38 protein-coding genes and 1 tRNA gene are annotated in these 57671 nt (G+C 70.2%); 19 read left to right on the top strand and 20 right to left on the bottom strand.

Annotated elements, in window-relative coordinates; all coding sequences use genetic code 11:
• The first annotated feature begins 25 nt into the window (after positions 1-25).
• From HNQ61_RS03860 to HNQ61_RS03840, 5 genes are all read left to right on the top strand, one after another.
• Complete coding sequence (locus HNQ61_RS03860; RefSeq protein WP_170038128.1) at positions 26-916, top strand: AraC family transcriptional regulator; 891 nt, start codon at positions 26-28, stop codon at positions 914-916.
• A gap of 181 nt (positions 917-1097) precedes the next feature.
• Positions 1098-2456 carry a dipeptidase gene (locus tag HNQ61_RS03855; protein WP_170038130.1) on the top strand — a complete coding sequence of 453 codons (1359 nt, stop codon included), beginning with the start codon at positions 1098-1100 and terminating at the stop codon, positions 2454-2456.
• Positions 2453-4075 carry a M2 family metallopeptidase gene (locus tag HNQ61_RS29470; protein ID WP_170038132.1) on the top strand — a complete coding sequence of 541 codons (1623 nt, stop codon included), beginning with the start codon at positions 2453-2455 and terminating at the stop codon, positions 4073-4075. The genes HNQ61_RS03855 and HNQ61_RS29470 overlap by 4 nt, the downstream gene beginning before the upstream one ends.
• A 421-nt stretch (positions 4076-4496) precedes the next feature.
• Positions 4497-4997: a DinB family protein gene (locus HNQ61_RS03845; protein WP_170038134.1), complete on the top strand. Its 501-nt coding sequence runs from the start codon at positions 4497-4499 to the stop codon at positions 4995-4997.
• Between the two features lie 177 nt (positions 4998-5174).
• Positions 5175-6254: an alpha/beta hydrolase gene (locus HNQ61_RS03840; protein ID WP_205761968.1), complete on the top strand. Its 1080-nt coding sequence runs from the start codon at positions 5175-5177 to the stop codon at positions 6252-6254.
• 500 nt (positions 6255-6754) lie between these two features.
• On the opposite strand, the gene asd is transcribed toward HNQ61_RS03840, so the two are convergent.
• On the bottom strand, positions 6755-7666 hold the full coding sequence (gene asd, locus HNQ61_RS03835) for an archaetidylserine decarboxylase (protein ID WP_170038136.1): 912 nt from the start codon (positions 7664-7666) through the stop codon (positions 6755-6757).
• Between the two features lie 125 nt (positions 7667-7791).
• Between asd and HNQ61_RS03830 the strand changes: the two genes are divergently transcribed.
• Both HNQ61_RS03830 and HNQ61_RS03825 read left to right on the top strand, forming a co-directional pair.
• Positions 7792-9108, top strand: a complete 1317-nt coding sequence (locus tag HNQ61_RS03830) for a M16 family metallopeptidase (RefSeq protein ID WP_170038138.1) — start codon at positions 7792-7794, stop codon at positions 9106-9108.
• On the top strand, positions 9098-10420 hold the full coding sequence (locus HNQ61_RS03825) for a M16 family metallopeptidase (RefSeq protein WP_170038139.1): 1323 nt from the start codon (positions 9098-9100) through the stop codon (positions 10418-10420). The genes HNQ61_RS03830 and HNQ61_RS03825 overlap by 11 nt, the downstream gene beginning before the upstream one ends.
• Positions 10421-10482: 62 nt before the next feature.
• On the opposite strand, the gene HNQ61_RS03820 is transcribed toward HNQ61_RS03825, so the two are convergent.
• A complete protein-coding gene (locus HNQ61_RS03820) occupies positions 10483-10791 on the bottom strand; it encodes a hypothetical protein (RefSeq protein WP_170038140.1) in 309 nt (102 codons plus the stop codon).
• A gap of 219 nt (positions 10792-11010) precedes the next feature.
• On the opposite strand from HNQ61_RS03820, the gene HNQ61_RS03815 reads away from it, so the two are divergent.
• The 4 genes from HNQ61_RS03815 (at position 11011) to HNQ61_RS03800 (ending at position 17008) form a co-directional block, all read left to right on the top strand.
• Positions 11011-12003 (top strand): L-threonylcarbamoyladenylate synthase, encoded by a 993-nt coding sequence (locus HNQ61_RS03815; RefSeq protein ID WP_170038141.1) that lies wholly within the window; start codon positions 11011-11013, stop codon positions 12001-12003.
• Between the two features lie 510 nt (positions 12004-12513).
• On the top strand, positions 12514-13305 hold the full coding sequence (locus HNQ61_RS03810) for a VOC family protein (RefSeq protein ID WP_170038142.1): 792 nt from the start codon (positions 12514-12516) through the stop codon (positions 13303-13305).
• 378 nt (positions 13306-13683) lie between these two features.
• A complete protein-coding gene (locus HNQ61_RS03805) occupies positions 13684-14670 on the top strand; it encodes a hypothetical protein (protein ID WP_170038143.1) in 987 nt (328 codons plus the stop codon).
• 400 nt (positions 14671-15070) lie between these two features.
• Complete coding sequence (locus HNQ61_RS03800) at positions 15071-17008, top strand: DUF885 domain-containing protein (RefSeq protein ID WP_170038144.1); 1938 nt, start codon at positions 15071-15073, stop codon at positions 17006-17008.
• A 505-nt stretch (positions 17009-17513) separates the two neighbouring features.
• Here HNQ61_RS03800 and HNQ61_RS03795 read toward each other — a convergent pair.
• Positions 17514-18116, bottom strand: a complete 603-nt coding sequence (locus HNQ61_RS03795) for a TetR/AcrR family transcriptional regulator (RefSeq protein WP_170038145.1) — start codon at positions 18114-18116, stop codon at positions 17514-17516.
• A gap of 330 nt (positions 18117-18446) precedes the next feature.
• On the opposite strand from HNQ61_RS03795, the gene HNQ61_RS03790 reads away from it, so the two are divergent.
• Genes HNQ61_RS03790 through HNQ61_RS03780 form a run of 3 tightly spaced genes read left to right on the top strand, consistent with a single transcriptional unit; the run spans position 18447 to position 23437 of the window.
• Entirely contained in the window at positions 18447-21626 is a 3180-nt protein-coding gene (locus tag HNQ61_RS03790) for a response regulator (protein ID WP_170038146.1), read from the top strand.
• 15 nt (positions 21627-21641) lie between these two features.
• A complete protein-coding gene (locus HNQ61_RS03785) occupies positions 21642-22031 on the top strand; it encodes a response regulator (RefSeq protein WP_170038147.1) in 390 nt (129 codons plus the stop codon).
• Positions 22028-23437 (top strand): histidine kinase dimerization/phospho-acceptor domain-containing protein, encoded by a 1410-nt coding sequence (locus HNQ61_RS03780; protein ID WP_170038148.1) that lies wholly within the window; start codon positions 22028-22030, stop codon positions 23435-23437. Before HNQ61_RS03785 ends, HNQ61_RS03780 begins: the two co-directional genes overlap by 4 nt.
• A gap of 302 nt (positions 23438-23739) precedes the next feature.
• Here HNQ61_RS03780 and HNQ61_RS03775 read toward each other — a convergent pair whose 3' ends face one another.
• The 4 genes from HNQ61_RS03775 to HNQ61_RS03760 all read right to left on the bottom strand — a co-directional run bounded on the left by HNQ61_RS03775 (position 23740) and on the right by HNQ61_RS03760 (position 27500).
• Entirely contained in the window at positions 23740-24105 is a 366-nt protein-coding gene (locus HNQ61_RS03775; RefSeq protein WP_170038150.1) for a hypothetical protein, read from the bottom strand.
• A gap of 461 nt (positions 24106-24566) precedes the next feature.
• Positions 24567-26423 carry a M2 family metallopeptidase gene (locus HNQ61_RS03770; RefSeq protein ID WP_170038152.1) on the bottom strand — a complete coding sequence of 619 codons (1857 nt, stop codon included), beginning with the start codon at positions 26421-26423 and terminating at the stop codon, positions 24567-24569.
• 148 nt (positions 26424-26571) lie between these two features.
• Positions 26572-27171 carry a hypothetical protein gene (locus HNQ61_RS03765; RefSeq protein ID WP_170038154.1) on the bottom strand — a complete coding sequence of 200 codons (600 nt, stop codon included), beginning with the start codon at positions 27169-27171 and terminating at the stop codon, positions 26572-26574.
• A gap of 244 nt (positions 27172-27415) precedes the next feature.
• Positions 27416-27500: transfer RNA gene (locus HNQ61_RS03760), tRNA-Ser, on the bottom strand.
• A gap of 355 nt (positions 27501-27855) precedes the next feature.
• Here HNQ61_RS03760 and HNQ61_RS03755 point away from each other — a divergent pair.
• From HNQ61_RS03755 to HNQ61_RS03745, 3 genes are all read left to right on the top strand, one after another.
• A complete protein-coding gene (locus HNQ61_RS03755; protein WP_170038156.1) occupies positions 27856-29283 on the top strand; it encodes a L,D-transpeptidase family protein in 1428 nt (475 codons plus the stop codon).
• 343 nt (positions 29284-29626) lie between these two features.
• Positions 29627-31177, top strand: coding sequence for a L,D-transpeptidase family protein (locus HNQ61_RS03750; protein ID WP_170038158.1), 1551 nt, complete (start codon positions 29627-29629; stop codon positions 31175-31177).
• Positions 31178-31393: 216 nt separating this feature from the next.
• The gene (locus tag HNQ61_RS03745; protein ID WP_170038160.1) at positions 31394-33208 is read left to right on the top strand and encodes a serine/threonine-protein kinase; all 1815 of its coding nucleotides are present in this window, start codon (positions 31394-31396) and stop codon (positions 33206-33208) included.
• Positions 33209-33656: 448 nt separating this feature from the next.
• Here the strand turns inward: HNQ61_RS03745 and HNQ61_RS03740 are convergent, their stop codons facing one another.
• From HNQ61_RS03740 to HNQ61_RS03680, 13 genes are all read right to left on the bottom strand, one after another.
• On the bottom strand, positions 33657-34085 hold the full coding sequence (locus tag HNQ61_RS03740; RefSeq protein WP_170038162.1) for a YciI family protein: 429 nt from the start codon (positions 34083-34085) through the stop codon (positions 33657-33659).
• Positions 34086-34326: 241 nt separating this feature from the next.
• Positions 34327-36663, bottom strand: coding sequence for an ATP-binding protein (locus HNQ61_RS03735; protein ID WP_170038164.1), 2337 nt, complete (start codon positions 36661-36663; stop codon positions 34327-34329).
• 451 nt (positions 36664-37114) lie between these two features.
• Positions 37115-38386, bottom strand: coding sequence for an ATP-binding protein (locus HNQ61_RS29465; protein WP_170038166.1), 1272 nt, complete (start codon positions 38384-38386; stop codon positions 37115-37117).
• A gap of 8 nt (positions 38387-38394) precedes the next feature.
• On the bottom strand, positions 38395-39867 hold the full coding sequence (locus HNQ61_RS03725; protein WP_205761970.1) for an ATPase domain-containing protein: 1473 nt from the start codon (positions 39865-39867) through the stop codon (positions 38395-38397).
• A 123-nt stretch (positions 39868-39990) separates the two neighbouring features.
• Complete coding sequence (locus tag HNQ61_RS03720) at positions 39991-43131, bottom strand: sensor histidine kinase (RefSeq protein ID WP_170038170.1); 3141 nt, start codon at positions 43129-43131, stop codon at positions 39991-39993.
• A 440-nt stretch (positions 43132-43571) separates the two neighbouring features.
• On the bottom strand, positions 43572-46799 hold the full coding sequence (locus HNQ61_RS03715; protein ID WP_170038172.1) for an efflux RND transporter permease subunit: 3228 nt from the start codon (positions 46797-46799) through the stop codon (positions 43572-43574).
• A gap of 4 nt (positions 46800-46803) precedes the next feature.
• Complete coding sequence (locus tag HNQ61_RS03710; protein WP_170038174.1) at positions 46804-47967, bottom strand: efflux RND transporter periplasmic adaptor subunit; 1164 nt, start codon at positions 47965-47967, stop codon at positions 46804-46806.
• Positions 47968-48002: 35 nt separating this feature from the next.
• Positions 48003-49445, bottom strand: coding sequence for a TolC family protein (locus HNQ61_RS03705; RefSeq protein WP_170038176.1), 1443 nt, complete (start codon positions 49443-49445; stop codon positions 48003-48005).
• A gap of 53 nt (positions 49446-49498) precedes the next feature.
• Positions 49499-49954 carry a GbsR/MarR family transcriptional regulator gene (locus HNQ61_RS03700; RefSeq protein ID WP_170038178.1) on the bottom strand — a complete coding sequence of 152 codons (456 nt, stop codon included), beginning with the start codon at positions 49952-49954 and terminating at the stop codon, positions 49499-49501.
• Positions 49955-50036: 82 nt separating this feature from the next.
• On the bottom strand, positions 50037-50501 hold the full coding sequence (locus HNQ61_RS03695) for a GbsR/MarR family transcriptional regulator (RefSeq protein ID WP_170038180.1): 465 nt from the start codon (positions 50499-50501) through the stop codon (positions 50037-50039).
• A 588-nt stretch (positions 50502-51089) separates the two neighbouring features.
• Positions 51090-52265: a sensor histidine kinase gene (locus HNQ61_RS03690; protein ID WP_170038182.1), complete on the bottom strand. Its 1176-nt coding sequence runs from the start codon at positions 52263-52265 to the stop codon at positions 51090-51092.
• Between the two features lie 153 nt (positions 52266-52418).
• The gene (locus tag HNQ61_RS03685) at positions 52419-53381 is read right to left on the bottom strand and encodes a GntR family transcriptional regulator (protein ID WP_170038183.1); all 963 of its coding nucleotides are present in this window, start codon (positions 53379-53381) and stop codon (positions 52419-52421) included.
• A gap of 401 nt (positions 53382-53782) precedes the next feature.
• Positions 53783-54571 carry a hypothetical protein gene (locus HNQ61_RS03680; RefSeq protein ID WP_170038185.1) on the bottom strand — a complete coding sequence of 263 codons (789 nt, stop codon included), beginning with the start codon at positions 54569-54571 and terminating at the stop codon, positions 53783-53785.
• 588 nt (positions 54572-55159) lie between these two features.
• Here HNQ61_RS03680 and HNQ61_RS03675 point away from each other — a divergent pair.
• Both HNQ61_RS03675 and HNQ61_RS28225 read left to right on the top strand, forming a co-directional pair.
• Positions 55160-55369 carry a hypothetical protein gene (locus tag HNQ61_RS03675; RefSeq protein WP_170038187.1) on the top strand — a complete coding sequence of 70 codons (210 nt, stop codon included), beginning with the start codon at positions 55160-55162 and terminating at the stop codon, positions 55367-55369.
• A gap of 67 nt (positions 55370-55436) precedes the next feature.
• Positions 55437-57485: an SDR family oxidoreductase gene (locus HNQ61_RS28225; protein ID WP_205761972.1), complete on the top strand. Its 2049-nt coding sequence runs from the start codon at positions 55437-55439 to the stop codon at positions 57483-57485.
• Positions 57486-57671 lie beyond the last annotated feature (186 nt).

Genomic DNA, 57671 nt, shown 5'->3' with positions numbered 1-57671 from the left:
GAGGGGGACGGAGTAGCTTGGGCGCATGACCACGCTGATGGAAGCCGTCCGCCGCCACGCGGAGGCGCACTCCGATTCGTACGGCCTGGGCCAGACGCCCATCCCGGGCCTGACCACCGTCCAAGCCCTCGCGCCCGGCGGTCTGGTGCACGCGGTCATGCGGCCGCTGGTGTGCCTGGTGCTGCAGGGGACCAAGCACGTGACGATGGGAACACAGGCGTTCTCGTTCGGCGCGGGCGATTCCATGCTGATCACGGCGGACGTGCCGACGGTCAGCCAGATCACCCGGGCGACCGCCGCCGCGCCGTACCTGTCGCTCGTGCTGGAACTGGATCTTGCCGTTGTCGCGGAGCTTGCCGCGCAGATCAAGGCCGTTCCCGCCGCGGGCGGCGCGCGTGTGCGGCTTCAGCCCACGGACACAGAGGTGGCGGACGCGGCGCTGCGGCTGATGCGCCTGCTCGATCGTCCGGAGACGCTGCCGGTGCTGCAGACGCAGATGGTGCGCGAGCTTCACTACTGGCTGCTCGCCGGCCGGCACGGGGCGGACATCCAGCGCCTGGGCTGGCCGGGCGGGCACGCGCAGCGCATCGCCCGCGCGGTCACCGTGCTCCGGGAGGAGTTCGCCCGCCCGCTCCGCATCGAGCGGCTGGCGGCCACGGCGGGGATGAGCCCGTCCTCGTTTCACCAGCACTTTCGCGCGGTGACGTCACTGTCTCCGCTCCAGTTTCAGAAGCACTTGCGGCTGATTGAAGCGCGGCGGCTGATGCTGTCCGAAGGGAAGTCGGCCAGCGCCGCGGCCTACACGGTGGGATACGAGAGCGTACCGCAGTTTACGCGGGAGTACGGCCGCATGTTCGGCCTGCCGCCCATGCGGGAGACCGCCGCCGCCCGGAGCCTGGTGGCAGCGGGCGGCTGAAGAAGGCGCGGCAGCAACGGCGGCGAAGTCCGCCTTGGCGGACTGCATCCCTTCACCCGGACGCGCCTGCGGACGATGACGGCTCGTCATCATCCCGATGCCCGCCGGGGGTGGCAGGGGCGCGGCGGCGGTGTATCTTGGGCGCGACGGCGCTTTCTGAACCCTTGAGACCGGCGAGCCGATGTCCGCGACCGAATACCTGCAGCGTAACCGCGAAAAGCACCTCAACGAACTGATCGAGTGGCTCCGCATTCCCAGCGTGAGCGCCAAGAGCGAGCACAAGGCCGACACCGCGGCCGCGGCCGACTGGCTGGCCGAACGCATGCGCGAGGCGGGGCTCACGGTGGAGATCATCCCCACCGCAGGGCATCCCGTGGTGCTGGGCGAGTGGCGCGGGGCCCCCGCCGGCGCGCCGACGCTGCTCATCTACGGCCACTACGACGTGCAGCCGCCCGAGCCGCTGGACGAGTGGACCAGCGCCCCGTTCGAACCCGAGGTGCGCGACGGCAACCTGTACGCCCGCGGGTCCGTGGACGACAAGGGCCAGGTGTACCTGCACGTCAAGGCGGTGCAGGCGCTGCTGGCCGAAGGCGGATCGCTTCCCGCCAACGTCGTGTTCTGCATCGAGGGTGAGGAAGAGATCGGCTCGCCCAACCTGGCCACCTTCCTGCGCGACAACGCCGAGCGGCTGGCGTGCGACACCGTCGTCATCAGCGACACCACGATGTTCGCGCCCGGGCTGCCGTGCATCACCACCGGGCTGCGCGGCATGGCCTACATGGAGGTGCGCGTGCAGGGCCCCGCGACGGACCTGCACTCCGGCGCGTACGGCGGCGCGGTGGTGAACCCGGCCAACGCGCTGGCCCGCATCATCGCGCAGCTGCACGACGACCAGGGCCGTGTGGCCATTCCCGGCTTCTACGACCGCGTCCGCGAACTGACGCCGGAGCAGCGGCAGGCCATCGCCGGGTTGCCTTTCGAAGAAGAAACGCTGCGCAAGGAAGTGGGCGCGCCCAAGCTGAGCGGCGAAGCGGGCTTCGGCTCCATCGAGCGCATCTGGGCCCGTCCCACGCTGGACGTGAACGGCCTGCTGAGCGGCTACACCGGCGAGGGCGCCAAGACCGTGCTTCCCGCGCGCGCGATGGCCAAGATCAGCATGCGGCTGGTGCCGGATCAGGACTTTCACGAAGTGGAAAAGCTCTTTACCGCGCACGTGCAGTCGCTGGCGCCGGAGGGCGTGACGGTGGAAGTGCTGGCGCTGCACGGCGGCCAGCCCTGGCACGCGGAAGGGAGCGGCCCCGTGTTCGACGCGGCGGCGCGCGCGCTGGAAGCGGCGTGGGGGCGCAAGCCGGTGTTCATCCGCGAGGGCGGGTCCATTCCCATCGTGCAGGCGTTCCAGGAAACGCTGAACGCGCAGGCGCTGCTGATCGGCTTCGGGCTGCCGGGCGAGAACGCGCACGCGCCCAACGAGTGGATGTCGGTGGAGAACTTTCAGAAGGGCGCCGAAGCCATCGCCGGGATGTACGAGGAACTGCGGTGACGGGTGGCGCCGAGGGGGAGGCGCGGGCCTTTCTGGCGGAGTTGGAAAGCCGCGCCGCCCCGCTGAACGCGGAAGCCAACCGGGCGTGGTGGGACGCGGCCACGGGTGGGGGCGAGGCCGCGCTGGAGCGGTCCACCCGCGCCCGGGCGGACTCCCGCGCGCTGCTTTCCGACCCGGATGCGGCGCGCCGCATCCGGGGATGGCTGGCCTCGGACGAGGTGTGCGATCCCCTGCTCCGCCGCCAGCTGGTCGTGCTGGACCTGGAGGTGACGCCCAACCAGCTGCCGCGCGAAACCATCGACCAGCTCGTGGCGCATACGGCGGAGCTGGAGCGCGTCTTCTACACCTTTCGCGCGGAGATCGGCGGCGAGCGGGTGACCAACAACCGCATCGTCGACATCCTTTCCACCGAGCGCGACTCGGATGCGCGGCGGGCCGCGTGGAACGCAAGCCGTGCGATCGGCGAGCCGCTGGCCGAGCCGCTTCGCGCCATGGTGCGCGCCCGCAACGCCGCGGCGCGCGAGTTGGGCTACGCCGACGCGTACGCGATGGACCTGGAGCTTCAGGAGATCGGCGAGGCGAGGCTGTTCGCGGTGATGGATGAGTTCGAGCGGCTGAGCGAGGCGCCGTTCCGCGCGCTGCGTGCGGAGATGGACCGCGAGCTTTCCGCGCGCTACGGCGTCCCGGTGGATGAACTGCGGCCGTGGCACTGGGAAGACCCGTTCGCGCAGGAGGCGCCCGCGCTGGGCCGCGTGGAGATGGATCGATACTTCGACGGTCGCGATCCGGTGCAGGTGGCGACAGGCTTCTTTGGCGGGATCGGATTGCCGGTGGAGGCCGTGCTTGCGCGCAGCGACCTGTACGAGCGCGAGGGCAAGGACCAGCACGCCTTCTGCCAGGACATCGACCGCGAGGGCGACGTCCGGATTCTGTGTAATCTGCGCCCGAACGAGAAGTGGACCGGCACCCTGCTCCACGAACTGGGGCACGCGGTGTACGATGAGCTGATCCCGTCGTCCGTTCCGTACTTTCTCCGCCAGCCGGCGCACACGCTTTCCACGGAAAGCGTGGCGATGTACTTCGGGCGGCTGACGCGCGAGCCGGCGTGGCTGCGCGAGGTACTGAACGCCGGCATCGGCGCGGCGGACGAGGCGGAGATCCGCAACCAGTCGCGCGCGGCCATGCTGGTTTCCACGCGGTGGATGCTGGTGATGGTGCACTTTGAGCGCGCGCTGTACCGCGATCCGGACCGGGCGGACCTGAACGCGCTCTGGTGGGAACTGGTGGAACGGATGCAGCTCATCCGGTACCCGGAGGCGCGGCCGGACGGGACGGAGTGGGCCAGCAAGATCCACCTGTCGCTGTCGCCCGTGTACTATCACAACTACCTGCTGGGCGAGCTGATGGCGTCGCAGGTGACGGCCGCCGTGCGCCGCGAGGCCGGCCTGGCACCGGACCGCAGCATTGCCGGGGAGCCGCGGGTGGGCGCCTTTTTCCGCGACCGGATTTTTGCTCCCGGAGCCACGGTCGACTGGAACGGCCTCCTGGTTCACGCCACCGGCGAGGATCTGTCGCCAAGGTTTTTTGTTGAGCAGTTCGTTTTGGAGCAAGTGCGTTAGTGCTGGGTGCGTGAGTGCGTGAGTGCCACGTCTGTACGTCGATTGGCTGCTCGATCGAACCTCAGGCCACCGCAAAGCGACAGCAGTCGATCAACAAGCGTCGGTCGATGCGCACGACAGGCCCGCGCCGACGCGCGACGGGAACGCGGGGCCGCAGACTGACCGCGGCCCCGCGTTCTGGCATTCTGCGATCGACATGAGAAGCCGCGCACGGCCTCAGCCCTGCGGCTCACCCGGTCCGTGCCGCACACGCCGTGAGGCGTCATCCTGAGAAGGCGTCGGCCGAACTGCCCACCGCCCCGAAGCCTGGCGCCGACGAAGGATCTACTTTCCCACCGCTCCAGCTCCGCGTTCCGCACCAGGTCCGCCTGCCCCCGGCGGTTCTCGTCATCCAATCACTCCTTCATCCCGGAGCCATCCCGTGCCCACCGCATCCGATCAGAATCTCCTCCGGGCGCTGCTCGATTCCTGGGATCGCAACAACACGATCCTCATCAATCTGCTGCGCACGGTGCCGAACGGCGGGCTGGCCGCGCGGGCGACGGCGGACAGCCCCACCGTGGCGCAGCTGTTTACGCACATCCATTTCGTGCGGATGGTGTTCATTGCCGAGGACGCGCCGGAATTCGCGGGCGAGCTTCCGGATGCGGAGTGGATGGACGAGCGCGACCCGGACCGCATCGCCCGCATGCTGAACGACAGCGCCCGCACCGTGCGCGACGCGGTCAGCGGCCGGCTGGACGCGGATAAGGAGATGGACATGCACTATGACCATCCCATCCTCCTGCTGCAGCACATGGTGTGGCACGAGGGCTATCACCACGGCCAGATCAAGATCGCGCTCAAGGCCGCCGGCCTCGCCGTGAACGACGACGCCGTCGGGCCCGCGACCTGGGGCGTATGGATGAAGAAGCGGCGCTGAACCGGGATTCCTCGCCGGCCGAGGCTCCCGGTCCAAGCGAAATCCATCCACCAGAACGTGAGACAGAATCTCGGCAATTCCGCATCTGTTGCAGTTCATGAAACAAGGCCAAGGTCTTGCAAAGCCGCGCCGCGCCATTCGGCAAACCATGGACAAACAGGTGTGGAGGAGGACGGGATGAGGAAGATGTGGAGCAGGTCGGCGGCGCTGGGGTGCGCCGCGCTGGTCGCGGGTGCGTGCCAGACGATGGACCCCGCGATGGCCGGAGCCGGGCAGCCCGCGCCCGCCGGGATGATGGCGCAGCCCGACGCGCAGATGCAGGCCGTGCTGGACCAGCTTGCCGCGCTCGGCGCGCGGCCGGTGGAGCAGCTGACACCGCAGCAGGCGCGCACCCAGCCCAGCCCCGCCGACGCGGTCAAGGCGCTGCTGCAGCGCTCGGGACGCAGCACCGCGCCGGAACCCGTGGGCAACGTGCAGGACCGCACCATTCCCGGCCCCGGCGGCGCGGCGATTCCCGTGCGCATCTACACGCCGGCCGGAACGGGTCCGTTTCCCGTCATCGTGTACTATCACGGCGGCGGCTGGGTGATCGCCACCATCGACACCTACGACAGCTCGGCTCGGGCGCTGACCAACGCGGCGCGCGCCATCGTCGTTTCGGTGGAGTACCGCAAGGGCCCGGAAAACCGCTTTCCCGCCGCGCATGACGACGCGTTCGCGGCGTACCAGTGGGTGGTGAACAACACCGCGTCCATCGGCGGCAACCCCATGAAGATCGCCGTGGCCGGCGAGAGCGCGGGCGGCGGGCTGGCGGTGCAGACGGCCATGCTGGCGCGCGACCGCAACGTGCGCGCGCCGGTGCACGTTCTGGCCGTGTACCCGATCGCGGACGGCGACACGGAATCGCCCTCGTATACCGAGAACGCGATGGCCAAGCCGTTGAGCCGCGCGGGGATGCAGTGGTTCTTTCAGCACTACCCGCGCACCCCGGCGGACCTGCGCGACCCGCGCATTTCGCTGACGCGCGCCAACCTGCGCGGCCTGCCGCCCACCACCATCGTCAACGCGCAGATCGACCCGCTGCGTTCGGACGGCGAGGAACTGGCGGCGGCGCTGCGGTCCGCGGGCGTGACGGTTCAGCAGCGCACGTGGCCGGCGGTGACGCACGAGTTCTTTGGGATGTGTGCCGTGGTCACCAAGGCGTGCGAGGCCGTGCAGTTCGGCGCCGCGGGCCTGCGTGGCGGCTTCGGAATGTAATCTGTCCCGGCGGATGAACGAACGAAGCCCTCGCGATTCATCGCGGGGGCTCCGTTCTGTTTTGAGATGAATGCGTGGAGAAGCGGACCGGATTCGTTGCGAGCGGCCGCCTGAGCGGATGAATCCGCCGCTCAAACACCGCAAAGCCCCGACACCTCCCGCTGGCGCGTCCGGTTCGGGGCTTCAACCGCGTAGGACCTGAGGATGCAGTTCTGCAACAGCCGGATTCGCGTCGTCCAAGGAAGTTCTCAACGCGAACCGGCAACCAGGGACACGCGCCGACCCCGCCTCCGCACCGAACGGCTCCCCCTCCCCCGCTTGCGGGGCGAGGGGGCTGGGGGGAGGGGGGCGCCCGCCGCCGCGCCGAACCCTCCAAAATACACGGCACTGGGGTGTGCTCCCTCTCCCACATCCGTTCGTGGGAGAGGGTCGTCGTGCGCAGCACGCGGGGTGAGGGCATCACTCTCCGGCGCACACCAACTCTCCCCTCGCCGGAACCCCTACCCCCACCGCCCCAGCGCCTGCCCCAGCCGCACCGCATCCCCCGGCTTCAGCCCCGGATCCAGCGTCACGTGGCCGGGCTCGAACACGAGGACGACCGTCGATCCCAGGTGAAACGTCATGATCTCGTCGCCGCGCCGCACGGGGACGGCGGGCTCGTAGCGGCGCGCGGCGGACTGCAGGCCCCGGCGGTTGGTGACCCACGCGCTCGCCCCGGCCGGCGCGTTCCACTCGCGGTCGAACGCCGCGCTGATCCGGCCCACGTTGTACGCGCCGACGGCAACGACGGCCACGCGACCCGCCTCGCCGTCGATGTGGCACATCAGCCGCTCGTTGCGCGCGAACAGGTCCGGCATGTGCGCCACCGCCGCCGCGTTCACCGGCAGCAGCGCGCCGGGCACGTGCCGCGCCTCGCGGATCTCGCCCCCCAGCGGGGCATGGATGCGGTGATAGTCCCTGGGCGACAGGTACAGCGTGATGAACGCGCCGCCTTCGTACCGGGCCGCGGCGGCCGGGTCTTCCAGCAGCTGGGCGACGTCGTACAGCCGGCCCTTGGCCTGGATCAGCCGCCCCTCGCGGATCACGCCCAGCTGCCCCACCGCCCCGTCCACCGGCGACGCGAGAGCGGACGCATCCACCGGCCACGTGCGCGCACCTGCCGCGAGCTGGCGGGTAAAGAAGCGGTTGAGCGTGGGATACGCCTCCAGCGGCAGCTCCGCCTCGCTCGCGTCCGCGCCCACCGCGCGGGCGAACGCCCCCAGGACGGCGTTGCGCATTCCCGGCGGAATGTGTGCGTCCGCCAGCCGGCCGAAGCCGCGGCTCAGGGCGCCCTGCGGCAGGCGGCGCAGCAGCGAAAGCGCGGCGCGCCACTGCAGCGGGGGAAGGTCCGGTTGATGATCGGAACGGTGCATGCTCCGGGGGAGTGCAGGCCGCGCGCCGCGGGCAGGCGCATCCGTGGGCCGGGTGTTAGATTGGCGCGTCCCGCGACGCGGGGCAACGTGCGATCAAGGACCGCAAAATCAAGAACGGCATAGCGTTGAGCACATCCATCTCATCCAGCATCCGAATCCCCAGCACCACGCGCGTGCTGGGCAACGGGCTTCGCGTGGTGGCGCACCAGGACAGCGGCGCCCCCATCGTCACCGTCCACCTGATGTTCCGCGCCGGCTCGCGCGACGAGCGCCCGGGCCGCACGGGACTGGCGCACCTGTTGGAGCACCTGTTCTTCGAGGGCTCGCAGCACGCCCCCAAGGGGCATTTTGACGACGTTCTGGAACGGGTGGGCGGCACCAACAACGGCACCACCTGGCTGGACCGCACCAACTACTACGAAACGGTCCCCACCCACGCGGTGGAAGTGCCGCTCTGGCTGGAAAGGGACCGCCTGGGCTTCTTTCTTCCCATCCTCACCGGCGAAGTGCTGGAGCTGCAGCGCGGCGTGGTGATGAACGAGCGCCGGCAGGTGTACGAAAACCGCCCGTACGGCATGGCCGACGAGCGCCTGCACGAACTGCTCTTTCCCGACGCGCATCCGTACTCGTGGCCCACCATCGGCTACATGCGCGACCTGGAGCAGATTACGCTGGATGACGCGCGCGAATTCTACCAGACGTACTACACCCCCGGCAACGCGGTGCTCGTCTTTGCCGGCGACATCGCCCCGGAGCGCGCGTTCGAGCTGGCGGAAAAGTACCTGGGCGACCTGCCCGCCGGCCCCGTGCTGGAAACGCAGCCCGCTCCGCCGCTTCCCGCCTCGCCCGGCGGCGTGCGCGAGGAGATGGAGGACGACGTCAGCTTTCCCCGCGTCCACCAGGCGTTCGCCGTTCCCGGCTACGGCACGCCGGACTGGATCGCGCTGGACGTGCTCGCCTATCTGCTGGCGGATGGAGACAGTTCCCGCCTGCAGCGCGCACTGGTCCGCGACGGGAGGCTGGCGCAGGACATCGACAGCTACCTGTACCCGACGGCGCTCTGCGGCCTGTTCGGGATCGTGGGCACCGCGCGGTCGGAGATCGAACCCCAGGCGCTGGAGCAGGCCGTACGCCAGGTGCTGGACGACGTGATCCGCGACGGCGTGACGGAGGCGGAGGTCACGGGCGCCATCCGCCGCGTGCGCCGCGACCTGGTTTCCGAACTGGCCACGATGGAGGAGCGCGCGGACACCCTCGCCTATGCCGCCACCGTGCTGGGCGACGCGGATGCGATCCACGGCGTGCTGGACGGCTACGCCAACGTGACCGCGGCGGACGTGCAGCGCGTCGCCGCGACGTATCTGTCGCCCGACCGCGCCGCCACGCTGGTCGTCATCCCCGGCGAGGAAGAAGAAGACGAGGAGGTGCGCGATGCAGCCTGAAACGATCCCCTTCTTCCCCGCCCCGGTTCCCGGACAACCGCCGCGCCCCCGCGTGCCGCGCCCGGAACGGTGGACCATGGACAACGGGCTGCACGTGGTGGCCGCTCCCCGCGCCACGGTGCCGCAGGTGGTCATCCGCCTCGCGCTCCCCGCGGGCAGCGCGGGCGATCCCGCGGAGCATCCCGGGACGGCGTCGCTCGTCGGCCACCTGCTGACGGAGGGGACGACGACGTATTCGGCGGATGAGTTGGCCGAGCGGCTGGACGGGCTGGGTGCGGCCGTCAGCGCCAGCGTGGGCCACGACTACGCCGAGGTGGAAGCCGTCTTTCTGACGGAAACGCTGGCGGAAGGCATCACCCTGCTGGCGGACGTCCTTCTGCGCCCGTCGTTTCCGGAGCGCGAGGTGGAGCGGGTGCGCGCGGAGTCGCTGGACGCCATCGTCGGGCGCGAGGACGAGCCGGCCAACGTGGCGGAAGACCGCGCGGCGCTGGAGGTGTTCGGCGCGGACCACCCGTACGGGCTTCCCGCGTTCGGCACGGCGGCGGGGATCGCGGGCGTGCCGCGCGAGGTGCTGGCGGACTTTCACGAGCGGTTCTACCGGCCCACGGGCGCGTTCCTGGTCGCGTCGGGCGACTTTGACACGGCGGAGCTGAAGCGCCTGCTGGACGAGGCGTTCGGCGCGTGGAGCGGGGCGCCGCCCGCCATCACGTACCCCGCGGGAACGGAGCTCCCCCCGCGCGCCGGCAAGCTGGTGCTGGTGCCGTGGGACGACGCGGCGCAGTCCGAGATCCGCATCGTGGGCGTGGGGCTGGACCGCCGTTCGCCGGACTGGTTCGCGGCCTCCGTGGCCAACTACGTCCTGGGCGGCTCCACCATCACCGGCCGCCTGGGCGCCAACCTGCGCGAGGACAAGGGGTGGACGTACGGCGCCCGCTCGTCCTTTCAGCCCGGCGTGGTCACCGGCGGGTGGTCCGCCGAAACCGCGGTGGACGTGGGGGTTACGGCGGATGCGCTGCGCGAAATGATCGGCGAGATGAGGCGGATGACGGAGGGGCTGGTGCCCGACGCGGAGATTCGCCGCGCCAAGGACGCCATGATCCTGTCGCTCCCCCGCCTGTTCGAAACGCCCAGCGGCGTGGCGGGCCGCTTTGTGACGCTGGAGGCGTACGGACTGCCGGACGACTACTGGGAAACGTACGCGGACCGCGTGGAGGCGGTGACGGCGGAAGACGTGCTGCGCGTGGCGGAGCGCTTCTTTGCGCCGGAGCGGACGGTGCGCGTGGTGGTGGGCGGGATGGCGGAAGAGGGATGAACGAAAGACGCCCGGCCCCGTTCGCGGGGGCCGGGCGTCTGCTTCACGGGATGGAGCGCGGACTAGAAGAGCGTGTCGTTGCGCTCGGGGCGCCACACCGCGTCATCGTCCGCTTCTTCGTGCGGGCCGGCCGCGTGGGCCAGCGCCGGGACCGGCGCATTGGACCCGGCGCGCATCACGCCTTCCCATCCGCAGGCCGTGCACCAGCGGCGGCCGAAGAAGCGGCGCGCGGCCAGGAGCATGCGCGTGCGCAGCAGAATGGTTTCACCTCCGCACCGGGGGCAGTCGCGCCCGGCGGGGAGCAGCGCCACCAGCAGTGCCAGCGGGGCGAGCAGCATCACCACCCAGAGCGCGGTCATGAACATCCACATCGGGTCCTCCAGTATCCCTCGGGCGCGGAGCCGTGCCTTCTTGCGCCGGCCCCCGCCGACGCGCTCTGGCAGGTGGTCAGGCAACCCCCGTGCCGTTCCGGCGGCATCCATCCGCCCGCTCCGGGAACCGTGGATCGGCGCGGCGGACGGGGGGTTCCGCCGTGTGACAGATGGCTTCATGAGCACCATCTGTTTCCACCGCGGCCGGCGGACGGGCGGATGATCGTCCCGGTCGATTCCGCCGCGCCGGAGCCGGAAATCCTGGCGCGCGCGGCGGAGGTGCTGCGGCGCGGCGGGCTGGTCGCGTTCCCGACGGAAACCGTGTACGGGCTCGGCGCGCACGCGATGGACCCGGCCGCGGTGGCGGGGATCTACGCGGCCAAGGGGCGCCCCGGCTACAACCCGCTCATCGTGCACACGGCGGACGCGGAGGGAGCGCGGGCGCTGGCCGCGGCGTGGCCGCAGGCGGCGGCGCGGCTGGCGGAGGCGTTCTGGCCCGGGCCGCTGACGCTCGTCGTTCCCAAGCGCGCGGGCGTGCCGGACGCGGTGACGGCGGGGCTGCCCAGCGTGGCCCTTCGCGTGCCAGCGCATCCCGTGGCGCACGCGCTGCTGCGCACGGCCGGGCTCCCCGTCGCCGCGCCGAGCGCAAACCGTTCCACGGAGGTGTCGCCGACCACCGCGCGGCACGTGGAGCGCGGGCTGGGCGATCGCGTGGATCTGATTCTGGACGGCGGCCCCTGCCCGGTCGGCATCGAATCGACCGTGGTCAGCCTGGTGTCCGCCGTGCCGACGCTGCTGCGCCCGGGGAGCGTTTCGGTGGATGAACTGCGCCGCGTGGTGGGCGAGGTCGCGCTCCCGGCGGCGGAGCCGGGGGGCGAGGCTGCGCGCCCCTCGCCGGGGATGATGGACCGCCACTACGCCCCGCGCGCGCCGCTGCGCATGCTGCCGCGCGACGGCCGCGCGGAGGCCCTGCGCCGCGCCGCGGAGGCGGGTGGACGGGTGGGCGCGCTCCTGCTGGCCCCGGTGGACGACGCGCGCCTCGGGCCGGTGATCCGCATGCCTGCCGATCCCGCGGGATACGCGGCGCGCCTGTACGCCGCGCTGCATGAGATGGATGAGGCGGGCGTGGACGCGATCCTGGTCGATCCGGTTCCGGACGGCGGCGCGTGGGCGGGGATCCGCGACAGGCTGCGGCGCGCGGTGACGGGGTGATGGATGAGCGGTGATGTCGGCATCTGTACGGATAGCGGACTGGCCCGACGACTACATCCGTTCGTGCTGCGGAGGGTGGCGCGGCGGACGGCTGGGGCCCTCACCCCGCGTGCTGCGCACGACGACCCTCTCCCACGAACGGATGTGGGAGAGGGAGCATACGGCAGATTCGTCTGCATCCCGAACGCGGTTGAAGCCCCGAACGGCGCGCGAATAGCGCCGTGTCGGGGGTTCCCGCTGTTTGAGCGGCGGATTCATTCGCTCAACGGATTTCGCGCACGCACCGGTCTTCGCACCACGCACCGAACTCTCCACCGTCGGCGCGGCGGATTCATTCGCTCAACGAGATCCGTTCACGCGACCCCTCTTCGCTCCACGCACTGGATTTTCCGCCGAGCCCCAACCCTCCCCCGGTCTTTTTCGGGGGAGGGTGGGCCGGTGGTGCCGGCCCGGGTGGGGGCCCCCCGCGGTCTCCGCCCCTTCGCACCGATCCTCATCTACCGACTGCACATGCCCGTCATCAACGCGTACCCCGCCGGCTCGTTCTGCTGGCTCGACATGGGCGCCAACGACCTCGCCGTCGCGGAGCGCTTCTACACGGCGCTGTTCGGCTGGACCACGGACCGCACCCAGTTCGGCCCCGACGAGGGCGACGTCTATCTGCGGATGAAACTGCACGGGCGCGCCGCGGCCGCCATCTACCCGCTCGATCCGGGGCAGAAGATGGAGCGCGTGCCCTCCGCCTGGCTCAGCTACCTGGCCGTGGACGACGCCGAAGCCGCCGCCGCGCGTGCTGTTGAACTCGGCGCCACGCTGCTGGCGGAGCCCTTCGACGTCATGGACGAGGGGCGGATGGTGCTGCTGACCGATCCCTCTCACGCCACCGTCGCGCTGTGGGAGGCAAAGGAGCACCGCGGCGCCGAGGTGCGCGACGAGCCCGGCGCGGCCACGTGGACCGAGCTCGCCACGCGCGATCTGGCCAAGGCGGAGCGCTTCTACACCGGCCTGCTGGGATGGACCGCGGACACGTTCACCCGCGGCCCCGTGCCCTACACCCTGTTTCTTCGCGATGGCGAGCCGGTGGCGGGAATGCTGCGGCTCGCGCAGTCGATGGACGGCATTCCGCCGCACTGGATGCCGTTCTTTGCCGTCACCGACGTGGAAGGCGATCTGCGGCGCGCGGAGGAGATGGGCGCCGTCCGCCTGGTGGGGCCGGAGCCGCTGGCGGGCGTCGGCCGGTTCGCGACGATGCAGGATCCGCAGGGCGCCGCGTTCTCCATCCTCCAGCGCACCTCCCGCTGACCGTCCATCCAGTTTCGCCGTCGGCCGACATGCGCCGCGTGACGGACGACGGGCTCGATGTTGGCGGCTTCCGGGCTGATCGATCCAGCATCCGATCAACCTGAACGGCCGATGCCAGCCCGAGTTCGCGCGGAAGGTGGCGGGGAGGGGAGTTGGGTCGGTTTACCCATCCCGCGCGGGGCGGCGGAATGGCATCATCATGGGCCGGCACCCTCGCGTGGGGAGCCGGCCCATCCAGCTGAAACGCGTGTCCGTAGCAGTGTCCGGGCAGGAGAAACCGAGGCTGGCCCCGGCGGGCGGGGGACGCTAAACTGCCGCCGCCACGGCCGCCGGATTCCGCGACTTGCCGTGACTTTCACATCCGAAGCAGATCCCGTCATGCAATCCTGGAACAGCTTCAAGAGAATCGCCGTCCGCGCCACGTTGGCGCTCGCGCTGGGCGCGGCCGTGACGGATTCCGCCACCGCCCAGATCGGCGGACGCATTCGCGGCGCGGTGGGCCGCGTGGCCGGCGGGCGGCTGAGCCTAGACCAGCTCGTGGGCGGCAGCCAGCCCATCAGCACCTCGCTGCCGGACGCGCGCTGGGCGGTGGACTCGCTGGACAACTTCACCCCGCGCGAGGCCAAGCGCAGCATGCTGCAGCTTCAGCGCACGCCCAACGGCGGGTTCGTGCTGCAGCCCGGCTACTGGGAGATGCACGACCAGAGCTACTGCCTGCACGCGGGGACGCACGGCCCCGGCGGCGGCGACGGCTACCTGTACGCGCCGCCCAAGGGCTCGGCCGACGACGCGGTGATGAGCATTGTCCGCAACTCGGTGCAGCATCCGGAGATCGAGCAGCACGACATTCAGACGCTGCTGTGGGCCATCGTCGCGCGCGCCAAGTTCGAGGACCTGTCCACGGAGCACAAGGCGGTGGCGAGCCGTCTGCTTACGCCGCGCCAGATCGCCTCGCTGAACCGCAGCGCGCTGGACCTGGTGCCTGGCGACCAGATGGGCGCGCTGCTGGACCGCGTTCCGGGCCCGGTGCGGCAGGTGGTGCAGGCCGAATCGCAGCTGCGCACCCTGCTGGCGGACCCCACGGCCAGCTTTCAGCAGCTGGAAGCCGCGGCGGTGCTGACAGGCGCGGTGGGCATGGGCCCGGGCAGCCGCGCGGTGCCCAGCGGCCGCTGGTCGCTGCACCCGGACGGCTACTACGTGCGCTACCTGCCGCAGGGCTACACGAACACGATCGTGCAGATCTGGGTGCCGCAGGGCAGCCCGGCGGTGGGCAAGGAGTACGATCCCGCGGCGCACATCGCAGTGCCCGGCAACACGGCGCGCCAGCGCCTGATCCAGTCGGGGCGCGTGTACGGCAACCACTGATTCGGGTTTCTGTCGATGGACGAGAGCGGGCCGGCGAGCACATCGCCGGCCCGTTCGCGTTTTCCGTCATCCGCTGAACTGCCGTTTCACACGGAGGTCACGGAGGATGCACGGAGGACACGGAGGAAGAAACAGAAGAACCTCACACAGAGCAGCAGAGGAGCAGAGGAAAAGAACGGACAACATCAACAATGATTCGTCTGTTCTCTGCTTCTCCGCTGCTCTGTGTGATGCCTTGCTGTTGCTGTTCCTCCGTGTCCTCCGTGCCCCTCCGTGACCTCCTGTGAAACGGCAGTTCATACAGACGGAGCACGCGCCGGACTTGTGCGGAGCGGCACGAAATGGCAGGATCAACTCCTGCGCGGGGCCACTCGCGCGCACCCCAACCCCGGACTCCCCGATGGATCGTCGCTCGTTCGTGCTGCAGAGCGCGCACGCCGCGCTGTTCGCTGGCATTCTGCCCTCGCTGGAAAGGCTCGCCGCGCAGGCCGGGCCCGCCTCGCCGTTCACCGAACTGCGCGACCGCTACTTCGTTCGCGTGCTGCGCTACAACCCCGTTACCGCCACCTACCTGGGCGGCGACGCGTACAGCCCGCAGCTGGCCGACATCAACGGAAAGCTGCGCGACTACCGCCCCGAGGCGCTCGCCGCCGAGCTCGCCTTCTACCGCGAGGCCAAGGCCGCGCGCGACGCCATCCGCCCCGAGTCGCTCACGCCGGAAGAGCGCATCGACCACGCGGTGCTGGGCGCGCAGCTGGACTTCATCATCCACCAGCTCCAAGACCTGCGCTACCACGAGCGCGCGGTGGACACGTACGTCGCCGAGCCATTCCGCGGCGTGGACTGGCAGATCCAGCAGATGACAGACGCCGGCAACGGCCTGCTGGGCACGCGCGACGAGTGGATGCGCGTGCTGGAGCGGCTGAACGCCGTTCCCGGCTACCTGCAGGCCGCGGGCGCCAACCTGCGCGCGGGGCTGGCGAGCGGAAACCGGCCGGACTGGCGCATGGTGCAGCGCGACGGAATCGCCGGAAGCCGCAGCAACGCCGAATACTTTCAGGACACGCTCCCGGAGCTGGCGGAAAAGGCGCTGGGCGACCGGCCGTTCGCCGGCGAGATGACGGTGCAGATCCGCGCCGGCGCCGGCACCGCGGCCAAGGCGTACTCGGACTTCGCCGACGCGCTGCAGGCGATGTATCCGGCGGATGACCGGCAGGACCGCTTTGCCATCGGCGAGCGCGAGTACGAGTGGCGGCTGCGCAACAACCTGCGCGAAACCCGCTCCGCCGCCGAGTTGTTCGCGTACGGCAGGGCGCAGACGGAAACGTACCAGAACCGCATCTACGAAGTCGCGCAGCAGGTGGCGCGAGACGCGAACCTGCCCATCCGCTTCGGGACGCGGGACGAAAAGAACGCCGGCGTCCGCGCCGTCATGGAGCACCTGGCCAGCGACTCGCCGCGCAACGACGACGAGCTGCTGCAGTGGTACGTGGAGGCCGGCCGCCGCGCCGTGCAGTACGGCCGCGACCACCAGCTGTTCGACGTCCCCGCGGACTACCGGCTGGACGTGTATCCCACGCCGCCCGTGCTGCGCAGCACCATCGACGCGGCGTACTACCCCGCCCCGCCCTTCAAGACCTCCGGCGTGGGCCGCTTCTACCTGACGCCCACCGGCAACGACGCCGCGGCGCTCCGGCTCAACAACCGCGCGTCCGTGGCGGATACGGCGATTCACGAAGGCTTTCCCGGCCACGATTGGCACTTCAAGTACCTGACGCAGAACGCCCAGAGCATCAGCAACATCCGCTGGCTCACCCCCGGCGCGGTGGAGGATTCGTCCGCCATGTGGGAGGATTCCATGGCCACGGAGGGATGGGGCCTGTACGCCGAGGAGCTGATGGCCGAGGCGGCGCCCGACCGGCCGTACGGGTTCTACACGCCGGGCGAGTACCTGTACGAGCTGCAGGGCCAGCTGATGCGCGCCGTGCGCATCGTGGTGGACGTGGGCATCCACACCGGGCGCATGACGTTCGACGAGGCGGTGGACTACTTTACCGCCAACTTCAACTTCTACCCCGGCGCCTGCGCGGCCGCGGAGTCCAACGCCGACGCGCGCGCCGTGTGCGAAGGCGCACAGCGGGCCATGTACCGCTACAGCAAGTGGCCCACCCAGGCCATCACCTACAACCTGGGCAAGAACGCCATCCTGCAGCTGCGCGACGCCTACCGGCAGGCGCGCGGGTCCGCGTACTCCGCCAAGGAGTTCCACGAGCGGTTGATGCGGATGGGCACCATTCCCGCCACGTACTTCCGCGACTACTTCCTCAGCCAGGCGTAGGCTTTCCGCTTGGGGGATGAACGAAAGCGGGCCCGGATCGATGGATCCGGGCCCGCTTTCGTTTCGGGAGACGAGTCGCAGCCGGACGGCGATGACCCTGGTCTGCTGATCGCCATCCCTCATCCTTTCCGGGCACGGATGCTGCCCGGTGCCGCGCGATCATCGTCCCCGCCTGCAAGGAGAAGCGCATGGCCGTCCGCGTCCGTTCCGCCGGGTGCATGTTCAGCATCGTGGCGTCCATCGTCCTCACCATCGTGCTCAACGTGCTGTTGCGCGCCTGCTCGTCCGGCTACTGAGACGTCGGTAGGGATGATCGCCGTCCCGGAGCGTCCCACGCGCTGTCATTCCGGGGAGCGTCCGCCGCGCGCTTCGGAGGCCGGCTGCGGTCTTCGACGGGCCGACTTCGCGCCGCGCGCCAGAGTGTCCGCCCCAGTCCGCGAAGGCGGACTTCGCGCCGTTGTTGCCGCGACTTCAGTCGCCCCCGCAACTGCCCACGCAACGCCGTTCAGCCGGCGAGCGGGGCGATGATGTCGCGCACGGACGCCAGCGACGCCTCCGGCTGAAACCGGACGGGGTCGATCATCGCCTGCACCGCGCAGCCGTGAATCCAGCTCACCGCCACCGTGGCGATGTGCTCCGCGGTGCCCTCGGCGAACGCGCCCGGCTCCGCGAGCAGAAGCGCGCGCGCGGCCTCCCGGAACTCCGACCGGTAGCGGTCCAGCTCCGCGCCCACCCGCGCGCGGATCGCCTCGTCCCGCCCGCCCAGCGCCCAGTACTCGTAGAACAGGCGCGTGCGCAGCGGCTGCTCGGCAAAGCGCGCCACCTCCTGGTCCAGCAGCCGGTGAAAGCGGTCCAGCGCGCCGGGCACGGCCAGAACCTCGCCGCCGGCGCGCAGGGGCGGCGTGGTCTCGATCAGCCACTCCAGCAGCGCGTGCACCAGCCGCTCCTTACGCCCGAAGTGGAACAGGACCAGCCCGTGGCTGAGCCCCGCCTGCCCCGCCACCGCGCGGATGGTAAGCCCGCCCAGCCCGTCGCGCGAAGCCACCTCAAAGGCGGCGCCCAGAATCTGCTCCCGCCGCACGTCCTCCGAAGCGCGTTCCCCCGGCATCCCGTCTTCCTCCGCGTGTGGGCGGCGCCCGTTTCCCCGCCGCGCGTCCTTATTGACCTTTTGTTCAATATAGGGTAACTTGTATTTGCCAGTTGGTCAACAACTCTCTTCTTCTTCCTTCCCCCGCTGCGACGGACGCACCTGACACGGCACCCGCCGGCCCAGAGCCGCCCGGTGCCGCGCAGGACCGCTTCCGCCACTCCGCCGGGCTGGATCGCTCCTGACGGGGCAAGCCGGAACCGTACGTACACGGGCGACCCGTCGCGGCCATTTTGCCGCGGAGCCGCCCGCGCGGACCGGAGTTCATCCACCTGACCGTGAGGCGTTGGAATGGTTCACCCCGCAGAAAAACGCGTCCAGCCCTCCACCCGCGGCCCCCGCTTTCAGGAACTGGAATCGTACGCGCAGGACATCGTGGAAACGGTGCGCGAGCCGCTGCTGATTCTGGATACCACCCTGCGCGTCCGCAGCGCCAACCGCGCGTTCTACCAGACGTTTCACGTCAGCGCCGACCAGACGGAAGACCGGCTGATCTACGAGTTGGGCAACGGCCAGTGGGACATTCCCAACCTCCGCACGCTGCTGGACGAGGTGATGCGCACCAGCTCGGTCTTCAACGACTTCGAGCTGGAGCACACTTTTCCCACCATCGGCACGCGGGTGATGCTGCTGAACGCGCGCAAGCTGCGGCCGGGCAGCCACGCCGAACTGCTCGTCCTGGCGATGGAAGACGTCACCGAGCGCCGCCGCGCCGAAGCCGAGCTCAAGGCGATCGAGACGTACGCGCAGGACATCGTCGACACCGTCCGCGAGCCGCTGATCATCCTGGACCCCGACCTGCGCGTCCACAGCGCCAACGGAGCCTTCTACCAGACGTTTCGCGTCTCCAAGGATGAAACCGAAGACCGGCTCATCTACGAGCTGGGCAACGGCCAGTGGAACATCCCCGACCTTCGCACGCTGCTGGACGAGGTGATGCAGACCAGCTCCGTCTTCAACGACTTCGAGCTGGAGCACACCTTTCCCACCATCGGCACGCGGGTGATGCTGCTGAACGCGCGCAAGCTGCGCCCGGGCAGCCACGCCGAGCTGATCGTGCTCGCCATGGAGGATGTGACGGAGCGGCGCCAGGCGGAAGCGGACCTCGCCGCGATCGAGACGTACGCGCAGGACATCGTCGACACCGTCCGCGAGCCGCTCATCATTCTGGACCCCGACCTGCGCGTCCACAGCGCCAACGGGGCCTTCTACCAGACCTTTCACGTCTCCAAGGACGAAACCGAAGACCGGCTCATCTACGAGCTGGGCAACGGCCAGTGGGACATTCCCGTCCTTCGCACGCTGCTGGACGAGGTGATGCGCACCAGCTCCGTCTTCAACGACTTCGAGCTGGAGCATGATTTTCCCGCCATCGGCACGCGGGTGATGCTGCTGAACGCGCGCAAGCTGCGGCCGGGGAGCCACGCCGAGCTGGTCGTGCTCGCCATGGAAGACGTCACCGAGCGCCGCCGGGCGGAAGCGGAACTCAAGGCGATCGAGACGTACGCGCAGGACATCGTGGATACGGTGCGCAAGCCGCTGCTGATCCTGGATCCCGAGCTGCGCGTGCACAGCGCCAACCGCTCCTTCTACCAGACTTTTGAAGTGTCGGCCGAGGAAACGGAGAACCGGCTGGTCTACGAGCTGGGGAACGGCCAGTGGGACATCCCCGCCCTGCGGACGCTGCTGGAGGAGATCATTCCCGCCAGCACCGTCTTCAACGACTTCGAGCTGGAGCACGACTTTCCCACCATCGGCCGCCGCGTCATGCTGCTGAACGCGCGGCGTCTGCAGGCCGGCCACCACGGCGAACTGTTCCTCCTTGCCCTGGAAGACGTCACGGAGCGGCGCCGGGCGGAGGAAGAAGTGGCGCGCGCCCGCGAGGCGGCGGAAACCGCCAACCGCACCAAGAGCCTGTTCCTGGCCAACATGAGCCACGAACTGCGCACCCCGCTCAACGCCATCCTGGGCTACAGCGAAATGCTGTACGAGGACGCGGTGGAGGAGGGGATGGGCAGCTTTGCGGCGGACCTGGAAAAGATCGGCACGGCGGGAAAGCACCTTCTGGCGCTGATCAACGACATCCTGGACCTGTCCAAGATCGAAGCCGGCAAGATGGAGCTGTTCCTGGAGGACTTCGACATCGCGGAGATGATGGCCGAGGTCACCGACACGCTGGCTCCGCTGGTGCAGACCAGCCGCAACCGGCTGCACGTGGTGTCCACGCCGGACCTGGGCGACATGCACGCCGACCAGGTCAAGGTTCGGCAGGCGCTGTTCAACCTGCTGTCCAACGCGGTCAAGTTCACCGAGGACGGCGAGATCCGGGTGCACGCCGGGCGCGAGCACATGGACGGCCGCGAGTGGATCGTGTTCGGCATCACCGACACGGGGATCGGCATGAGCCCCGAGCAGATCGTGAAGCTGTTCAAGGACTTCACCCAGGCGGACGCCAGCACCACGCGCAGGTTCGGCGGCACCGGGCTGGGGCTGGCGCTTACCCGCCGCTTCTGCCAGATGATGGGTGGCGACGTCACCGTCAGCAGCCAGGAGGGGGTGGGGAGCGTGTTCACCATCAAGCTCCCCGCCGTGGTCAGCGGCCCGGACCCGGACCCGGCGGACGCCATCTCTCCCCTGCTGGCGGCCGTCATCTCCGGCACGGCGGACCACATGGCGCCCGGCTCCAACTGCGTGCTGGTGATTGACGACGACCCCATGCAGCGCGACCTGATGCAGCGCTTTCTGAGCCGCGAGGGGTTCCGCGTGCTGGTGGCCAGCGACGGGGCCGAGGGGCTGCGCCTGGCGCGGGAGATGAGGCCCGTGGCCATCACCCTGGACGTGATGATGCCGGGGATGGACGGCTGGAGCGTGCTGGCCGCGCTCAAGGCCGACCCCGATCTCAGCACGATTCCCGTGGTGATGCTGACGATGGTGGACGATCCGCAGCGCGGCACCCGGCTGGGCGCGTCGGAGTTCGCCACCAAGCCGGTGGACCGCGGCCGCCTGTCGCGCATTCTGCGCCGCTACACCTGCGGCGACGGGCCCTGCGCGGTGCTGGTGGTGGACAACGACGCCAACGCCCGCGGCGTGGTGCGGGCGCTGCTGCAGGCGGAGGGGTGGAGCGTGAGCGAGGCCGGCAACGGGCGCGCGGCGCTGGAGATGATGGCGCGCGAGGTGCCGCGGCTCATCATCCTGGACCTGATGATGCCGGAAATGGACGGCTTCGCGTTCACCGACGAGGTGCGCCGCCATCCTGAGTGGAACACCATCCCCATGGTGGTCATCACCTCGCACGACCTCAGCCGCGCCGAGCGCCACCGGCTCAACGGCAACGTGCAGGTGCTGCTCCGCAAGCCGGGCGAGGCGCCCGAAAGGCTGCTGCACCGCGTGCGCGAACTCATTGGCGAACACGGCGTGGCGCGTCCCATGATTCTCAGAAAGGGGGGAGAGAGGCGCGCGCTTCCCGCGTGAGCCCCTCGCACTGCCATGACCAAGATTCTGCTGGTGGAAGACAACGAGATGAACCGCGACATGCTGTCGCGGCGGCTGGAGCGCAAGGGCTACCAGGTCCTGCTGGCGACCGACGGCCAGAACGGGATCGACATGGCCCGCGAGCACGCGCCGGACGTGGTGCTGATGGACATGAGCCTTCCCGTGGTGGACGGATGGGAGGCCACGCGCCAGCTCAAGGCGGCGGACGACACGCGCCACCTGCCGGTGATTGCGCTGACGGCGCACGCCATGTCCAGCGACCGCGCCAAGGCGATGCAGGCCGGGTGCGACGACTACGACACCAAGCCGGTGGAAATGACGCGCCTGGTGGCCAAGATCGAGGCGCAGATCGCCCGCGCCGCGGCGGCCGGAGCGGAGCCGTGAGCGGGGCGGACGGCGCGGAGCCGGTTCGGCATCCCCTTCCCTCGCGCTTGATCCACGACCTGCGCACCCCGCTGGCGCAGATCATCGGCTACTCGGAGATGCTGGCCGAGCAGGCCGAGGACGCGGGCGACGGGCGCATCGTTCCGGACCTGCACAAGGTGACGGCCGCGGGGCGCCGCATGCTGGCGCTGATCGAGGACAGCTTCGCCGGCTTCTCCACCGGCGCGGCGGACGACGAGCCCCCCGCGGCGGGCGCGGACGCGGGGCCGGGCGTGCGCGGCGGCATCTCGCTGGCCGAGTTCATCCTGGCCAACCGCGAGCCCATCCTGGCGGAGTGGGAGGCGTTCGCGCGCACCTGCGGCCCGGCCGCGGCCTCCATGGACATCGAGGGGCTGCGCGACCACGCCAACGAGATGCTGACGGTCATCGCCAAGGACCTGCAGACGCCGCAGACGGCAGACGCGCAGTCCGACAAGGCGCAGGGGGCCGCGCCGGTGGTGGAGGACGCGGCCGCCACCGCCGCGGAGGAGCACGGGGCGGACCGGGCGGAAAGCGGCTTTACGGTGGAGCAGATGATTTCCGAATACCGGGCGCTGCGGGCGAGCGTCATCCGCCTGTGGACCCGCGCGCGCGGGGCGCTGCTGGCCAGCGACCTGGAGGACCTGACGCGCTTCAACGAGGCGATCGATCAGTCGCTGGCGGAGTCCATCACCCGCTACAGCGACGACCTGGCCCGCTCGCGCGAGATGTTTCTGGCCATTCTGGGGCACGACCTGCGGACACCGCTGGGCGCCGTGCTGACCTCTGCGCGCTTCATGCTGGAGTCGCAGGAGCTGCCGGAGCCCAGCCGGGCGCTGGCGGGGACGATCGCGAACAGCAGCAACCGCATGGTGCAGATGGTGGGGGCGCTGCTGGACCTTACGCGCACCCGGCTGGGCGGCGGCATTCCCATCGTGGCCGAGCCGATGGACATGGGGCACGCCGCCCGCGACGTGGTGAACGAGATTTCCGCCGCGCACCCGCTGCGCTCCGTGGTGCTGGAGGCGGAGGGCGACCTGGAGGGCGACTGGGACTGCGCGCGCATCAGCCAGGCGCTCAGCAACCTGCTGGGGAACGCGCTGGAGCACGGCTCGCGGGACACGCCGGTTACGCTGCGCATCCGCGGGGACGCGCGCGAGGTCACCGCGTCCGTCCACAACCAGGGGCCGCCCATTTCGCGCGACCGCATGGCCAGCCTGTTCGATCCCATGAAGGGCGGCGGCGGGCCGGGGCGCACGGGCGCGTCGGCCAACCTGGGGCTGGGGCTGTACATCGCCGACCGCATCGTGCGGGCGCACGCGGGCACCATTCGCGTGGATTCGTCAGAGGGCGCGGGGACCACCTTCGCCGTGCACCTGCCGCGGTGAGTTTCGCCTGGTTTCGTGCATGAACTGCCGTTTCACACGGAGTACAGGGAGGATGCACGGAGGACGCGGAGGAACGGCAACGGAAATTGATCACGCAGAGCAGCAGAGGAGCAGAGGAAAAGCACGGACAACATCAACAATGATTTATCTGTTCTCTGCTCCTCTGCTGCTCTGCGTGAGACCTGTTGTCGCTTTTCCTCCGTGACCCCCGTGCATCCTCAGTGACCTCCGTGTGAAACGGCAGTAGAAACCGCCGCCCGGGCAGATGCCGGGCGGCGGTTGAGGTATCCGCGGATGCCGATTCAGTCCTCGTCCGATTCTTCGTCGTCCTCGTCCGCGCCGTCGTCGTACAGGTTTTCCTGCACGGCGATGGTGAACTCGCCCGCGGCGCCGGACGGCCGCTCCAGCAGCAGACGGATGAACTCCGGCAGCGGAAGCTCCTCCGGCTCGTCCCCGTCCACGCTGACGTGGAACGAGCGCTGAAATTCCGGCGGCGTGGCGTCGTACACGCGCTGCACCATTTCCACCACCGCGCCGTCCACGTCCGCCAGACGATGCACGACCTCGCTCTTGGCCTCCGCGAAGCGCGCGGCGGCCTCTTCGGCGGCGCCCAGCGCGGAGCCGACGGGGTCCTCGGGATCAGTTGGTGGACGCTTCGCGGATGCCATGCGGTGGCGAAATGCATGCGGCACGCCAGCGCGGGAAGCAAGGGAATAGGGAATAGGGAATGGGGAATAGGGATTGAAGGGGCGGAACGGGCGGGCGGCCCCCACCCGGGCCGGCACACCGGCCCAATCCTCCCCCGCGAGAGCGGATGAATCCGCCGCTCAAACTTCGCAAAGCCCCGACCCCGGCCGCTGGCGCGTCCGGTTCGGGGCTTCAACTGCACTCTGGAATCCGCACGATTCTGGGGTGTGCTCCCTCTCCCACATCTGTTCGTGGGAGAGGGTCGTCGTGCGCAGCACGCGGGGTGAGGGCGTCACTCTCGGCGCGCACGAGAGGCTGCAGCACAGACGGAAATCGGGGCCCCGGATCCCTCCGGCGCCCCGACTCATCCTCTATCAGCCATCATCCAATCCGCCAACCCTCCATCCTGCCGACGGATGCCCAGCGGACGATCAGCCAGTCATCACCAGCCGACGGGCTTGCCCTGGTTCTGCCGGTCCAGCCATTCCTTGAGCGGCGCAAAGTACTCCAGCATCGCGCCCGCATCCATCGTGCGCTCGCCGGTGGCCAGGTAAAGCGTTTCCTGCCACGGACGGCTCTGCCCCGCCTCCAGCATGGCCTGCAGCTTCGCGCCCGCCGCCTTGCTGCCGTAGAACGAGCAGCGGTGCAGCGGCCCGGTGTACCCCGCCTCGCGGCACAGCGAGCGGTAGAACTGGAACTGGAGCACCCGCGCCAGGAAGTAGCGCATGTACGGCGTGTTGGCCGGAATGTGGTACTTGGCGCCCGGGTCAAAGTCCGCCTCCGAACGCGCCACCGGCGCCGCGATCCCCTGGTAGCGGTTGCGAAGCTCCCACCACGCCGCGTTGTAGTTGGCCGGCGTGATCTCGCCGCTGAACACGCCCCAGCGCCACTTGTCCACCATCAGCCCGAACGGCAGGAACGCCACCTTGTCCATCGCCTGCCGCAGCAGCAGCGCCGTGTCCGCCGCCGCCGGGGGCACGCGGTTCAGCAGCCCCACCTGCCGCAGGTAGTCCGGCGTAATGCTCAGCGCCACCGCGTCGCCGATGGCCTCGTGAAAGCCGTCATTGGCGCCGTTGCGGAACAGCATCGGCTGCCCGCGATACGCGCGCTGGTAGAAGTTGTGCCCCAGTTCGTGGTGGATGGTGACGAAGTCCTCCGCCGTGGGCGTGATGCACATCTTGATGCGCACGTCCTGCTCGTCGTCGATGTCCCACGCGCTGGCGTGGCACACGACTTCGTGGTCCGCCGGCTGCACCAGCTGCGAGCGCTGCCAGAAGGTGGCCGGGAGCGAATCGAAGCCCATCGACGTAAAGAAGCGCTCGCCGAACCGCGTCATCTGCACCGCGTCCAGCTTCTTGGCCTCGATCAGCTCCGTCAGGTCGTACCCCGGGCCGGCGGCGTTCCTCGGCGCCACCAGCGGGTAGATGTTGCCCCACTCCTGCGCCCACACGTTGCCCAGCAGGTGCGCGGGGATCAGCCCGTTCGCCGGCACCACGTTCGGCCCGTACTGCTGCGCCAGCCGCTGGCGCACGTAGGCGTGCAGCGACACGTACAGCGGGCGCACCTGCTGCCACAGCCGCTCCACCTCGGCCGAAAACTCGTCGGCGGGCATGTCGTAGCCGGCGCGCCACATGGCCCCAGTGTCACGGTGGCCCAGCTCGGCCGCGCCCTTGTTGGAAAGCTCCACGAAGCGGGTGTAGCGCGGCCGCATGGGCGCGCCCACGGCGTTCCATCCCCGCCACACGTCGCGCAGTTCGGCCTCGTTGCGGCTGGTGGCCATGATGCGCGCCACGGCGCCGATGTCCAGGCACTCGCCGCCCGTACGGCAGTACTGCCCGCGGCCATAGTCGGCCCCCATGCTGGCCTGCAGGCGCGAAAGCTCGGCCGCCTCTTCCGGATTGCCCGGAGGCGGCGCCACCAGCGCCAGCTTGAGCAGGTTCAGCTTGCGGCGCTGGTCGGCGGGCAGGGCCACGTCGTCGAAGCGGCGGGCCGCCAGCGCGCGGACCTGCACGGCGACGGCCAGGTTCTTCTGCGCCTCGGCCGACATGGCTTCGGTGTCCACCGTAATGAAGGTGGCGGCGGTCCAGCCGGCCTGGTTGGCGAGCAGGGACAGCCCGCGAAGCTCGGCCTCGGTCTGCGCGATGAACTCGGCGGCCTCGCCCGGGGTGGCGGCGGCGGCGGCGGTGCCGGTGGAGGCCGGCTGCGGCGCGGGGGCCGGCGCCGGGGTGCGCGGCGGGGCGCATGCGGCCGCGGCCGCCATCGCCAGCACGCCCAGTCCCGCGGACAGGATACGTTGCATTCCGTTGGGTCCTGAAGATGTTCCGGAACAGGATGGTTGAACGAGGCCATACAGTGCGGCGGCGGACCGCGATGCACAAGTCCCCGCGTTCCACCGCGCGGTCAGCCGGTGGAGGAAGCGGGTGGAAGACGCGCCGCCATCCGCCCCGCTACAGCCCCCACGCGGCGGAGAGCGCCGGAAGCAGGGCCTCCATGAAGAGGTCCACCCGCCGGCGCACCTCGGGCGCATCTTCCGGAACGGTGCTGGTGCCGATGCTGTTCACCATCACGCGGACGTAGCGCGGACCGGAGACGAAGAAGTACCACGCCTCATACCGCTGCTGCGGCCCGCGCTGCAGCCTGGCCGCCACGACGTGCGCCGGAACAGTACGCAATCCCAGCGACGCGCTGTACGCGCTGTCCAGCACGACCTGGAACCGCGGGATGCCGCCCGGTGTGGTTTCCGGCAGCCGCTTGAACCCCTCGACCCCGCGGTTGATGATGAACGCCGCGCTGCCGGCCGTTTCCACCTGGGTGGGAGAAGCCTGCACAGCCACATCAATGTACAGGTTCACTCCATCCACATACCGGTACTGCGTTCCCTGCTGGGGATTTGTGAAGATGCTGGTCTCGCTCAGGCGCAGGCCGGCCAGCGTGGCGGGCACCGCCGGGGCACTGATGGTGGCGCCCGAGGCCGTCGGCGAGGCCGGCTGGGCCGCGAGCGGAACGGCGGGCGCGAGCATGAGCAGGCCGGCAAGAAGGCAGCGCATCGAACCCCGATGTTTGTGGAGGAAAGGAGTGCCCACCCAGGTATTCGGGTTGATGAACAGCGGCCCGACTCCCTGAAGAACCCGCAGGAATTGGATGGAAACGGACACAGGATAGGGCGGATCGATGCTCGCGCGCAACCGGGTGGATGCCGCTGCGAAAGCACCCTCCGGAACATGTTCCGGAGGGTGCTTTCTGCCATCAGATCCGGAAGGCGGAAAACCGCACATCCGGCGAATCGACAAACGGAGGGAGTGGGATTCGAACCCACGAGGTGTCGCCACCCGCCGGTTTTCAAGACCGGTGCATTCAACCGCTCTGCCATCCCTCCCCACTGATGCGCGGGAATTTCGCGCCAGAAGCCGTCTTCGTCAACAGATTCCTCATCCGCCACCACACGGACGATGACGGTCGCGACTTTCTCCACCCCGTGCAAACCGTTATCTTCCCGAAAGTCGGCGCCTCGGCGCCCGGGACGGCCACACGGCCTGCACTCTGATCCCAAGTCCCTCATGCATTTGCGGTTGCGCGCCCTGGGCGCGGCACTGGCTGCCGCCGCCCTGCACGTTCTGCCCCTCTCTGCCCAAACGCAGCCCGCCGCGGCTCCGTCACAGGCGCCCACGCCCGCCGCGCCGCCCCGCGGCCTAGCCCCGAGGCCCACGGGCCCCGCGACGCCGCCGCCCGTGGTGCGAAAGCCCAGCGTGGCGCCGGTGCTGTCCGTGCGCATCGATTCCGCCGTGGCCAGCGCGGGGCGCGCGCCGGAGCGGTGGGACCAGATCAGCGCGGCGACGGCGAATTCGGGCACGTACCGCCTTCCCGTGGGCCGCGGGCATTCCGGCCCGTCGGTGCTGCGCGTGCAGGTGCTGCTGAACCGCTCGCTCTTTTCCGCCGGGATGCTGGACGGCGTGTGGGGGCGCAACACGCAGAACGCGGTGCTCTGGTACCAGGGGCGCGAGGGGCTGGCGCGAACGGGGATCGTGGATTCCGCCACGTACGCGCGCCTGGTGCAGACGGCGGCGGATTCGGCGATGGTGACGGTGGAGGCGCACACGCTGACGGCGGATGACGTGCGAGGACCGTTCATTACCATCCCCACGGACATCTACGAGCACGCCAAGCTGCGCTGCTCGTGCTACGAGTCGCTTTCGGAGAAGTTGTCCGAGCAGTTCCAGACCGGCCGCAACCTGCTGCGCAAGCTGAACCCGGGGGTAAACCTGGACAGCGTGGCCGCGGGCGACACGCTCTTCGTGCCGGCCGTTCGCGCGGCGGATGCGCGCGCCGCGGGCGAGGTAGCGCAACTGGTGGTGTCGGGAACGGACAACTATGCGCAGGCGCTGGATGCCGGCGGCCGCATCCTCTACTACTTCGCGGCCACGCTGGGCGCCAGCTACGATCCCTCGCCGGATGGCGACTTCTACGTGATGTCCATCCACGACAACCCGTGGTGGAACTATCAGCCCAAGATCCTGGCGAGCGTGCCGGACGACCGGCCCAGCGCCATGATTCCGCCGGGACCCAACAGCTCCGTCGGGCGCACGTGGATGAGCCTGTCGGTGCCGCACTACGGGATTCACGGCACCAAGTCGCCGGAGACCATCGGCTATGCGCAGAGCGCCGGGTGCGTGCGGCTGACCAACTGGGACGCGGCCTTCCTGAGCCGGCGCATCACGCCCGGCACGCCCGTGGCCTTTCGCGACACGCGCGCCGGCAGCGGACCCGCCTCGCGCAACGCCGCCCCCGCGGTGCGCGACACCGTGCGTCCCGCCGCTCCGGCCACCCGCGACACCGTCCGCCGCCCCGCGCCGGCCGCGACTCCTGCGTCGGCGCCGCGCGACACCGCGCACCATCCCGCGGCCACCGCCCCTCGTCCGGTTACGCCCGCCGCCGCTCCGCGCGACACGATCCGCCGCGCGCCGCCCGCGGCTCCTGCATCGACGACCGCGCCGCGTCCTGCGAGCCCGGCCGCGCGCGACACCGTCCACCGTGCCCCGGCGGTGCCCTCGACCGCACCCCGTCCCGCGCAGGCGGCACCCGCGCCACGCGACACCACGCATCGCCCGGCACCCGCGCCGAGGGACACGGCACGCGCCCGCACGACGACGCGGCGCGGCTGATCGTCCGAGAGCGGCGGATCATCATCAACGAAAATGGAGGAGCCCCGGGACGTCCGGGGCTCCTTTTGTCTGTCCAACGATGGCGATCCGAGCCCAGCCTGCATCCGTGCGGTTTCCCCGCGACCTCCGCGGCCCCCGCGTCCTCCGCGTGAGGTCAGTTCATCAGCGCCAGCCGAAACTGAAACATCGCACCTGCGCCGAAGCTCATCGACCGAAACCCGTCCAACAGAAACCAGAGCGCACCGGACGCACGGCCCGAAACCTGCCCTGTCACGGCCGCGTGAAGCCGCCCGCATCCACGCCCGCGCGCGGTTTTTCAGGTCCCCGCAAAGACATGCCCAACATGAAGATGCAACGACGTTCGCTCGCCGTGCTCCTGGCGCTGGCCGTTTCCGCGTGCGGAGACGGCAACGACGCGGGCGCGGCCAAGCAGACCGCCGAGCCGGCGCAGCAGCCGGACCCCAATGCCGCGCAGAACGCCGCGCAGGTGGCCTGGGACCGGCGCGTGGCGCGGATGTCCGCCGAGGAACTGCAGCGCGCGCGGATGGACGAGTCGTGGATGGAAGTGGTTCAGCTGGATCCCATTCCGGGCGGCCGCAACGAGCGGCCCAATCCGGAAAAGTGGGAGCAGATCGCCATGCAGACCGTCAACAGCCTGCCGCAGCACGTGCCGCTGTACGGCGACGTGGGCGGCCCGTCGGTGCTGCGGACGCAGATTCTGCTGGACCGCGCACTGTTCTCGCCCGGCATCATGGACGGCAACTGGGGAAAGAATACCGCCGAGGCGCTGTACTGGTTTCAGAAGCGCGAAGGAATTCCCGCCACCGCGCGGCTGGATTCCCTCACCTTCGAACGGCTGAAGACGGCCGGCGGCAGCCCGACGGAACTGGTCGTGGCCCGCACGCTTTCCGCCGAAGACGTCGCGGGGCCCTTCACAAAGATCCCCGACGACATCTACGAGCACGCCAAGCTGGAATGCTCGTGCTACGAGACGCTGACCGAGAAGCTGAGCGAGCAGTTCCACATCACGCCTGATCTGCTGCAGAAGCTGAACCCGGGCGTGGCCGTCGACGGCCTGCGCCAGGGGCAGAAGCTGAACGTGCCCGCCGTGCGCAACGACGACGCCCAGGGCCGCGGCACCGTGGCCAAGCTGGTCGTTTCCGGCCGCGGCACGTACCTGCACGCCGAAGACGCCAGCGGAAAGATTCTCTATCACTTCCCGTCCACGCTGGGCGGCCAGTACTCGCCCTCGCCGCGCGGCGACTTCCGCGTGCGCACGGTGACGCAGGACCCGGCCTGGCACTACCAGCCCGACATCCTGGTGGGCGTGCCGGACAGCGAGGCCGACGCCATGATCCCCAAGGGCCCCAACGTGGCCGTGGGCAAGGTGTGGATGGCGCTCTCCGAGCCGCACTACGGCATTCACGGCACCGCCGAGCCGCAGACCATCGGCTACGCGTCGTCCAATGGCTGCGTGCGGCTGACCAACTGGGACGTGGAGTTCCTGAGCCGCCACGTGCGCCCCAACACGCCGGTGGAGTTCCGCGACATCAGCGGCCAGAAGCAGGCGGAAGACCCCGCCAACGCCGAAGCGGGCGCCTCGTCCGGCGCGGCCAAGGCGGCGGCCCCGGCGTCCGGCTCGCGCGCCGCGACCGGCGCGCGCGGCGGATCCACCCGCGCGGGCGCCGCGGCGGCGGACACGCCCGCCCGCCCCTCCACGCGGACGGGAAACACGACGCGCGGCGGCACCGGCGCTCGCGGCACGTCGTCGACGGGGAGCGGCGGATCCTCGTCCACCTCGGGCGCGGCCGGCGGAACGCGGGCGTCCACCTCCGGCGGCACGTCCGCGGAGCGTCCGAAGCAGGATGAGCACGCGGGCCACAATCCCCACTGATTCCGCCACGACCGGCACAAAACTCCGCCCTCCACCGCGCCCGGCGGCGGAGGGCGGACGCGTTTTGAGCGCGGGGGCACATCGATTGCTCGCTTGTACAGGTCTGGCGCGCCGCGCCGCCCCACTTCTTCATCAGCGGACCCGAACGCGAATGGCCCAGCAGCCGCGACCCGTGATCACCCCTCCGTCCCGCGCGCGCCGAACGGGAGAAGCCGCTTGACCACTCCCGGATTCGAGCGGCTGATGGTGGGCCGCACGCTGGCGGGCCGGTACGAGGTCCTGGAACTCATCGGCAGCGGCGGAATGAGCGTGGTGTTCCGCGGGCTGGACCACACGCTGGGCCGCGAAGTCGCCGTCAAGGTGGTGTCGCTGGCCCCCGCCTCCGACGAGATCCTGGCCACCCTGCGCGAGCGCTTCCGCCGCGAGGCCGCGAGCGCCGCGCGCATCCAGCACCCCAACGTGGTCGGCATCTTCGACTACGGAACGGACGCGGAGCTGGAGCTGGACTTCATCGTCATGGAGCTGCTGCGGGGGCGCGACCTCAAGGACGCGCTCGCGGGCGGGCCCCTGCCCCACCCCGAAGCCGTCCGCATTCTGATGGATGCGGCGCGCGGCGTGGCGGCCGGGCACCGCGCCGGCATTCTGCACCGCGACGTGAAGCCGGCCAACGTCTTTCTGGTGGGCGACCGCGACAACGTGGAGGCGGTGCGCATCCTGGACTTCGGGATCGCCAAGGCGCTGGAGGAAGATCCGGAGCAGCGCGCGCTGACCACCATCGGCCATCTGCCGCATTCGCCCGCGTACGCCGCGCCGGAGCAGCTGGACGCCAGCGCCGCCATCTCACCCGCGTCGGACGTGTACCAGCTGGGGCTGATCGGCTACGAGATGCTGGCCGGCCGCCGCGCGTACACGGAGGATGAGCGCGCGCGCATCCGCGGCGGCGCCGAGGTGCCGCTGCCGCGCACGGAGGCGTGGGCCACCGTCCCCGCCGGCATCTGCTCCGTCATCCACCGCGCGCTGCGTCCGAAGGCCAAGGAGCGCTACGCGGACGCCGCCGCTTTTGCCGAGGCGCTGGCCCAGGCGCAGGAGCACGACGCCACGGTGCTGAACGTGGCCCCGGTCGTGGTGGCGCCGGAAGCGGACACGACGCAGCTGGCGGAATCCGTCCCCGCGGTCGCGGCGGCGCCGGTACCCGTGACGGAGCCGGTGGCCGTGGTGGTGGATCCCGTCCCGGCTGCCTCCACGCCGCGGGTGCCGCCGCCGATCGCGCTGGAGCCGTCCATTTCCGGCGTCCCCGTGTCGCGGCCGGGCACCGCGTTCAACGTGCGGAAGTCGCCGGCGGTGTGGATCCTTCCGGTGCTCCTGCTGCTGGCCGTGGTCGTCTGGGCCGCGCGCCGCGGCGGAGGCGATCCGGAATCCGCCATCGCGACGACGGCACCGGCGGAGGCGGATACGGGGCGGCTGGCGCAGATGGACGGGGACTTTCTGAAGCTGGAGGGGCAGGCCGCGGCCGCCGCGCCCGCCACTCCCGCGCCCTCCGTTCCCGGCGCCGATCCGGCGACGACGGGCGGCGTGTCGCCCGCGATCGCGGTGCCCGCCGCCACGGTGCCGACCGGCGCGGACGTGCTGGCCCGCGCCAAGGTGGAGATCGAGGCCGGGGTGCGCGACCTGAACCAGGCGTGGGTGGATGGCGAGCTGCAGCGCCACGTGAGCCACTACGCCAGCCGGGTGGACTACTACAACTCGCGCCGGCTCCCGCGCGCGAGCGTGCTCCGCGACCGCCGGCGCGACCTGCGCAAGTACGAGCAGCGGCAGATTACCCTGCGCGGGGTCCAGGTGCAGTTCGTGGAGCCGGACCGTGCGCGGGTGCTGGTGGACAAGGAGTGGGTGTTCGGCGGGGACTCGGGGGTGCGGCAGGGGCGCGGCACGCAGGAGTACGTGATGAAGCGGGACGAGGATGACGGGAAGTGGTACGTCGTCTCCGAGCAGCTCCTGACCACCAACGAAGCACGCGTCCCGGCGTCGCGGTAAGGAACGCGGGACGACGGCAGGGCGGGACGACAGGAAGGCGGGCGAGGAGAAGGGTGCGTTCCACGTAGGGTCGTGCGGCCGCGGGCTGGGGCCCTCACCCCGCGTGCTGCGCACGACGACCCTCTCCCACGAACAGATGTGGGAGAGGGAGCACACCCCAGTCTGGTCAGTGAGAAGATTCTGGATCGGGTGGCGGGTTCCGTCCGGCGGTTCAAACCGCGCCTCGAAAGACACGAAGTCCGCCTGCGCGGACTGCGGCGGCGCATCGCGAGGTGGACGGCGTAGTTCAATGTGGTTGAAGCCCCGAACCGGACGCGCCAGCGGCCGGTGTCGGGGCTTTGCGACGTTTGAGCGGCGGATTCATTCGCTCCAGAAACTCCGCGTGTGAGACGAGGTCTGTCTGGCGATGAGAGAACTGTCTGCCCGGGTTGGTCGAGACTCTCCCCTGCTATCCCTGCGGGGGCGCGGCGTGCTTCTCCACGGTCTCGCGGACGAGGGCGCTGTCTCCGGCTTCCTGGACGTCGGCGGGGAAGTCGGCCATGTCGAATACGCGGCGCAGTTCCAGAAAGCGCGCGGTGCCGGCGGGGCAGCGGCGCGCCCACTCGACCGCTTCTTCCTTGGACTTCACCTGCAGCAGCCAGTACCCGCCAACCACCTCGCGCGCCTCGCTGAACGGCCCGTCCACTACGCGCGCCCGGCCCTCCTCGAAGTAGATGCGCGCGCCCTCGGACGTGGGGTGCAGGCCGTCCAGCGCCAGCAGCACGCCCGCGCTGGCGAGTTCCTCGTTGTACTTCATCATTTCCGCCACGGCGGCGGCATCCGGCATGGCGCCGTCCTCGGCGGTGGCGTCGGGATAGATCATCAGCATGAACCGCATGATCGCGCTCCTGTGCGTATCGGTGGCGGGAAGCGCACGGCTGGACGGATGTGCCCGGTGCCGCGTCCTCCTCATCATGACGTCGAACGAGCATGCGGAAAATCGACACCCCCGCCATCCCGGCGATCTGACGCGGGCCCTCGGCGCGAAAAGCCCCGGCGCGCACCGCACGCCGGGGCTTTCGCCTCCCCGCTGTTCCCCGCGACCTCCGCGACCCCCGCGGCCTCCGCCTGAGGGCAGTTCAGCCGGTCCCGCCGTCCCCGCCGGGCGGGCGCGGCGCACCGGACTCGGCGATGCTGTCGCGAACGTGCGAGATGGTGCGGCGCGTCGCCTGGATCACCTTTTCCGTCCGCGCGTGCACGTCCTCCTCTTCCGCCGGCTGATCCGGCGCGGCGAGCCGGAACGCGCGCAGGCTGATTTCGCACGCGCGATCCAGAAGCTGGTCCAGCAGCCGGATCGCGGAATCCGGCTCGCCCGAACCGTCGCGGCGCACCACCATCTCCACTTCGTCCTTGAGCCCGCCGAACTCGGCCCGCAGCGCATCCTCCGTCCATCCCAGGCGCGCGCGCTGGGCGGCGTGCCGCTCCGAGATCAGCCGCTGCAGATCGGACCCGTCGCGCATCATCTCCGGATGCCCGCCCGTTTCGCCCAGAATCACCAGCGACTGCGCGATGTCCGCCAGAAACGACGAAACGTGGTCCTCGATCTCGGCCGCAGTGAGCGGCGCGGCCATGGGGATGGCGGGATCGGCGCGGATGCGCTCGCGGTAGGCGGCCACCAGGTCATCCAGCTCCGCCTGCAGCGCCTTGCCCGCCGCCACCAGCCCCGGCGACGGCCGCTGTACCGCGTGCCGCTCCAGCGGCGCCGACGCGGTCGTGGGGAGCCACAGGGTAAAGCGCGATCCGCGCCCCGGCTCGCTGCGCGCGGTAAGGTCGCCGCCCATCAGCCGGGCGTACTCGCGGCTGATGCTTAGCCCCAGCCCGGTGCCGCCGTGCGCCCGCGTGTGCCCCGCGTCCGCCTGCACGAAGGGACGGAACACGCGCTCCAGCTGCCCCGCCTCAATGCCGATCCCCGTGTCCTGCACGTGGATGCACATCCAGGGGCCCTGGTCGCGCAGCCACGCGCCGGGATCGGGCTGCGCCTCCACCGAGCAGTCCACGGCGATGCGCCCGCCTGCCGGGGTGAACTTGACCGCGTTGCTCAGCAGGTTGGCCAGAATCTGCCGCACGCGGTCCGGATCGCCAAGAAAGCGCGCCGCCTCTTCGCCGCAGCGGTTCTCCACCACCAGCGCGCGGACAGCCGCCTGCGGCTCCACCAGCGCGATGGCGGCGGCCACGGAGTGCGCAGCGGAGGCGGGCTCGCGCGCCACCACCATCTGCCCGGCCTCGATCTTGGCCAGGTCCAGCACGTCGTCGATGAGCCCCAGCAGGTGCAGGCTGCTGGCGCGGATGCGGCCCAGGTGGTCGCGCTGCAGCGCCGTCACCGGCCCGCCGATCCCCAGCTCCAGCAGCTCCGTGTAGCCCATGACCGCGTTGATGGGCGTGCGCAGCTCGTGGCTCATGGTCGCCAGAAACTCGCTCTTGGAGCGGTTGGCGGTCTCGGCCTCGGCGCGGGCGGCGCGGGCGTCTTCCAGCAGGCGTTCGGCTTCGCGGCGGGCCAGCACGTGGTCCGTCACGTCCATCCCGTGCGCGATGATCCCTTCGCGGACGCCCTCCGCGTCCAGCAGGGGAAGGTAGTTCAGGTCGATGTACCGCTGCTCCGGCTCCGCGCCCGGCGTGCGCGCCAGCAGCACCGGCATCTCACGCCCCACCATGGGCTCGCCCGTGGCCAGCACGTTGTCCAGCAGCTCCTTGAACCCCTGCCCCCGCACCTCGGGAAGCGCGTCCAGCACCGGCCTGCCAAGCACGTCGCGGTGTCCCGTGAGCTGGTAGTACGCCTCGTTCACCAGCTCGAACACGTGCTCCGGCCCGCGCAGGATGGCCAGAAACGACGGCGCGTGACGAAACACGAACGACAGGCGCGAGCGCTCCACGTCCAGCTCGCGAAAGAGCGTTTCGCGCTCGCTCTGCAGCCGCCGGGCCTCCACGTCGCGCGTGGTCTCAATGGCCGTCACCAGCACGCCGCCCACCCCGCCCCGCTCATCCTGGATGGGGCTGAACGACAGGGTGAAATACGTCTCGTCGGGCGGGGCGTCGGGGCCGTTGCGGCGCAGGGCGTACGGGGCGTCGACGACGGACGCGGTTTCGCCGGCCAGCGCGCGGGCGAAGAGCGGGCCGTTCAGGTGCCACACCTCCGGCCACACCTCGCGCGTGGGGCGGCCCAGCGCCCAAGGGTGCTTGGCCCCGGTGATGGGGATGTAGCCGTCGTTGTAGATCTGGATGAGGTCCGGCCCCCACAGCACGATGTTGGGGAACGCGGAGGCGAGCACCATTCCCACGGCGGTGCGCAGGCTCTGGGGCCACGTGTGAACCGGACCCAGCGGCGTGGAGGCCCAGTCCAGTTCACGGCACCGCCGGCACATTTCTCCGTTCCCCAGAAAGGGGCTCGGCACCGGGTCCTGTTCACTGCTCACAGCCACCGTCACTCCCCGTAGCGAATCCAGAGCCGGATTTCCGGCGCATCCGTGCCGTTCCGCGAATCACCGCGGCAAAGCACGTCGCATGCCCGCGCGTATTCTGGATTGCTCACTGGGGAGAGTGGGTCAACTGCCGTTTCACACGGAGGACACGGAGGATGCACGGAGGTCACGGAGGAAGAGCAACAGCGGGTCTCACGCAGAGCAGCAGAGCAGCAGAGAAAAAAAGAAAACTGATTTGGCTCACACAGAGTCAGCAGAGTTAACAGAGTACAAATAAGTTTACTGTTGACTCTGCTGACTCTGTGTGATGTTTTCTTTTCTGCTTTTGCTGTTCTCTGCTGCTCTGCGTGATGCCCTTCCGTTGCAGTTCCTCCGTGTCCTCCGTGCATCCTCCGTGCTCTCCGTGTGAAACGGCAGTTGACGGAGCTTGCCGCACACGGAGAGCCGCGGCTTAATCCGGTGGACCGCAGGGGAGCGTGAGGGTGAATGTGCTTCCCTCGCCCACCACGCTTTCGGCCAGCAGCTCGCCGCCCATCCCCCGGGCCAGGTCGCGGCTGATGGCCAGCCCCAGCCCCGTGCCCTCCGCCGTGCGCGTCAGGTCCGACCGCACCTGCACGAACGGCTCAAAGATGTCGTCCAGCTTGTCCGCCGGAATGCCGATGCCGGTGTCCGTTACGCGAAACAGCCCCGCGCGGTCCACCACGCCGCACCACAGCCCCACGCGCCCGCCGCTCTCCGTGAACTTCACCGCGTTGGAAAGCAGATTGGCCAGCACCTGCAGCAGCTTGTCGGCGTCCGCGCGCACCACCATCCCCGGATCGCGCAGCACCACGTTCAGGTGCAGCCCCTTCACCCGCGCCTGGGGCGAGACCAGCGCCTCGGCGCTGGCCACCACCTCGCGGACGGGAACGTCGGCAAGTTCGTACTGCACCACGCCCGTTTCCAGCTTGGCGTAGTTCAGCACCTCGTTGATGAGCCCCAGCAGGTGCCGCTGGCTGGCCTGAATGCGCAGCAGGTCGTCGCGCTGCTGGTCGGTCACGGGGCCGCGCACCCCCATCTCCAGCAGCTCCGTGTACCCGCCGATGGCGTTGAGCGGAGTGCGCAGTTCGTGGCTCATCGTCGCCAGAAACTGGCTCTTCACCCGGTTGGCCTCTTCGGCGGCGGCGGTGCGCTCCGCCAGCTGCTCGGCGCTCCACCGCAGTTCGCGCGTCTGCGCCTCCAGCCGCACCGCCTGGGCCTCCATCTGGTTGGCCCGCTCTTCCAGCGCCCGGGCCATCGCGCGCGCCTCGGCCTCGCGCTCCCGCAACTCCAGCGAAAGCGTGCGCGCCCGCAGCAGAATGGCCACGCGCGCCCGCAGCTCCGGCTTTTCGATGGGGGTGATGATCAGCTCGTCCACGCTGCGCCACACGTGCCGGGTAATCATCTTGACCCCCGGGCGCGACGTGACGAGAAGGACGGGAAGCAGCGTGGGCTGCTCGCGCGCCTTGCGGGCCTGCACCCGCTCCCACAGCCGGTCCAGCGCGCGGCCGTCCAGAATGCAGAGGTCAAAGTCCCCCTCCAGCGCGTCGTCCGCGCCGGAGGCGATCAGGTCGTGGTCGCGCGACAGCTCCGCGGCCAGCAGCGAGCCGTTCTCCCGCTGGTCCATCAGCAGAAGGATGCGGCTGGCGCGGCCCGCGGGAGCCGGAGGCGCGGCCTTCATCTCCGGGTTCGCTTCCGGGGACACCGACAGCGTCACTGCGGGCCCCGCGTGGACTCGTCGATCCACTCCGGCGTCCCCGTCAGCACGCCGCGCAGCCCGGTGAGCGGGGCGCCCACCTCCACCCCGTCGCAGGTGATCTCGATCTGCCGCAGCGTCTTGTCAAAGTCGCCCAGCCGCTTCTTGAGCACCCCGATCGCCTTGCGCAGCTCGCCCCGCACCTCCAGGTAGCGCAGAAAGATCAGGTTGTCGCACAGATAGCTGATCCCCGTTTCCGTCGCCTGGAACTCGCCGGTGATGCTCTTTACCTCGTTGGCCAGCAGGATGGTGACGCCCATGTTCTTGAGGTAGCGCCCCAGCGCGTGCAGGTGCGTCACCAGGTTGTCGCCCGCCATGGTCAGTTCGTACCCCGCGATCCCGTCGATCATCACGATCTGCACGCCGCGCTCCTCCACCTCGCGGCGCACCATCAGCGCGAACTCGCCGGGGGAAAAGCGCAGCGGCTCCACTTCCACGATGGAAAGCGCGCCCGTATCCACCATCTCGCGAACCGACATCCCGATGCTTTCGCAGCGGTGCAGGATGGTGTCCAGCTGCTCCTCGAAGGCGTACACCACCGACCGCTCTCCGCGCGCCGCCGCCTCCTTCATGAACTGGATGCCCAGCGTGGTCTTGCCCACCCCGCTGGGCCCGCTGAGGATGGTGATGGTGCCGCGCTCGATGCCGCCGTGCAGCATCTCGTCCAGCTCCGCCACGCCGCTGGGAATGAGTTCGTTGACAAAGGGCTGCTCGTGCGAGCCGGGCACCAGCCGCGGGTATACCTCCATCCCCCCCGCCGTGAGCCGCATGGAGTGCGCGCCCCCCTCGAAGTCCGAGCCGCGGAACTTGATGACGCTGAGCGTGCGCCGCACCACGCCGTGGACGGGCGAAATCTCCAGGTCGATGATCCCGTCGGTCATGAACCGAAGGTCGTCGTCGGGGACGCTGGCGGTGGGCTCGGAACTCAGCAGCACCGTGGCGCCGTGGTCCACCAGGTACCGCACGAAGGAAAGCGCCTGCTTGCGGAACTGGAAGTTGTCCGACGCCAGGTAGCGCAGTGTGGTGACCGCGTCCACGAAGACCCGCACCGGGCTCAGCTCATCCACCATCTGGATGATGCGCTGCGTGGTGGGGTCGCGCTCCACGTCGGCGAGGGAAAAGATGTCGTAGCTCTGGTTTTCGACAAAGAACTCGTGGGTGGGGCTCAGGTCCAGCACCCGCACCCCCGTCAGGTCCAGCCCCTGCGAGGCCGCGTCCTGCCGGATCTGCGCCTCCGCCGACTCCAGGGTGATCAGGAGCGCCGCTTCGCCGTTGGCCACGCCGGCCAGCAGAAAGTGCAGCCCCAGCGTGGTCTTGCCCGTACCGGGCCCGCCGCGGACCAGATAGGCCCGCTCCGGAATGAGGCCGCCGTGAAGAACCTCGTCAAGGCCGGCAAGGCCGGTGGGACGGCGGAGGGAACCGGTGTTCAAAGGGAACTCCATACGTCGTAAGAGGCGGATCGCTGCGTCCGCGTTTGCAATCCGCTCGCCAGAGCGGGAAAACCTTGTACAATAGCTCTCACCCGAGCCCGTCCGCCAGCATGGAATCCGCCGCTACTCCCGGGGGGCGGGCGGTTCCGCGCGGCCCGCTTCGGACGGCGACCGCTCCCACCCGCGAACGCTGGTTTCCTCCGCCTTTTCCAGCATGCGGTTGACGGTGGCCAGGGCGTTGTCCAGCCGCGCGCCGCCGCCGGTGGCGGCAAGGTCCGCCCGCAGCGCCTGCTCCACGGCCTGCCGCAGAATGCCGAACTCCTGGCGCAGGCCCTGGCGCGTCCAGCCCAGGCGGGCGCGCTGGGCCCCGTGCAGTTCGGCGATCACGCGCTGGATCTCCGAGCCGTCGCGCAGCAGCGCGGGGTCGCCGCGCCCGTCGTCCAGCGCGATCAGCGAATTACCGATGTCCACCAGAAAGGTGGGGGCGTGGTCTTCCAGCTCCGCGCGGTTCAGCGACTGCGCGCCGGCCGGGCCGGAGTCGCGCAGCCGGTCGCCCAGCGCGCGGGAGATGGCGTCGGCGCGGCGGGCCAGCGCGTGCCCCACCTCGCTCAGGTGCGCCACGGCGTGCGCGTCGTCGTTCCACCCCGCCTCGTCCGCCGTCTCCTCGGCCGGGGCCGCGGCGGGAAGCCAGAGCGAAAAGCAGGAGCCCACCCCCACCTCGCTGTGCACCACCAGGTCGCCGCCCATGAGCCGGGCCAGGCGGCGGGAGATGGTAAGGCCCAGCCCCGTGCCCCCGGTCTGCCGCGTGTAGCCGCTTTCCACCTGCACGAACGGGTCGAAGATTTCCGCCAGCTTCTCGTCCGGAATGCCGATCCCGGTGTCTTCCACGTCCACGCGCAGCCAGGGGCCGGCCACCTCGGTGTGCACGCCGTCCTCCGCCTGCTCGCTCGTGGCGCAGGCGACGGTGACGCGGCCGCCCGGGGCCGTGAACTTGAGGGCGTTGGAAAGCAGGTTGAGCAGAACCTGGCGGGTGCGGTCGCCATCGCCCCAGTACTCCGGGGCCACGTGTTCGGCGACGATGTGGCGCAGCTCGATCCCCCGCTCCGCCGCCAGCGGCGCCACCAGCTCCAGCGCGTCGTTCACCGTGTCGGCGGCGCGCACGCGGGCGCGCTCCACCTCGATCTGCCCCGCCTCCACCTTGGCCAGGTCCAGCAGCTCGCCCACCAGCCCCATCAGGTGGCGGCCGCTGGCGCGCACGCGCTCCAGGTGGGCGTTCTGCTGCTCGTTCACCGGCCCGCCGATCCCCATCTGCAGCAGCTCGGTGTAGCCCAGGATGGCGTTGATGGGGGTGCGCAGCTCGTGGCTCATGTTGGCCAGGAACTGGCTCTTGGCGCGGTTGGCCGCTTCGGCCTCGGCGCGGGCCTGGCGCGCGTCGGCCAGGTGCTGCTCGCGCTCCTCCTCCGCGCGGCGGCGCTCGTCCACGTCCACGTTCACGCCCAGCATGCGCACGGGCTGCCCGCCGGCGTCGTAGTCGAAGCGGGCGCGGCCGGCGAACCAGCGCGTGCCGCCGCCGGGCATCACCGCGCGGAACTCGTATTCCAGCTCCGTATCCCCCCGCGCCACCGCCTCGCCGATCTGCTCCTGCACCCGCCGCGCGTCTTCGGCGACCACGCGGCTGCTCCACGCGTCCAGCCCCCCGCTGAACCCGCCCGGCTCCAGCCCGTACAGCCGCTCCAGCGCGGGCGACCAGACGATGTGGTCTTCGGGGATCATCCAGTCAAAGCTCCCCACGCGCCCCGCCTCCTGCGCCAGTTGCAGCCGCTGCTCGCTGGCCCGCAGGCCGCGGAGGGCGCGGGCGCGCTCCAGCGACTCCCAGCAGCGCTGCACCACGCTGCTCACCAGTTCCACCTCGTCCGGCGTCCAGGTGCGCGGGCGGGTCTGATGGACAGCCATTCCCGCCACGAACCGCCCGTCCTTGCGCAGCGGAACGGAGATGACGGCCGCGATGTGCGTCTGCCTGTACGCGGCCAGATCGGCCTCGGACACGCGCGGATCGCGAAGCACGTCATCCACCACGTACGGCTCGCCCGCGCGGCTCAGGCGCAGCGCCTCGGCGCTGAACTCCGACATGCGAAAGGTGCCGACGATGCCGGGCACCCCGGCGCGCGCGTAGTCGCCGGTGATGGTGAAGGTGTCCTGGTCCGCCTCCACCTCGGCGTAGGCGCAGCGGTCCGCGCCCAGGTGCTCGCCCAGCATGCGCGCGGTGACGCTCATCAGCTCCGCCGGATCGGAAAGCGGCTGAAGCGCGGCGGCCAGGGCGGCATAGAAGCGGTCGCGGGCCTCCGTGCGCTTCTGCTCGGTGATGTCGCGCACCTCCATCACCGCGCCGCGGTTCACTCCCTCCTGGTGCAGCGGGCGGGCGGAGCACAGGACGGGAAAGAAGGTTCCGTCCGCGCGGATGAACACTTCCTCCTGGTCGGTCACCGCCACGTCGCCGTGCAGCGCCCGGGCGAACGGGCACTCGGCGATGGGATAGGGACGGCCGTCGGGGCGGGTGTGGTGCACGAGTTCGTGGATCACCCTGCCGCGGATCTCGTCGGGGCCGTACCCCGTCATGGCCTCCAGCGCCGGGTTCCACAGCACCGCGCGCCCCTCTTCATCCATCAGGAACAGGGCGGACGCGGCGTTGTCGATCACCGTCCGCGTCTGCCTGCGCGCGTCCTCGATCTCGCGGTTGGCGCGGCTGAGCTCGTCGGAGCCCATCTCCAGCTCCACCTGCGCTTCTTCCAGCAGAGCGGCCTGGGTCTGCATCGCCTCGGCCTGCATCTCCAGTTCCGCGGCCTGCTCCAGCAGCGCGCGCGTGGCCTGGTACTCGGCGCTGGCGTCGCGAAAGGAGAGTACGGCCCCGGTGCCGCGCCCGTCCGCGTCCACCAGCGGCGCCGCGCTTCCCTGCACCACCACCTCCGAGCCGTCCTCCCGCGCAATGCGCCACTCCGCGCGGGCCAGCGTCTCGCCCCGCGCGGCGCGCAGGAGGGGAATCTCGTCCAGCAGCAGCGATGCGCCGTCCACCGTCTGGTACGCCGCCCCGTACGTCTCAGGCCCGTCGCCCACCGCGAGGCCGCCGTGCAGGGTGCGCGCGGCGTCGTTGGCCCAGGTGACGCGCCCGGCGGCGTCGGCCACCATGACGGCCTCGGGAAGCTGCGCGAGGACGGCCGTTGCGGTGTCGGGAGAGATGCGGCTGGAGGAAGACAAAGGCTGGACCATGCGGATGTACGCGTGAGAATTCTGCAACCCGGCGCGCCACTGCACAGAGCACGCCTGCATGGATGAACTGCCGTTTCACACGGAGGACACGGAGGACGCACGGAGGACACGGAGGAACCGCAACGGAAGGGCATCACGCAGAGCAGCAGAGCAGCAGAGAACAGCAAAAAAAGAAAAAGAAAGCATCACACAGAGTTAACAGAGCCAACAGAGTACAGATTGTTTCCTCTGTTGACTCTGATAACTCTGTGTGAGTCCAGTCAGTTCTCTTTTCCTCTGCTTCTCTGCTGCTCTGCGTGAGATTCCTTGTCTTTCCTCCGTGCCCTCCGTGCATCCTCCGTGACCTCCGTGTGAAACGGCAGTAGGACCTGGATAAACGAACGAGGGTGGCCGCATCACCGCGGCCACCCTCGTTCATCACGCCGATCCGCAACGATGGATCAGTCGCCCCACACCGGCTCGGGGTTCAGCCCGCCGCGCGCCTTTTCTTCTTCGCGCGCCTTGCGTGCCTCGCGCTCCGCCGCGGGATTGAACAGCCGCTTCATCCACCCGCCGAAGTCGTCGAAGTACGTGTACGCCACCGGTACCACGACCAGCGTCAGCAGCGTGGAGGTGATCAGGCCGCCGATCACCGCGCGCGCCATGGGGGCGCGGAACCCGCCGCCCTCGCCCATTGCCATGGCCACCGGCAGCATGCCGAAGATCATGGCCAGCGTGGTCATCATGATGGGCCGCAGACGAACCTCGCCCGCCTCCACCAGCGCCGTGCGCCGGTCCAGCCCCTCGGCCCTTCGCTCGTTGGCGTTGTCCACCAGAAGAATGGCGTTCTTCACCACCAGGCCCAGCAGCATGATCAGGCCGATCATGGACATCATGTTGAACGTGTCGCCCGTAAACAGCAGCGCCAGCAGCACGCCGATCAGCGACAGCGGCAGCGACAGCATGATGGCGAACGGCTGCGTGAACGACTCGAACTGCGACGCCAGGATCAGGAAGATGAGCACGATGGCCAGAATGATGGCCTCCAGCACGTACCCCACCGTCTCCTGCATCTGCTCCGTCTCGCCGCCCAGCGTGACCGCGTACCCGGCCGGCATCTGGATGTCCGCGATCGCCGCGGTGATCTGCGACGACGCCTCGGAGATGGACAGCTCCGGCGACGTGCCCGCGGACACCGTGGCCACGCGCTCCAGGTCCTGCCGATCGATCTGCGCCGGCGCCGTGCCCTGCTCGATGCGGGCGATCTGCCCCAGCGGCACCGTCACCGCCGCACCCGCCGCGTCCCGCCGTCCGGTCGCCACCGGCAGCGCCGTCAGGCTGGCCAGCGAGCGGCGCTGCTCCGGCGCCACCTGCACCACCACGTCGCGCTCCTCGCCCGTGGGGTCCTGCCACGTGGTGGCCGTCTGCCCCGCCAGCAGCGGGCGCACCGTGCCGGAAATCTGGCCCACGTCCAGCGACAGGTCGTTGGCCACGTCGCGGTCCACCTCGATGCGGAACTCCGGACGCGGCGCGCCCAGCGAGGTCTCGATGTCCACCACCCCGGGAATCGCCTTCATCTTGGCGGCGATCTGCCCGGAAATGCGCTGCAGTTCCGCCACGTCCGGCCCGCGCAGGTTCACCATCAGCGGCTTCTGCGCGCCGCCCACGCCGCCCGCTTCCAGCACGGCCACCGTGGTGCCGAACAGCCCGGTCAGCGACTTGCGCGCCTGCACCATCACTTCGTTCTGCGGCAGCTCGCGCTGGTCGGGCTTCACCAGCTTCACGTACACGTTGCCGCCGGTCACCGTCCCCGTCACGCCGGCGCCCACCGTGGTGTACGTGTAGTCCACCCCGGGAATCGCCTTGAGCCGCGCGCCGATCTCCTCCGCGCGCTGCCGCGTGTACGCCAGCGACGAACCCTCCGGCGTCTCGAACGTAACCTCGAACTGCGAGTTGTCAGACTCCGGCATGAAGCCGCCGCCAATGAGCGGAAACAGCATCATGGCGCCCACGAACGCGGCAAAGGCAAGGCCCAGCGTGCTCTTGCGGTGCCCCAGCGCCCATTCCACGATGCGGCGGTACTTCTTGGCCTGCCGGTCGAACCAGGCGTTGAACCTGGCGATCCCGCGCGTGATCGGGTTCCTGGACGGCGTGTGCGAGGCCGAGTGCGCCTCCACGCCCCACCACGCGGCCAGCATGGGCGTCAGCGTGAACGAGACGAAGAGGGAAACCAGCACCGCCCACGCCACCGTCATGCCGAACTGAAAGAAGAAGCGGCCGATGATGCCGCCCATGAACGCCACGGGCACGAACACCGCGACGACGGACAGCGTGGTCGCCATCACCGCCAGGAAGATCTCGCGCGTGCCCACCTCGGCCGCCTCGAACTTGCCCTTCCCCATCTCGCGGTGCCGCACGATGTTCTCGATCACCACGATGGCGTCGTCGATCAGAATGCCGATCGAAAGCGACAGCGCCATCAGCGACAGCACGTTGAGCGTAAAGCCCAGCGCGCTCATCAGGATGAACGACGACACCACGGAAACGGGAAGCGCCAGCGCCGTGATGGCCGTCGCCTTCCAGTCGTTCAGGAACAGCATGACGACGACGATCGTCAGGAACGCGCCCAGGATCAGCTCGTGGATCACGTCGTCCACCGACCGGCGGATGTCCACCGAGTTGTCGCGGATCACCTGCAGCTGCGTTCCCTGCGCGAGCGAGCCCTGGATCTTCGCGATCGCCTCGTTCACGCCGTCCGCCACCGCCACCGTATTGGCGCCGGACACCTTGAGCACGTCCATCGACACGGCGCGGGTGCCGTCCACCAGCGCCAGCGACCGCTCCTCTTCCGTGCCGTACTCCACCCGGGCCACGTCCGCCAGCCGCACGGGCTGACCCTGCCGGTTGGCCACGATCACCTGCCCGAACTGCTCCGGCCGCACGATGCGCCCCGTCACGCGGACGAGCTGCTCCTGCGAGCCGCTTTCCAGGCGCCCCGCGGGAACCTCCAGGTTCTGCCGCTGCAGCGCGCCCATCACGTCCTGCGCGCTCACGCCCGTGGCCTGCATGCGGTCCGGCTGGATGAAGATGCGCACCTCGCGCGCCAGCCCGCCGGCGATCTGCACCTGGCCCACGCCGCTCACCGACTCCAGCTGGCGGCGGATTCCCTCGTCGGCGAGCGTCGTCAGCTCCGCGATCGGCGTCGTCTTGGACGAAAGCGCCAGGGAGATGATGGGCTGCGCCGACGGGTCGAACTTCTGCACCACCGGCTGCTCGATGTCCTCGGGCAGCGTGCGGCGCACCGCGTCGATGCGGGCGCGGATGTCCTGCGAAGCCTGGTCGCCGTCGCGCCCCAGGTCGAATTCCACGATCACCTGGCTCACGCCCTCCAGCGAGATGGAGGTGATCTTGTCCACCCCCTCCACCGGGTTGAAGGCTTCTTCCAGGCGCTTGCTGACTTCGCGCTCGATCGTTTCCGGGCTGGCGCCGGGGTACACGGTCTGCACCGTCACCACCGGGATGTCCACCTCGGGAAACTGGTCGATGGGGAGCCGGCGGTAGCCGAAGATCCCCAGCACCATCAGCCCCAGCATGAGCATGGTCGTGAACACCGGGCGCCGGATGGCCATGGCGCTCAGGCCGCCGCCGCCTCCGGGTGCATCCGGCTTCTGATCCTTCTGATCACTCATTGGATTACCGCCCTCCGCCCGCCGGGGCGGTGTTGTTGGCCGCGCGCACCACGATCCGCGCGCCCGCTTCCATCTCGCCCGGCGCCACGATCACCTGCTCGCCGGCCGCGAGTCCCTGCGCCACCGCCACCATGCCGCGGGCGTCGTCACGGTCGCCCAGCGTCACCACGCGGCGCTCGGCGCGGCTGTTCCGTACCACCCACACGAACGACTCCGTCCCCGCCGTGCGCACCGCCGCCGTGGGAACCGCCACCGCCTCGGTGGTCGTCCCCGTCAGCACGCGCCCCGTGGCGAACAGGCCGCCGATCAGCGCGCCGTCCGCGTTGGGCAGGGAAAGCGTCACGCCCACCTGCCGCGTGGCCGCGTCGGCCACCGGGTCCACGCGCGACACCGTGCCGCGGATGGTGCGGCCCGGCTGCGAGTTCAGGGTGAACTCCACCGGCTGCCCCTGGCGCACCGCCGCCGCCTGCTCCACCGGCACCTGCCCGCGAAGCTCCAGCGCCCGCGAATCCACCACCGTCAGCAGCACCTGCCCCACGTTCACCGCCTCGCCGGACTGCACCACCCGCTCGCTCACGCGGCCGGTGAGCGGCGACACCACGCGGGTGCGCCCCGCCTGCTCCGACGCGCCGGCCGACGCGGCGCGCGCCGCGGCCACCTGGGCGCGCGCGGCCTGCACCTGCGTTTCCGCCGCGCGGTAGCTGATTTCCGACATGGCGCCGGCATCGTACAGCGTCTTGGCCGACTCCAGCTGCCGGTTGGCCTGCGCCAGCGCGGCCTGGGCGCCCGCCACCTGCGCCGCGGCGCCGCCGGCCTGGCTCTGGATTCCCTGCGCCTCGATGCGGGCCAGCACCTGCCCCTGCTGCACCGCGCTGCCGCGGTCCACCGACAGGCCGGCCACCACGCCCGGCACCTGCGACTTCACCTGCACCACCCGGAAGGGCTCCAGCGATCCGGTGAGCGCCACGCCGCCCTGCAGCTGCGTGGTGCCGGCCGGAGCCAGGTCCGCGGGGGAAAGCACGATTTCCGGCCCGGCCTTGGTCGTGTCGCCGGCCGCCTCGGCCGTGGCGCCGCCCTCGCCGCCGCCGCACGCCGCAAGGCCCGCCGCCAGCACCGCCGCCAGGGATGCGCGGGCCAGGGTGCGCCCGCGCGGAATATCGATCGTCATCACCGTCTCCGAAGATTCGTGGTTGGGGTGCGGCATCACGGCCCCGTCGTTTCCGCCGAGGCGCGCCGCACGCGCGCTCCGGCAATCCGCAGGTCGGCCGTGGCCTGCGCCAGGTTGCTGCGCGCCTGAAGCAGTTCCAGCCGCGACTGCGACACTTCCAGCTGCGTCGCCAGCCCGCGCTGGTACCGCAGCACCGTCAGTTCATACACGCGCTGCGCGCTCAGCACCGTCGTCTGCCGCGCCGCGATGGCCGCGGAGGCACGCTCGGCCTCGCCGCGGGCCTGCTCGTACTGCACCTGCACACCCTCGCGCAGCTGCGACAGCTGCAGCCGGGCGCGTTCCGCCTCAATGCGCGCCTGCGCCAGCTCCGCCGTGCGCTGCCCGCCGTTGAAGATGGGGATCTGCACCGACAGCGTGGCCGCCGCGTCGCCCTGCGAGCCCTCGCCGAAGCCGAACACCTCGGTCGGCTGCAGCTGGCGCCCCATGTAGGCGGAAAGCGACACGCTGGGCAGAAACGCGCCGCGCGTAATGCGGATCTGCTGCTCGCGGATGGACACCTGCCGCTCCGCCGCCGCGATGGAGGCACGCCCCGCCGTGGCGTCGGCCGCGGCGATGGCCTGGAACGACGCGTCCGCCTCCAGCGGGCTGGTAAGGCGCAGCGGCTGCTCCAGCGGAAGGTCCAGCAGGCGCTTCAGCTCCAGCAGCGAAAGCTCCGCCGCGTTGGTGGCCTGCACCAGCTGGGGGCGCAGGTTGTCGCGCGACACCTGCGCGCGCAGCACCTCCAGCTCGCTGGACTCGCCGGCGCGCTGGCGAAGCTGCTCCTGCGCCAGAAACGCTTCCGCCTGCTCCAGCGCGGCGCGGGCGAACCCGGCCAGCTCCTGCGCCAGCTGCGCCTGCGTGTACGCCGTACGCACCTGCAGCTCGATCTCGGCGCGCTGCTCCGTCAGTCCCAGCTCCGCCGCCGCGCGGTAGTCGCGGGCGATCTGCAGCGCGGCGCCGGTGCGGCCGCCGGAGTACAGCAGCTGCGAGCCGCTGAGCCGGGCCGTGTACGTGTTCACGCGGCCGAACGGAAGGCCGCTGAACAGGCTGCCCAGCCCGCCCAGCCCGGCCGTGGGCGCGTTCTGCTCCAGGTAGCGGATGCGGTCCGCCAGCGGCGCCGTGGTGTCGGGCGAAAAGCGGAGCGAATCCGGAAGGGAAAAGCCGCCGCCCGTATTGAACGGCGACTGAAAGGTGCGCGTGTACCCCAGGTTGGCGTCCAGTTGCGGCAGGGCGCCCGCGCGCGCGGCCTGCACCTGCGTGGCGGCCAGCCGCACGTCGCTTTCGGCCAGGCGCACCTCGTCGCTTTCGCTCAGGGCGCGCGTCAGCGCCTGCTCCAGCGTAAGGTTCACCGTATCGCGCGGGGCGGCCGGCGTCTGCGCCGGCAGAACCCGCGGGGCCGCCACCGCGAGGGCGGCGGCCAGAAGGATGGATCGTTTCATTTCCGTCTCGGTTGCGTTCAGGCGCTCGCGCGCCGGTATGTCGCGTCGGTCGTTCAGCGCGCGTTGTCGACGCCGCGGTGAAGCTGGCGAAGCGTGCGCTCCACGCCGCGCATGGCAAAGGCGTGCAGCCGGCACAGGCCGCGGAACCGCTCGGCCACCACCGGGTTGCGCGCGCTTTCCGTCCGCGACCCGCGGTCGGCCGCTTCGCGCAGGCGGCGCATCCACTCCAGCCGCCGTTCCAGCAGCATCACCGCGCCGTCGGGGCGGGTGCGGTAGAAGTCGCGCCGGTCGCCCGCGCGGCTCACCCGCTCGATCATTCCCCACTGCTCCAGCAGCCGCGCGTTGGTGCTGATGCTGGCCTTGCTGGCCTGCACGCGCTCGGCGATCTCGTCCAGCGCCATGTCGTCCGGCGTAAGCAGCAGGAGCGCGGCGATGCGCCCGGCGATGCGGGACCCGCCCTCCTGCTCCAGCAGGCGGGCGAACTGCTCAATGAACTCGTCATCGGACATCGCCGAACCTGCAGCCGGTACAGTGCGTTCAGTATTCATTGAACGTCCTTCATGCACGAATTCCCTACGCAAAGGGCCAGTCCTACTCGTCCCGGCCGTCCGTCTCTCCCCCGAGCTCCTCGCGAAGCCCCAGCAGGGAGCGCATGACGGCCCGGTTGAACTCCGCGGTGCGGTCGAACCGCTCGGCCACGGGGGCCGGGAGCGGGCTCATCTTGCCGCGGGCGCGGTCCACCCGGTCAATGAACAGCCGGATGCGCTCGATCTGCCGCTGAATGAGGCGGCTGGACATGTCGGGGGCAATGCGGTAGAAGTCGCGCCGGTCGCCCGCGCGCGTGACCCGCACCGCCATGCCCCAGTCCTCCAGGAGGCGCGCGTTGCTGCTCACGCTTCCCTTGCTCACGTGCAGGCGGTCCGCCAGTTCTTCCAGCGAGCAGGGCTCTTCGCCCAGCATCAGCAGTCCGAACAGGCGGCCGGCGATGCGAGGAATGCCTTCTTCCTCGAAGTGCCGGCCCATGACCTCGATGAAATCGTCCTGCGGCAGCGCCATGGGATCGCCCGGTGGATTGATGGACTGAATCTACCGCATCCAGTTCGTTTAGTCAATACTGAACGCACAGGATGTGCAGGATGAAGTGCGGAAACGACTTGCGCGGATCAGGGAGGTTGGATCGGGATGGTTTCCGGGGATGGGTGGATGATGGTGGATGGGAATCGGTGCGCGGCGGCGGGCTGTGGCCCTCACCCCGCGTGCTGCGCACGACGACCCTCTCCCACGAACGGATGTGGGAGAGGGAGCACACTTCAGTGTCGTGTGGATCGGGTGGTTCGGCGTGGCGGCGGGCTCCCCCCTCCCCCCAGCCCCCTCGCCCCCTCGCCCCGCAAGCGGGGGAGGGGCAGCCGTTCGGCGCGGAGGCGGGTTCGGCGCGACGCGCGCGGCATGAGCCGTTGAAGCCCCGAACCGGATGCGTCAGCAGCCGGTGTCGGGGGTTTCCGCTGTTCGAGCGGCGGATTCATCCGCTCTCGCGCGGGAGGGTGGGCCGGTGGTGCCGGCCCGGGTGGGGGCCGCCGTGAAGCCCGCCCCCGCATCCGGTCCTCCTTCTCGTGGATGATCCCCCGCCGGTCAGATGCCGCCAGCCTATCCCGCGGGAAGGGTGAGCGTGAACACGCTTCCCTGCCCCGGCGTGCTGGTGGCGGCCAGGTCTCCGCCCATCCCGCGCGCCAGGTCGCGGCTGATCGCCAGCCCCAGCCCCGTCCCCTCCCGCATCTGGCTCAGCGACCGCCCCAGCTGCACGAACGGCTCGAACACGCTCAGCAGGCGGTCCGGCGCGATCCCCTCGCCCGTGTCGGAAACGGTGATGGTCACACCGGCCGGCGACGCCGCGCACGCGACCGTGACAGTGCCGGATTCGGTAAACTTCACGGCGTTGGAAAGCAGGTTCAGCAGCACCTGCTCGGCCTTGCCGCGATCCGCGCTCGCCACCAGCTCCGGCGGGCACGGCCCGGCGGAAAGCACCAGACCGCGCGCCAGGGCCTGCGGCTCCACCATCGGCATCACCGTGGAGACGATCTCGCTCAGGGGAACGCGGGCCACCTCGTACTCCACCCGACCCGCCTCGATGCGGCTGTAGTTGAGCAGGTCGTTGATGATCCCCAGCAGGTGCCGCTGGCTGTCGCGAATGCGGCGCAGAAACTCGCGCTGCCCCTCCGTCACCGGGCCGCGCACCTCCAGCTCCAGCAGCTCCGCGTAGCCGTCGATGGCGTTCAGCGGGGTGCGGAGTTCGTGGCTCATGGTGCTGAGAAACTCGGTCTTGGCGCGGTTGGCGGCCTCGGCCTCGGCCAGCCGCCGCGTGTCGGCAAGGGCGCGCTCCTCGTTCTGCCGGCGCTCCGTAAGGTCGCGCGTGACCTTGGCGAAGCCCACCAGATCGCCATCCGGATTGCGCAGCGCGGTAATGACCACGTTGGCCCAGAAGCGCGTTCCGTCCTTGCGCACGCGCCATCCCTCGTCCTCGAAACGTCCGTGCGCGGACGCTTCGCGCAGTTCCATCCCAGGCTTGTCGTTTTCCAGATCTTCCGGCGGATAAAAGACGGAGAAGTGCCGGCCGATGATTTCGTCCGCGCGGTACCCCTTGATCGTCTGCGCCCCGATGTTCCAGGTGGCGATGCGGCCGGTGGGATCCAGCGCAAAGATGCCGTAGTCGCGTACGCTCCCCACCAGGAGCGCGTACAGTTTCTCGTCGGAAATGCGCAGGCGCGGCGGCAAGAGGCCGTCGGGAACCACGGGTACGGGATGGTTCACCCGGGGATCAGCCATGCGCGGACCTCAGCAGGCGGTTCATGGCCCGGCGTGTCAGAGGAATTCTGGGATGACGGGTCGCGAGCCCGTGGATCCCGGCAAACTCCAGACCGCGTGCAACAGACGGTTCCGCGAACGACCATCTGTAGCAGGCGGCGGAATCTGCGCCATTCAGGCCGCGGGGGCGCGCTCCGCGGCTTCCAGGTTGAAGCGGACGAGCAGCGCGTGCAGTTCCCGCGCGGACTCGGGCGAGATCATGGGCTGGTCGGGAAACGAGCGCGGAAGCCGCAGGTCGTCCAGCTGCCTGCGCGCGGCCTCGGAGACCAGGACGGGCTGGGACAGATCAAGCGAGGCCACCTGCGCGCGGTCGGAGGCCAGAACCGTCTTCAATCCATCCGAATTCACGTCTCCCGCCACCAGACGCACGCGTTCGGCAAAGAGCGGGTCCACGCACACCACCGTCAATCCGCCCTGCGACAGCGTGCGCTGCACCTCGCGGGTGAACTGCGGGTTGATGCGGATGACGACGAGCGGCAGGCCCAACTGGTCCGCCACTTCGCGCAGTTCGGCGGCGTGGAACGCGGTGGTGGCGATGAAGTCCGCCCCGCGCGCCTTCTGCACCGCGTCCATTCTGGTGCCGTCCGCGCCGGTGCCGAAGTGGTCCGCCGTGGCCGAGCACACGTCGAATCCGAAGTCGTCGCGCAGTTCCGCGCCGATGGACTCCACCTGGTCCACGGTGGATTCCAGAAAGGCGCAGCGCACCACCCGGGCGGCCGTGCACTCCCGCGCGAATGCGGGAAGGTCGGCGGCGGGGATGCGGCGGTTCCACGCCTCGCGCAGCACGTCGACGAACCACACCGCGGTTTCCGCCAGCACGCGCCCGCCCACGCGCTCCTGCGGCGCCACGAACACACCCGACCTCCCGCGCACTTCCACCAGCCCCTTCTGCTCCAGCGCGGCGTACGCGCGGGCCACGGCGCGCAGATCGGTCCCCACCTCATCCGCCACCTCGCGGTAGCTGGGCAGCCGGTCGCCCGGGGACAGGCGGCCCACGTGAATGCCCGCCACGATCCGTCCGCGGATCAGTTCTTCCAATGATTCCGCCGTGCTCGCGGCGCCCGACCTGCTGCCCATCCGCCTCTCCCTGAGCTTTTCCGTCGCGGTCCGGATCATCGGGGTCCGCGAATCCAGCAGGAACATTCGCACCTCGCATACCAGCGTGTGAATCGCAGGCTTTTACGGCAACTGCATCTCACGCGGAGGTCGCGGGGGTCGCGGGGACAGACCGCGAGACGGGAAAGCGCGGTGGCTGGCGGGTATCCGTCGAGAAGAGAGCGGAATCGCGCAGAGGGACAGCAAAGAGGATGAATGATGAATCGCCTCGCCGACTGATTCTCTGTCCGGACAATCCATCATCCTCTTTTCCCCTGCTGTTCCCCCGCGACCTCCGCGACCTCCGCGACCTCCGCGACCTCCGCGACCCCCGCGTGAGGGCAGTAAGAGCTTGCGGCACGCGGAGTTTTCACCAACGCGCGTCAGTTCTCGCCACCATCGAACGCGGGATCGCGCGGGAGCGTTGTGCGGCGCGCGGCCGGACCGCGGAACCAGGCGAACGGGGCACCGGTGACTCCGGCGAATCGCTCGCGCTCGAAGCTGGACAGATAGCGCCGCTCCACCGCCGGGCGCGCGGGATCGGCGCGGAGTTCGCCGCCGCTCCACGCCATCCAGCGGCCCTGCAGATACAGGCCCGGGCCGCGCCCCGGTTCGCTGCCTCCCATCCACCGCGTGGCGAACAGCCGGCACGCCCCGCCCGCCCGCGGCTGCACCCACGATCCGCGGAAGTCGTACTCCTGCACCTCGACAAACGGCGGCGCGCCCGCCCCGCCGGGCTCCGCCGGCCAAAGCTGCCAGTAGTTCACGCCCAGCCCGTTGCTGATTGCCGTCCGCTGCGCGATGACGACCACCGGCTCGCCGCCCTCCCCGATGGGCGCGACGACCGCCTCCCACCCCGATGCCGCGGCGAGCCCGTCCGTCTCCGCGCCCCATTCGCGCACCGGGTGGCCGGGCTGCTCGATGCGCAGGCTGTCCGGGCCCTCGGTGCCGCCGCAGGTGCACACGCGCCCGCCGCCGGGCAGGTCCACGCATGCGCGCGTGGGGCACGGCGAAAAGGCGGCCGGCTCGCCCGCCTCCGTCCCTTCCGGAACCAGCCGCCGCGCGGACGCACACGGCACGTCCGTGCGCCACGCCTCGCGCCCGGACTGCGCCTGCGCGGTGGCGGGAATCATCAGCAGCAGGAGCGGGAGAACGAGCGCGTGGCGCGGCATGCGGGATCCGGGGTGGAGGGTGAGGGATGTGGATCAGACGATGGCGGATCTGGTCCCGCCCGGACTGCAGGATTCGTCCCGTGCGGCGAGCCCTCACCCCGCGCGCTCCGCGCGACGACCCTCTCCCACGAACAGATGTGGGAGAGGGAGCACACACCAGTTCGGCGCGGCGGAGATTCTGGGTGAAAGGCCGGTCCTCGCCCGGCGGTTGAAACCGCGCCTCGAAAGACACGAAGTCCGCCTGCGCGGACTGGGACGCAACCAATCTGCTCGTCCCCGACGCAGTTGAAGCCCCGAACCGGACGCGCGAGCGGCCGGTGTCGGGGGTTAGCGCTGTTTGAGCGGCGGATTTATTCGCTCTCGCAGGGGAGGGTGGGCCGGTGGTGCCGGCCCGGGTGGGGGCCGCCCTGGAGTCCGCAATCCCCGACAGGCTGCGACAGATGTCCATCTCCGGCCAACTCTGTCGCATATTTCGCGACAAGATCGGCATTTTTCTTGCCGCGAGTTCCGGCGCGGGCGCTCGCGCTTCCCCGAGCGCACAGGCGCCGCATCCCCCAATGATGACCTGCTGGAGAACGAGAGGCACCGGTGGCTGTTCTGGACCACGTTGGAGACTGCGTCGGATTCTGGATCTACGCACCCAGGGACGGCGACATCTCCTGCTCCGCCTGCGACCGGCGCTACCCCCGCACCCCCGAACGCGTGTTCGCCGCCGCGTTCGACCTCGTTCTCACCGACCACATGCAGGAACTCGCGGCCCGCGGCGCCGCCATCCTGGCCTCCGAGCGCAACCGATGACCCAAGGCGCGCCCCTTGCGAGAGGCCCCCGCCCGCTGGGACAGACCTTGGACGCAAAGGAGCATGAATGAGATTGAAGCTGAAGCCGCTGAAGCAGCAGGTCATCGTCATCACGGGCGCGGACAGCGGGATCGGGCTCGCCACCGCGCGCCTGGCCGTGCGCAATGGCGCCCGCGTGGTGCTCAACTCGCGCAACCCGCGCGCACTTGCCGCCATCGCCGCCCAGCTGCGCGCGGAGGGCGGAGAGGTGGCGTGGCACGCCTGCGACGTCGCCGACACCGCCGCCATGCGCGACCTGGCCGAGGTGGCCGTGAACGCGTTCGGGCGCATCGACACCTGGGTGAACAACGCCGGCGTCAGCATCTACGGCGAAATCGAGCGCACGCCGGTGAACGACGTCCGCAGGCTCTTTGAGACCAACTACTTCGGCGTGGTGAACGGCTCGCTGGCCGCGCTGCCGCATCTGCGGCGCGAGGGCGGCGCCCTCATCAACCTGGGCAGCGTGCTGTCGACCGCCGCGGTGCCGCTGCAGGGGCACTACGCCGCCAGCAAGCACGCGGTCAAGGGCTTTACCGACGCACTCCGGCAGGAGCTTGGGCACCACGGCGTGCCCGTCGCGGTGACGCTCATCCGCCCCGCCGCCATCGACACACCCTACACCGAGCACGCGCACAGCCACCTGGACGGCGCCGACCCGGAGGTTCCGCCCCCGGTGTACTCGCCGCGCGTGGTGGCCCGCGCCATTCTGGACTGCGCGCGCCGGCCGCAGCGCGAGGTGCTGGTGGGCGGCGGCGCCCGGCAGATGGAGCTGATGCAGGAGATGTCGCCGCGCGCGTACGATGCCTACGTGTCATCCGTGGCGTGGGAGCAGCAGCGTGCCGAGCCCGGCACCAAGCGCCGCAACGAGGCGCTCTACGCGCCTTCCATCAGCGGCAACGAGCGCGGCGACTACAGCGGCCACGTGATGAAGACGAGCGCCTACACGCGCACGGCGCAGCATCCGCTGCAGTCGCTGCTTACCGTGGGCGCCATCGCGGCGGGCGCGTGGTGGCTCAGCCGCTCCGGCGTGCTGGGGCGGGTGGATGAAAGCGTCCGCACGCGGCTGACCGGGCGTTCGGCGGAGGACGAGGGCGATGCGACGATGGCGCGCGCCAACCGGCAGATGCGCCACGTTCTGCGCCACCTTGCGTCCATGGGCGGCAAGCCGGTCGAGACGCTGGCGCCGGACGAGGCACGCCGCCAGCCGACGCCGGCCGAAGCGGTTCTGGCGCTGCTGCGCAAGCACGGCAAGACGGTGAAGCCCATCCCCGTCGCGCGCGTGGTGGAGCGGACGATTCCCGGCCCGGGCGGCGAGATCCCCGTCCGCGTCTACGTGCCGCATGGCGACGGGCCGTTTCCCGTCATCGTGTACACGCATGGCGGCGGGTGGGTGATCGCGACCAACGATACCTACGACAGCTCGGCCCGCGCGCTCACGGACGCCACGCAGGCCATCGTGGTCTCGGTGGAGTACCGTAAGGCGCCGGAGAACAAGTTCCCCGCCGCGCACGAGGACGCGTTCGCGGCGTACCAGTGGGTGCTGGCGAACGCACGCGAGCTGGGCGGCGACGCGGACCGGGTGGCGGTCGCGGGCGAGAGCGCGGGCGGCAACCTGGCCCTGTCGACGGCGCTGCTGGCGCGCGACCGCGGGCTTCCCGCGCCGGCGCACGTGCTGGCCGTGTATCCCATCGCGGACGGGCACACCGATTCCCCGTCGTACGTGGAGAACGCGGACGCCAAGCCGCTGAACCGGCCCATGATGCAGTGGTTCCTGAACCACTACCTCAACACGCCGGCGGAGGCGGATCATCCGCTCATCTCGCTGGTGCGCGCGGACCTGCGCGGCCTGCCGCCCACGACCATCATCACGGCGGAGATCGATCCGCTGCGGTCAGACGGCGAGCGGCTGGCGGAGCGGCTGCGCGCGGCCGGCGTGACGGTGGATTACCACACGCACGACGGCGTGACGCACGAGTTCTTTGGGATGGGCGTGGTGCTGGGCGAGGCCCGCAAGGCGGTGAAGCAGGCCGCCGCCGGCCTGAACGCCGCGCTCAAGCCGCAGGCCGTGCACGCCTGATCGCGAGCGCTGGATGAGGGGAAACGGGCCGGGGAGCGATGTCTGCTTCCCGGCCCGTTCTGGAGTACGAAAGCACGGAAGTACGAAAGTACGAAGGTACGAAGGTACGAAGGTACGAAGGTACGAAGGTACGAAGGTACGAAGGTACGAAGGTACGAAGGTACGAAGGTACGAAGGTACGAAGGT

The sequence above is a fragment of the Longimicrobium terrae genome (assembly GCF_014202995.1).
In the GTDB taxonomy this organism is placed as follows: Bacteria; Gemmatimonadota; Gemmatimonadetes; order Longimicrobiales; family Longimicrobiaceae; genus Longimicrobium; species Longimicrobium terrae.
Note: the sequence above shows the minus strand (reverse complement) of the source record. Positions and strands in the feature narration are given on the sequence as shown.

Bases quoted from the DNA above. Each gene is read 5' to 3' on its own strand.
- HNQ61_RS03860 (WP_170038128.1), top strand. From the start codon at position 26: ATGACCACGCTGATGGAAGCCGTCCGCCGCCACGCGGAGGCGCACTCC.
- HNQ61_RS03855 (WP_170038130.1), top strand. From the start codon at position 1,098: ATGTCCGCGACCGAATACCTGCAGCGTAACCGCGAAAAGCACCTCAAC.
- HNQ61_RS03840 (WP_205761968.1), top strand. From the start codon at position 5,175: ATGAGGAAGATGTGGAGCAGGTCGGCGGCGCTGGGGTGCGCCGCGCTG.
- asd (WP_170038136.1), bottom strand. From the start codon at position 7,666: ATGCACCGTTCCGATCATCAACCGGACCTTCCCCCGCTGCAGTGGCGC.
- HNQ61_RS03825 (WP_170038139.1), top strand. From the start codon at position 9,098: ATGCAGCCTGAAACGATCCCCTTCTTCCCCGCCCCGGTTCCCGGACAA.
- HNQ61_RS03820 (WP_170038140.1), bottom strand. From the start codon at position 10,791: ATGTGGATGTTCATGACCGCGCTCTGGGTGGTGATGCTGCTCGCCCCG.
- HNQ61_RS03815 (WP_170038141.1), top strand. From the start codon at position 11,011: ATGATCGTCCCGGTCGATTCCGCCGCGCCGGAGCCGGAAATCCTGGCG.
- HNQ61_RS03810 (WP_170038142.1), top strand. From the start codon at position 12,514: ATGCCCGTCATCAACGCGTACCCCGCCGGCTCGTTCTGCTGGCTCGAC.
- HNQ61_RS03805 (WP_170038143.1), top strand. From the start codon at position 13,684: ATGCAATCCTGGAACAGCTTCAAGAGAATCGCCGTCCGCGCCACGTTG.
- HNQ61_RS03800 (WP_170038144.1), top strand. From the start codon at position 15,071: ATGGATCGTCGCTCGTTCGTGCTGCAGAGCGCGCACGCCGCGCTGTTC.
- HNQ61_RS03795 (WP_170038145.1), bottom strand. From the start codon at position 18,116: ATGCCGGGGGAACGCGCTTCGGAGGACGTGCGGCGGGAGCAGATTCTG.
- HNQ61_RS03790 (WP_170038146.1), top strand. From the start codon at position 18,447: ATGGTTCACCCCGCAGAAAAACGCGTCCAGCCCTCCACCCGCGGCCCC.
- HNQ61_RS03785 (WP_170038147.1), top strand. From the start codon at position 21,642: ATGACCAAGATTCTGCTGGTGGAAGACAACGAGATGAACCGCGACATG.
- HNQ61_RS03775 (WP_170038150.1), bottom strand. From the start codon at position 24,105: ATGGCATCCGCGAAGCGTCCACCAACTGATCCCGAGGACCCCGTCGGC.
- HNQ61_RS03770 (WP_170038152.1), bottom strand. From the start codon at position 26,423: ATGCAACGTATCCTGTCCGCGGGACTGGGCGTGCTGGCGATGGCGGCC.
- HNQ61_RS03765 (WP_170038154.1), bottom strand. From the start codon at position 27,171: ATGCGCTGCCTTCTTGCCGGCCTGCTCATGCTCGCGCCCGCCGTTCCG.
- HNQ61_RS03750 (WP_170038158.1), top strand. From the start codon at position 29,627: ATGAAGATGCAACGACGTTCGCTCGCCGTGCTCCTGGCGCTGGCCGTT.
- HNQ61_RS03740 (WP_170038162.1), bottom strand. From the start codon at position 34,085: ATGCGGTTCATGCTGATGATCTATCCCGACGCCACCGCCGAGGACGGC.
- HNQ61_RS03720 (WP_170038170.1), bottom strand. From the start codon at position 43,131: ATGGTCCAGCCTTTGTCTTCCTCCAGCCGCATCTCTCCCGACACCGCA.
- HNQ61_RS03715 (WP_170038172.1), bottom strand. From the start codon at position 46,799: ATGAGTGATCAGAAGGATCAGAAGCCGGATGCACCCGGAGGCGGCGGC.
- HNQ61_RS03710 (WP_170038174.1), bottom strand. From the start codon at position 47,967: ATGACGATCGATATTCCGCGCGGGCGCACCCTGGCCCGCGCATCCCTG.
- HNQ61_RS03705 (WP_170038176.1), bottom strand. From the start codon at position 49,445: ATGAAACGATCCATCCTTCTGGCCGCCGCCCTCGCGGTGGCGGCCCCG.
- HNQ61_RS03700 (WP_170038178.1), bottom strand. From the start codon at position 49,954: ATGTCCGATGACGAGTTCATTGAGCAGTTCGCCCGCCTGCTGGAGCAG.
- HNQ61_RS03695 (WP_170038180.1), bottom strand. From the start codon at position 50,501: ATGGCGCTGCCGCAGGACGATTTCATCGAGGTCATGGGCCGGCACTTC.
- HNQ61_RS03690 (WP_170038182.1), bottom strand. From the start codon at position 52,265: ATGGCTGATCCCCGGGTGAACCATCCCGTACCCGTGGTTCCCGACGGC.
- HNQ61_RS03685 (WP_170038183.1), bottom strand. From the start codon at position 53,381: ATGGGCAGCAGGTCGGGCGCCGCGAGCACGGCGGAATCATTGGAAGAA.
- HNQ61_RS03680 (WP_170038185.1), bottom strand. From the start codon at position 54,571: ATGCCGCGCCACGCGCTCGTTCTCCCGCTCCTGCTGCTGATGATTCCC.
- HNQ61_RS28225 (WP_205761972.1), top strand. From the start codon at position 55,437: ATGAGATTGAAGCTGAAGCCGCTGAAGCAGCAGGTCATCGTCATCACG.